The sequence below is a fragment of the Sphingomonas sp. KR3-1 genome (assembly GCF_040049295.1).
Lineage (GTDB): Bacteria > Pseudomonadota > Alphaproteobacteria > Sphingomonadales > Sphingomonadaceae > Sphingomonas.
Map to the genome: position 1 here is coordinate 227,568 of NZ_JBDZDQ010000003.1, position 55,462 is coordinate 283,029.

General features: G+C 67.2%; 56 protein-coding genes and 1 tRNA gene (2 of these 57 only partly in view). 37 read left to right on the plus strand and 20 right to left on the minus strand.

Annotation, left to right across the window (positions count from 1 at the left end; genetic code table 11):
- Positions 1-639, plus strand: the 3' portion of a protein-coding gene (pssA, locus tag ABLE38_RS16950) for a CDP-diacylglycerol--serine O-phosphatidyltransferase (protein ID WP_348975840.1). 156 nt of this gene lie to the left of the window's left edge; only the last 639 of its 795 coding nucleotides appear in the window; its start codon lies off the left edge, out of view; it ends in the stop codon at positions 637-639.
- Here pssA and ABLE38_RS16955 read toward each other — a convergent pair.
- Positions 575-790, minus strand: coding sequence for a hypothetical protein (locus tag ABLE38_RS16955; protein ID WP_348975427.1), 216 nt, complete (start codon positions 788-790; stop codon positions 575-577). The genes pssA and ABLE38_RS16955 overlap by 65 nt on opposite strands.
- Positions 791-1,103: 313 nt before the next feature.
- On the opposite strand from ABLE38_RS16955, the gene rpsB reads away from it, so the two are divergent.
- From rpsB to ABLE38_RS17055, 20 genes are all read left to right on the plus strand, one after another.
- On the plus strand, positions 1,104-1,916 hold the full coding sequence (gene rpsB, locus ABLE38_RS16960) for a 30S ribosomal protein S2 (RefSeq protein ID WP_348975428.1): 813 nt from the start codon (positions 1,104-1,106) through the stop codon (positions 1,914-1,916).
- 217 nt (positions 1,917-2,133) lie between these two features.
- Positions 2,134-3,069 (plus strand): translation elongation factor Ts, encoded by a 936-nt coding sequence (gene tsf / locus ABLE38_RS16965; RefSeq protein ID WP_348975429.1) that lies wholly within the window; start codon positions 2,134-2,136, stop codon positions 3,067-3,069.
- A 124-nt stretch (positions 3,070-3,193) separates the two neighbouring features.
- Complete coding sequence (locus tag ABLE38_RS16970; RefSeq protein ID WP_348975430.1) at positions 3,194-3,841, plus strand: TMEM175 family protein; 648 nt, start codon at positions 3,194-3,196, stop codon at positions 3,839-3,841.
- A complete protein-coding gene (locus tag ABLE38_RS16975; RefSeq protein WP_348975431.1) occupies positions 3,841-4,248 on the plus strand; it encodes a hypothetical protein in 408 nt (135 codons plus the stop codon). Before ABLE38_RS16970 ends, ABLE38_RS16975 begins: the two co-directional genes overlap by 1 nt.
- 237 nt (positions 4,249-4,485) lie before the next feature.
- Positions 4,486-5,538: a hypothetical protein gene (locus tag ABLE38_RS16980; RefSeq protein WP_348975432.1), complete on the plus strand. Its 1,053-nt coding sequence runs from the start codon at positions 4,486-4,488 to the stop codon at positions 5,536-5,538.
- An 80-nt stretch (positions 5,539-5,618) separates the two neighbouring features.
- Positions 5,619-7,691, plus strand: coding sequence for a LamG-like jellyroll fold domain-containing protein (locus tag ABLE38_RS16985; protein WP_348975433.1), 2,073 nt, complete (start codon positions 5,619-5,621; stop codon positions 7,689-7,691).
- 104 nt (positions 7,692-7,795) lie between these two features.
- Entirely contained in the window at positions 7,796-8,527 is a 732-nt protein-coding gene (gene pyrH, locus ABLE38_RS16990) for a UMP kinase (protein WP_348975434.1), read from the plus strand.
- Positions 8,528-8,539: 12 nt separating this feature from the next.
- Positions 8,540-9,097, plus strand: a complete 558-nt coding sequence (gene frr / locus ABLE38_RS16995) for a ribosome recycling factor (RefSeq protein ID WP_348975435.1) — start codon at positions 8,540-8,542, stop codon at positions 9,095-9,097.
- 42 nt (positions 9,098-9,139) lie between these two features.
- Positions 9,140-9,883 (plus strand): isoprenyl transferase, encoded by a 744-nt coding sequence (locus ABLE38_RS17000; RefSeq protein ID WP_348975436.1) that lies wholly within the window; start codon positions 9,140-9,142, stop codon positions 9,881-9,883.
- Positions 9,880-10,659: a phosphatidate cytidylyltransferase gene (locus ABLE38_RS17005; protein ID WP_348975437.1), complete on the plus strand. Its 780-nt coding sequence runs from the start codon at positions 9,880-9,882 to the stop codon at positions 10,657-10,659. The genes ABLE38_RS17000 and ABLE38_RS17005 overlap by 4 nt, the downstream gene beginning before the upstream one ends.
- The gene (dxr, locus tag ABLE38_RS17010) at positions 10,656-11,813 is read left to right on the plus strand and encodes a 1-deoxy-D-xylulose-5-phosphate reductoisomerase (RefSeq protein WP_348975438.1); all 1,158 of its coding nucleotides are present in this window, start codon (positions 10,656-10,658) and stop codon (positions 11,811-11,813) included. The genes ABLE38_RS17005 and dxr overlap by 4 nt, the downstream gene beginning before the upstream one ends.
- Positions 11,810-12,943 (plus strand): M50 family metallopeptidase, encoded by a 1,134-nt coding sequence (locus tag ABLE38_RS17015; protein ID WP_348975439.1) that lies wholly within the window; start codon positions 11,810-11,812, stop codon positions 12,941-12,943. The genes dxr and ABLE38_RS17015 overlap by 4 nt, the downstream gene beginning before the upstream one ends.
- A gap of 68 nt (positions 12,944-13,011) precedes the next feature.
- Positions 13,012-15,792: an outer membrane protein assembly factor BamA gene (gene bamA / locus ABLE38_RS17020; protein WP_348975440.1), complete on the plus strand. Its 2,781-nt coding sequence runs from the start codon at positions 13,012-13,014 to the stop codon at positions 15,790-15,792.
- Positions 15,792-16,547: an OmpH family outer membrane protein gene (locus tag ABLE38_RS17025; RefSeq protein ID WP_348975441.1), complete on the plus strand. Its 756-nt coding sequence runs from the start codon at positions 15,792-15,794 to the stop codon at positions 16,545-16,547. Before bamA ends, ABLE38_RS17025 begins: the two co-directional genes overlap by 1 nt.
- Complete coding sequence (gene fabZ, locus ABLE38_RS17030; RefSeq protein ID WP_348975442.1) at positions 16,544-17,023, plus strand: 3-hydroxyacyl-ACP dehydratase FabZ; 480 nt, start codon at positions 16,544-16,546, stop codon at positions 17,021-17,023. The genes ABLE38_RS17025 and fabZ overlap by 4 nt, the downstream gene beginning before the upstream one ends.
- Positions 17,023-17,256, plus strand: coding sequence for a hypothetical protein (locus ABLE38_RS17035; RefSeq protein ID WP_348975443.1), 234 nt, complete (start codon positions 17,023-17,025; stop codon positions 17,254-17,256). The genes fabZ and ABLE38_RS17035 overlap by 1 nt, the downstream gene beginning before the upstream one ends.
- On the plus strand, positions 17,253-17,735 hold the full coding sequence (locus ABLE38_RS17040) for a hypothetical protein (protein WP_348975444.1): 483 nt from the start codon (positions 17,253-17,255) through the stop codon (positions 17,733-17,735). The genes ABLE38_RS17035 and ABLE38_RS17040 overlap by 4 nt, the downstream gene beginning before the upstream one ends.
- A gap of 78 nt (positions 17,736-17,813) precedes the next feature.
- The gene (gene rpmE, locus ABLE38_RS17045; protein ID WP_348975445.1) at positions 17,814-18,044 is read left to right on the plus strand and encodes a 50S ribosomal protein L31; all 231 of its coding nucleotides are present in this window, start codon (positions 17,814-17,816) and stop codon (positions 18,042-18,044) included.
- A 62-nt stretch (positions 18,045-18,106) separates the two neighbouring features.
- Complete coding sequence (locus ABLE38_RS17050) at positions 18,107-18,433, plus strand: PilZ domain-containing protein (protein WP_348975446.1); 327 nt, start codon at positions 18,107-18,109, stop codon at positions 18,431-18,433.
- A 97-nt stretch (positions 18,434-18,530) separates the two neighbouring features.
- The gene (locus ABLE38_RS17055) at positions 18,531-19,046 is read left to right on the plus strand and encodes a hypothetical protein (protein ID WP_348975447.1); all 516 of its coding nucleotides are present in this window, start codon (positions 18,531-18,533) and stop codon (positions 19,044-19,046) included.
- A gap of 19 nt (positions 19,047-19,065) precedes the next feature.
- On the opposite strand, the gene ABLE38_RS17060 is transcribed toward ABLE38_RS17055, so the two are convergent.
- From ABLE38_RS17060 to ABLE38_RS17080, 5 genes are all read right to left on the minus strand, one after another.
- Positions 19,066-20,103: a DUF2332 family protein gene (locus ABLE38_RS17060; RefSeq protein WP_348975448.1), complete on the minus strand. Its 1,038-nt coding sequence runs from the start codon at positions 20,101-20,103 to the stop codon at positions 19,066-19,068.
- A gap of 85 nt (positions 20,104-20,188) precedes the next feature.
- Positions 20,189-22,045 carry a methyl-accepting chemotaxis protein gene (locus tag ABLE38_RS17065; RefSeq protein ID WP_348975449.1) on the minus strand — a complete coding sequence of 619 codons (1,857 nt, stop codon included), beginning with the start codon at positions 22,043-22,045 and terminating at the stop codon, positions 20,189-20,191.
- A gap of 137 nt (positions 22,046-22,182) precedes the next feature.
- Entirely contained in the window at positions 22,183-24,690 is a 2,508-nt protein-coding gene (locus ABLE38_RS17070; protein ID WP_348975450.1) for a TonB-dependent receptor, read from the minus strand.
- Between the two features lie 578 nt (positions 24,691-25,268).
- Positions 25,269-26,003: a hypothetical protein gene (locus tag ABLE38_RS17075; protein WP_348975451.1), complete on the minus strand. Its 735-nt coding sequence runs from the start codon at positions 26,001-26,003 to the stop codon at positions 25,269-25,271.
- A 21-nt stretch (positions 26,004-26,024) separates the two neighbouring features.
- Positions 26,025-26,114, minus strand: a tRNA-Ser gene (locus ABLE38_RS17080).
- A gap of 128 nt (positions 26,115-26,242) precedes the next feature.
- On the opposite strand from ABLE38_RS17080, the gene ABLE38_RS17085 reads away from it, so the two are divergent.
- From ABLE38_RS17085 to ABLE38_RS17105, 5 genes are all read left to right on the plus strand, one after another.
- Positions 26,243-27,268, plus strand: coding sequence for a lytic murein transglycosylase (locus tag ABLE38_RS17085; protein ID WP_348975452.1), 1,026 nt, complete (start codon positions 26,243-26,245; stop codon positions 27,266-27,268).
- The gene (locus ABLE38_RS17090) at positions 27,252-28,427 is read left to right on the plus strand and encodes an SPOR domain-containing protein (RefSeq protein WP_348975453.1); all 1,176 of its coding nucleotides are present in this window, start codon (positions 27,252-27,254) and stop codon (positions 28,425-28,427) included. The genes ABLE38_RS17085 and ABLE38_RS17090 overlap by 17 nt, the downstream gene beginning before the upstream one ends.
- A gap of 17 nt (positions 28,428-28,444) precedes the next feature.
- A complete protein-coding gene (locus ABLE38_RS17095) occupies positions 28,445-29,614 on the plus strand; it encodes a D-alanyl-D-alanine carboxypeptidase family protein (protein ID WP_348975454.1) in 1,170 nt (389 codons plus the stop codon).
- 86 nt (positions 29,615-29,700) lie between these two features.
- Positions 29,701-30,678, plus strand: coding sequence for a DNA polymerase III subunit delta' (locus ABLE38_RS17100; RefSeq protein WP_348975455.1), 978 nt, complete (start codon positions 29,701-29,703; stop codon positions 30,676-30,678).
- Positions 30,679-30,731: 53 nt separating this feature from the next.
- Positions 30,732-31,064: a hypothetical protein gene (locus ABLE38_RS17105; RefSeq protein WP_348975456.1), complete on the plus strand. Its 333-nt coding sequence runs from the start codon at positions 30,732-30,734 to the stop codon at positions 31,062-31,064.
- Positions 31,065-31,094: 30 nt separating this feature from the next.
- Here ABLE38_RS17105 and ABLE38_RS17110 read toward each other — a convergent pair whose 3' ends face one another.
- Positions 31,095-32,087, minus strand: coding sequence for a hypothetical protein (locus ABLE38_RS17110; protein WP_348975457.1), 993 nt, complete (start codon positions 32,085-32,087; stop codon positions 31,095-31,097).
- A gap of 137 nt (positions 32,088-32,224) precedes the next feature.
- Here ABLE38_RS17110 and metG point away from each other — a divergent pair, with 137 nt between their 5' ends.
- The 6 genes from metG to ABLE38_RS17140 all read left to right on the plus strand — a co-directional run bounded on the left by metG (position 32,225) and on the right by ABLE38_RS17140 (position 36,932).
- The gene (gene metG, locus ABLE38_RS17115; protein WP_348975458.1) at positions 32,225-33,724 is read left to right on the plus strand and encodes a methionine--tRNA ligase; all 1,500 of its coding nucleotides are present in this window, start codon (positions 32,225-32,227) and stop codon (positions 33,722-33,724) included.
- Positions 33,721-34,500, plus strand: a complete 780-nt coding sequence (locus ABLE38_RS17120; RefSeq protein WP_348975459.1) for a TatD family hydrolase — start codon at positions 33,721-33,723, stop codon at positions 34,498-34,500. Before metG ends, ABLE38_RS17120 begins: the two co-directional genes overlap by 4 nt.
- The gene (locus ABLE38_RS17125; protein WP_348975460.1) at positions 34,497-35,264 is read left to right on the plus strand and encodes an MBL fold metallo-hydrolase; all 768 of its coding nucleotides are present in this window, start codon (positions 34,497-34,499) and stop codon (positions 35,262-35,264) included. The genes ABLE38_RS17120 and ABLE38_RS17125 overlap by 4 nt, the downstream gene beginning before the upstream one ends.
- Positions 35,261-35,485, plus strand: a complete 225-nt coding sequence (locus ABLE38_RS17130) for a hypothetical protein (RefSeq protein WP_348975461.1) — start codon at positions 35,261-35,263, stop codon at positions 35,483-35,485. Before ABLE38_RS17125 ends, ABLE38_RS17130 begins: the two co-directional genes overlap by 4 nt.
- A gap of 186 nt (positions 35,486-35,671) precedes the next feature.
- The gene (gene mazG, locus ABLE38_RS17135; protein WP_348975462.1) at positions 35,672-36,454 is read left to right on the plus strand and encodes a nucleoside triphosphate pyrophosphohydrolase; all 783 of its coding nucleotides are present in this window, start codon (positions 35,672-35,674) and stop codon (positions 36,452-36,454) included.
- A 139-nt stretch (positions 36,455-36,593) separates the two neighbouring features.
- The gene (locus tag ABLE38_RS17140) at positions 36,594-36,932 is read left to right on the plus strand and encodes a hypothetical protein (protein WP_348975463.1); all 339 of its coding nucleotides are present in this window, start codon (positions 36,594-36,596) and stop codon (positions 36,930-36,932) included.
- Positions 36,933-36,982: 50 nt separating this feature from the next.
- Here ABLE38_RS17140 and hflX read toward each other — a convergent pair whose 3' ends face one another.
- From hflX to ABLE38_RS17180, 8 genes are all read right to left on the minus strand, one after another.
- Positions 36,983-38,269: a GTPase HflX gene (gene hflX / locus ABLE38_RS17145; protein WP_348975464.1), complete on the minus strand. Its 1,287-nt coding sequence runs from the start codon at positions 38,267-38,269 to the stop codon at positions 36,983-36,985.
- An 11-nt stretch (positions 38,270-38,280) separates the two neighbouring features.
- Positions 38,281-38,829, minus strand: coding sequence for an RNA chaperone Hfq (gene hfq, locus ABLE38_RS17150; RefSeq protein WP_348975841.1), 549 nt, complete (start codon positions 38,827-38,829; stop codon positions 38,281-38,283).
- A 441-nt stretch (positions 38,830-39,270) separates the two neighbouring features.
- Complete coding sequence (locus tag ABLE38_RS17155) at positions 39,271-40,650, minus strand: sigma-54 dependent transcriptional regulator (RefSeq protein WP_348975465.1); 1,380 nt, start codon at positions 40,648-40,650, stop codon at positions 39,271-39,273.
- Positions 40,647-42,902, minus strand: a complete 2,256-nt coding sequence (locus tag ABLE38_RS17160; RefSeq protein WP_348975466.1) for an ATP-binding protein — start codon at positions 42,900-42,902, stop codon at positions 40,647-40,649. Before ABLE38_RS17160 ends, ABLE38_RS17155 begins: the two co-directional genes overlap by 4 nt.
- A gap of 60 nt (positions 42,903-42,962) precedes the next feature.
- Positions 42,963-44,405 (minus strand): nitrogen regulation protein NR(I), encoded by a 1,443-nt coding sequence (ntrC, locus tag ABLE38_RS17165; RefSeq protein WP_348975467.1) that lies wholly within the window; start codon positions 44,403-44,405, stop codon positions 42,963-42,965.
- A complete protein-coding gene (locus ABLE38_RS17170; protein ID WP_348975468.1) occupies positions 44,402-45,433 on the minus strand; it encodes an ATP-binding protein in 1,032 nt (343 codons plus the stop codon). Before ABLE38_RS17170 ends, ntrC begins: the two co-directional genes overlap by 4 nt.
- A 47-nt stretch (positions 45,434-45,480) precedes the next feature.
- Entirely contained in the window at positions 45,481-46,479 is a 999-nt protein-coding gene (gene dusB / locus ABLE38_RS17175) for a tRNA dihydrouridine synthase DusB (RefSeq protein ID WP_348975469.1), read from the minus strand.
- A 253-nt stretch (positions 46,480-46,732) separates the two neighbouring features.
- Positions 46,733-47,500, minus strand: coding sequence for a TonB family protein (locus ABLE38_RS17180; protein ID WP_348975470.1), 768 nt, complete (start codon positions 47,498-47,500; stop codon positions 46,733-46,735).
- Positions 47,501-47,568: 68 nt separating this feature from the next.
- Here ABLE38_RS17180 and ABLE38_RS17185 point away from each other — a divergent pair, with 68 nt between their 5' ends.
- Positions 47,569-48,702, plus strand: a complete 1,134-nt coding sequence (locus tag ABLE38_RS17185; RefSeq protein WP_348975471.1) for a bifunctional 2-C-methyl-D-erythritol 4-phosphate cytidylyltransferase/2-C-methyl-D-erythritol 2,4-cyclodiphosphate synthase — start codon at positions 47,569-47,571, stop codon at positions 48,700-48,702.
- Between the two features lie 7 nt (positions 48,703-48,709).
- Here the strand turns inward: ABLE38_RS17185 and ABLE38_RS17190 are convergent, their stop codons facing one another.
- Positions 48,710-49,150 (minus strand): hypothetical protein, encoded by a 441-nt coding sequence (locus ABLE38_RS17190; RefSeq protein WP_348975472.1) that lies wholly within the window; start codon positions 49,148-49,150, stop codon positions 48,710-48,712.
- A gap of 222 nt (positions 49,151-49,372) precedes the next feature.
- On the opposite strand from ABLE38_RS17190, the gene ABLE38_RS17195 reads away from it, so the two are divergent.
- Positions 49,373-49,915, plus strand: coding sequence for a CinA family protein (locus ABLE38_RS17195; RefSeq protein ID WP_348975473.1), 543 nt, complete (start codon positions 49,373-49,375; stop codon positions 49,913-49,915).
- Here ABLE38_RS17195 and ABLE38_RS17200 read toward each other — a convergent pair.
- Both ABLE38_RS17200 and lipA read right to left on the minus strand, forming a co-directional pair.
- On the minus strand, positions 49,834-50,337 hold the full coding sequence (locus ABLE38_RS17200) for a type II toxin-antitoxin system RatA family toxin (RefSeq protein WP_348975474.1): 504 nt from the start codon (positions 50,335-50,337) through the stop codon (positions 49,834-49,836). The two genes, ABLE38_RS17195 and ABLE38_RS17200, sit on opposite strands and share 82 nt — an antisense overlap.
- Before the next feature lie 163 nt (positions 50,338-50,500).
- Complete coding sequence (gene lipA / locus ABLE38_RS17205; protein WP_348975475.1) at positions 50,501-51,463, minus strand: lipoyl synthase; 963 nt, start codon at positions 51,461-51,463, stop codon at positions 50,501-50,503.
- Between the two features lie 56 nt (positions 51,464-51,519).
- Here lipA and ABLE38_RS17210 point away from each other — a divergent pair, with 56 nt between their 5' ends.
- Complete coding sequence (locus ABLE38_RS17210; RefSeq protein ID WP_348975476.1) at positions 51,520-52,149, plus strand: carbonic anhydrase; 630 nt, start codon at positions 51,520-51,522, stop codon at positions 52,147-52,149.
- A gap of 39 nt (positions 52,150-52,188) precedes the next feature.
- Positions 52,189-52,914 carry a hypothetical protein gene (locus ABLE38_RS17215; RefSeq protein ID WP_348975477.1) on the plus strand — a complete coding sequence of 242 codons (726 nt, stop codon included), beginning with the start codon at positions 52,189-52,191 and terminating at the stop codon, positions 52,912-52,914.
- 2 nt (positions 52,915-52,916) lie between these two features.
- Here ABLE38_RS17215 and ABLE38_RS17220 read toward each other — a convergent pair whose 3' ends face one another.
- Both ABLE38_RS17220 and ABLE38_RS17225 read right to left on the minus strand, forming a co-directional pair.
- On the minus strand, positions 52,917-53,690 hold the full coding sequence (locus ABLE38_RS17220) for a polyphosphate kinase (protein WP_348975478.1): 774 nt from the start codon (positions 53,688-53,690) through the stop codon (positions 52,917-52,919).
- 8 nt (positions 53,691-53,698) lie between these two features.
- Positions 53,699-54,712, minus strand: coding sequence for a 2-hydroxyacid dehydrogenase (locus ABLE38_RS17225; protein ID WP_348975479.1), 1,014 nt, complete (start codon positions 54,710-54,712; stop codon positions 53,699-53,701).
- A gap of 111 nt (positions 54,713-54,823) precedes the next feature.
- Here ABLE38_RS17225 and mddA point away from each other — a divergent pair, with 111 nt between their 5' ends.
- Positions 54,824-55,462, plus strand: partial view of a methanethiol S-methyltransferase gene (gene mddA / locus ABLE38_RS17230; protein WP_348975480.1) — the 5' portion only. The gene runs 99 nt beyond the window's last position; only the first 639 of its 738 coding nucleotides appear in the window; its start codon is at positions 54,824-54,826; its stop codon lies off the right edge, out of view.

Here is a 55,462-nt window from a genome sequence, read left to right on the forward strand (position 1 = left end):
CTGCTCGACGGGATCGACGGCAAGGTCGCCCGGATGGTGCGCGGCGAGAGCCGGTTCGGCGCCGAGCTCGACAGCCTGTCCGACGCGATCTCGTTCGGCGTCGCGCCGGCGATGATCCTCTACCTCTGGTCGCTCCAGGCGCTCGGGCGCTTCGGCTGGATGATCGCGCTGGTCCATGCGCTGTTCTGCGCGCTGCGCCTGGCGCGGTTCAACGCGCAGATCGATGCCGAGGAGCAGCCGCACAAGTCCGCGGGCTTCCTGACCGGCGTGCCGGCGCCCGCTGCCGCCGTGCTGGCGCTGCTGCCGCTTTATCTGTGGCTGTTCACCGAAGAGCCGCACTTGCGCTCGCCAATCGTGGTCGCGCCCTGGACGGCGCTGGTCGCGGTGCTGATGATCTCGAGCGTCGCCACCTTCGCGCCGCACGTCCGGCTGAAGCAGCGCATCCGCTTCGAGGCGATCGCGGTGCTGGTGGTGCTCGTCGCGGCACTGGTGGCCGCGCCCTGGCCGACGCTGGCGCTGATCGCGGCGCTCTATGCCGCCTCGATCCCGCTCAGCATGCGCAACTATCGCCGGATCAGGCAGCTGCGCGAAGCGGGAACGGCGCGGGGCGACGCGCCGGAGCCGCATAGCGCACCGTAACGCGGGTCGGCACCAGCGCCGGCAGGGGCTGGGCAGTCTGGCCGAGCAGCTCGCGCATGCGGGGAAGCTGGTTCGCAATCGATGCGAAGATCGTCCACACCGCAACGACGAAGGCGGTGCCGAACAGCAGGACGGTAAGCAGTGCAGTCATCACTTGGCTCCCAAAACACGCCGTACCTGGCGGGAATCCAATGATTCCAACCCCTTGGCGCCCGCTGACGTTCCCTGTCCGCGTTCTGAGCCGTTTATGTTCCGTTAACGTTCCCGTGTCAAGCGCATGTTCTTCGCTTGTTCCTATTTTGCGGAACGGCGCTTGAACCGGGGTGCGTGACACCCCACTTGCACTGCACGGCGCTTTCGATTAGGGGCGCCGCTCTCAAACCGCATGGGAAGCATCATAACCCGGTGCCGGACGCAGTCCGGTCACTCGCTTCCCAGAGGCTCAACCGGAAGGATATATCCCTATGGCGGCACCTGTCGTCTCCATGCAGGCATTGCTCGAATCGGGCGCGCACTTCGGCCACCAGACCCACCGCTGGAACCCGAAGATGAAGCCCTACATCTTCGGCGATCGCAACGGCGTCCACATCATCGACCTCTCGCAGACCGTGCCGCTCTTCGCGCGCGCGCTCGAGTTCGTCAGCTCGACTGTCGCCGGCGGCGGCAAGGTCCTGTTCGTCGGCACCAAGCGCCAGGCGCAGGAGCCGATCGCCGAGGCAGCGCGCCGTTCGGGCCAGCACTTCGTCAACCATCGCTGGCTGGGCGGCATGCTCACCAACTGGAAGACCATCTCGGGCTCGATCAAGCGCATGAAGGCGCTCGAAGAGCAGCTCTCGGGCGACACCGCGGGCCTCACCAAGAAGGAAGTCCTCCAGCTCACCCGCGAGAAGGACAAGCTCGAGCTTTCGCTCGGCGGCATCCGCGACATGGGCGGCGTTCCCGACATCATGTTCGTGATCGACGCGAACAAGGAAGAGCTGGCGATCAAGGAAGCCAACACGCTCGGCATCCCCGTCGTCGCGATCCTCGATTCGAACGTGAGCCCGGACGGCATCGCCTTCCCGGTTCCGGCGAACGACGACGCCTCGCGCGCCATCCGCCTGTACTGCGAAGCGATCGCCATCGCGGCGACCCGCGGCAACCAGGACCGCCAGGCGAGCTTCGGCGTCGACCTCGGCGCGCAGGAAGTCGCTCCGGTCGAGCCGGCGCTCGAAGTCGCCGCCCCGGCCGAGACTGCCGAGCAGGCTGCCGAGGGCGAGCGTCAGATCGACGCGTGAGTTGAAACCGGCTGTCTTCGAACTGACATAGGGACGCACTAGGCGGCCCGTCAGTTCGAAGGCGCCGATCCTTTCCCCCGTTCGTGCTGAGTTTGTCGAAGCACCGTCTTCCTTCCGGCGCGCGGCAAGAAAGAACGGCCCTTCGACAAGCTCAGGGCGAACGGGTTTTACATATGGCCGGACCGGACTCCGGCCAGCCAAGCTAGAGGAAATACACATGGCCGAGATCACCGCTGCAGCCGTGAAGGAGCTCCGCGAAAAGAGCGGCGCCGGCATGATGGATTGCAAGAAGGCGCTCACCGAGACCAATGGCGACATCGAAGCCGCCAGCGACTGGCTGCGCTCGAAGGGCCTCGCCGCCGCTGCCAAGAAGTCGAGCCGCACCGCCGCTGAAGGCCTGGTCGGCGTCGCCGTCGCCGGCACCAAGGGCGTGGCCGTCGAAGTGAACTCGCAGACCGACTTCGTCGCCAAGAACGAGATCTTCCAGGGCTTCGTCCGCGACGTGACCGCGGTCGCGCTCGAGAAGGGTGACGACATCGAGGCGCTCAAGGCCGCGCAGCTGCCGGCCGGCGGCACCGTCGAGGAAGTCCTCACCAACAACATCTCGACGATCGGCGAGAACCAGGTCCTGCGCCGCGCCAAGCTGGTGCAGGTCTCGCAGGGCGCGGTGATCCCGTACGTCCACAATGCGCAGGCCCCGGGCCTGGGCAAGATCGGCGTGCTCGTCGCGCTCGAGAGCGATGCCGGCGTCGACGTGCTCGAGCCGCTGGGCAAGCAACTGGCGATGCACATCGCCGCCGCCTTCCCGCTGGCGCTGTCGGTCGAGGACCTCGATCCGGAAGTCGTCGAGCGCGAGGCTGCGATCCTGCGCGAGAAGAACGCCGAGAAGATCGTCGGCAAGTCGGCCGAAGTCGCCGAGAAGATCCTCAACGGGCCGATCGAGAAGTTCAAGAAGGAGAACGCGCTGCTCACCCAGGCGTTCGTCATGGACGGCAAGACCCCGGTCCAGGACGTGATCGCCAAGGCGGCCAAGGACGCCGGCAGCGCGATCGCGCTCAAGGACTATGTCCGCTTCCAGCTCGGCGAAGGCATCGAGAAGGAAGAGAGCGACTTCGCCGCCGAAGTGGCTGCGACTGCCGGCCTCACCAAGTAAGGTCTTCCCGGACCTGATGCGCGGGCGCTGTCACCTCCGGGTGGCGGCGCCCGTTTGCGTTTGGGGCTTCTCGACTTGGCGGAGGGACGTGTAGTCTGTTTGCCAGGGCCAAGGGGAGGCAGGGATGAGCGAACCCGAATCGCTGGACACGCACGAGCCGTTGACGCGCAGGCTCGAGCGACATTGGTTCGATCGGCTGATCATGCTTTCCGATGGGGTGTTCGCGATCGCGATGACCCTGCTCGCGCTGGAAGTCAGGCCGCCGCACGAATGGAATGGCGACATGCTCGACCTGCTCGCGCAGAGCTGGCGCGCGCTGTTCGGCTTTGCGCTGAGCTTCCTCGTCATCGCCTTTTTCTGGGTGAACAACCGCGCGATCGTTGCGCGGCTGCAGCGGGTCGACGGGCCCTATACGGCGCTGACGCTGATCCTGCTCTGCCTGATCTGCCTCACGCCCTTCGGCACCGCGCTGGTTGCCGAGCACGGGCCGAACCGCGCGATGCGCTTCTATTCCTTCCTGGTCGCGGCGAGCGGCGTCGCCCAGGCGCTGCTCTGGGGCTATGCCGCGCTGCTGCGCGACCTGGTCTATCCCGAGATCGGCCGCGGCGAGCGCTGGTTCCGGCTGGCGGGGCTGCTGCTGATCCCGCTGATGTTCTGCGTCGTCGGGCTGACGATCGGCGCGGGGACCAGCCAATGGACGATGATGCTGGTGATCGTGGTCGCGGCCGGCATGGGCCAGCTGCGGCGGCGTCTGATGCGCCGAATCGGCTGATGCGCGCGCGGTCCGAGACGGCGCTGGCGGTGCTCACGCTGGTCGCCGCGGCGACGCACTTCACGCTCGAGACCTGGTATCACCTCACTTGGGGGCAGCCGCTCCAGGCGCTGCTCGTCGACTATGTCTGCAACGCGCTTATGCTGCTCGGCGGGTTTCGCTCGCTGAGCGTGCGCCCGGGGAGCGCGGCGGGGCTGCTCGCCGCCGGCTGGGCCTATGCGCTGGGCTTTGGCTGGCGCAGCGTGTTCGGGCGGATCGATCTGCTCCAGAGCGGGGTGCGGGCGACCAATGGCGAACCGACGGGGGCGATCGTGATCGTGCTGCTGGCGGCGCTGGGGATCGTGGCCGTGATGCTGCTCTGGGCACTGACGCTCGCCTGGCAGCAAAGTCGCCGAAGCGGGGGATGAGGTCCGGCCGGTTTGCGCCGGGAGCGGACGGAATGCGCCGCTGAACCGCGAGTCGCCGGTAGGTCTCCTCCGAATTTTGGGCGTAGTGGGCGGTTCGCTTCGGATTATCGCCTAATAAATTCTGGTTAACTTCCTGGATTCGTGCGAATGAATCCAATAGTCATATCGGTTGCATCTGTGTTTTGAAGTATATGCCGAGGAATATATCCCTTCCGTAACAGGGGAAGGGGAAATGGCATGACTCAGTATGCCGATATATTCATGCGTGATTTCGTGGGGGATACCGGACAAATCCCCAGCACGACCCGAACCACGGTCAGCCAATCCCCGGACATCATCCCCGCCGGCACGACGCCGGTAGCAAACTATCAGACATATTACGCCAATAATTATTATGGGCCGATAAATTCCTATAATTATTATCATAATCTGCAGCAGCAGAACTACAACTACATCTATCTTCGGGCGGACAACCTTTACCCGGGCGCGCAGACCGGGCAGGTCTACCTCTATTATTGCCCGTCGTCGCTGCTGCTTCTGCCCGACCAGTGGATCAACAACCGGATTCCCTGCTCGAACGCGCACAACTATGCCAATTTCACCGCGACCACGACGAACCAGATCGTGGTGGGCGATGCGCCCTTCTACTGGTTGCCGCCGCCGCTTTCGTCGTCCCAGGGGCATTACTGCCTGATCGCGCAGGTCGTGACGAGCGAGGATCCCAATCCCATCCCCTCGGGCGACGACCTGCACGACTTCGCGCTGTGGGTGGCGGATCACCCCGGCATCGCCTGGCGCAACGTCACCGTGATCAACACGGTGCCGCCGCCGGGCTATAGCGGCTACCAGACGATCGCCAATCCGCACGCCAATCACGAGATCTATGTGCTGCTCGTGACGTGCCTGGAGATACCCGACGGCACCGTGGTGTCGCTGGTATGCCCGGTCGAGGGGCCGGCGCCGGCGATCAACCTGGTGGAGACGGTCGGCCCGGCGAACCAGATGACCAGCGATCCGAAGAGCAACCTCTTCTCGACGACATCGCGGCTGCCCGGCAATTTCGTCGCGCAGGTGCAGCTGACCGCGCAGACGCCGGCCGGCGCCCAGCTTCCCTTCGGCGCGAGTATCACGGTCAGCTGCCTGCTCGCCGCCAGCTCGAGCAGCAAGGCGGCGCATGTCGGCTTCCGCCCCGAGGAGATCGGGCTCGATGCATCCGTGCTCGGCGACGAGGCGGAGAGCGGCGTGCTGCTGCTGCTCGGCGACTACACCTATCGCTACGCGATCGATTGAGCGGGCACGCCCGCGGAGACCCTTGAAACCGAGCCGCGCCGGCGGCGCACCGGCAATTCGTCAGATACAGGAGACGTGCGATGGCATCGACCTTGCCGAGGAAGTCCGCCGCGGTCGCGTGGATCCCGCCCGAGGGCAGTGTCAACCTGGGCACCGGCGTGCCCGTGGTGTTCGACGGCAACCACGACTTCAGCATCGGCCTTTGGGTCCAGTTCGACGCCGCCGCGCCCGACGTGACGCTGGTGACGCAGGAGAACATCCTGCTGCTGAAGCTGCAAAACGGGTATCTCTCGGCGCAGTTCGTCGGCCAGATCACGCCGGTGCGATCGCAGGAGCCGCTGCTGCCGGGCCAGCATTATGTGGTGCTCACCTATGCGGCGACGGGTGTGCGTGCCGGGCAGATGACGCTCTACGTCAACGGCGTGCTGGTGGGGCAGGCGGTCATCTCCAATATCGGCGCGGCCTCAACCCTGCCGATCACCGTCGGCGGCGGCGAGGCGACGCTCGCGCTGTGGGCGCTCAACTTCTACGACATCGCGCTGGCGGAGAGCGCCGCTAGCTACAACTGGTCGCCGGGTGCGGCGGCGGACGGGCTCGTCGCGTCCTTCTGCTTCTGCAACGTGCCGGCGAACGAGCCGATCGCCGATCTGCCTTTCACCTGGGCGGGCGGCGCCGAGCAGCGCATCCGCACCTCGGCGATGCGCTTTCCCGGGATGGGCTGGGTCAGCCCGGTGCCCGCGGCGCCGGTCACGGCCTCGGGCGCGGCCTATACGATCCAGGCGGCGGTCTATCTTCCCTATGCCGCCGAGCAGAGCGGCGCGATCTTCGGGATGGGGCAGGTGGATCTGGGCAGCGGCGTCGCGCTGCGGATCGGCCCGGGCAGCGGCGGCGGCGTGCTGTCCGTGCTGCACGGCACCACCTCGCTGGTCGCAAGCGGTGCGCTCGACCCGGAGGCGTGGCACAATGTCGCGGTCACCTTCGACGGCACGATGCTGCGGCTCTATGCCGATGGCGACCTCGTCGCCAGCGTCGCGGCGGCGCCGCTCGCGGTCGCGCCGGCGACCTCGGTCATCGCCGGCGCCGAGCCGATCGCCGATGCGCCGGGCGTCGACATGCCCTTCACCGGATCGATCCAGACGGTCGACCTGTGGAACATCGCCCTCACCGCGAGCCAGCTCGAGCAATATGCCAGCGCGCTGCCGTTCGAGGAGGAAGGCTGCATTGCCTCGTTCGACCTCGCCGAGTTCAGCGTCGACCAGGTGAGCCAGGTGTCGCTGATCTCGGTCAACGGTCCGCTCCCGGGCACGCTGTACGTGCCGGTTCCGCGCGGGCTGAGCGGCGAGAGCGCCGGCGCGGCGTCGTTCGCGCGCGAAAAGGGGAGGCTGCTCGCTGGCGCATCGGCGCTGCCGCCCTATCGCCCGACGCTGCCGATCACCGAGCGCGACATCGAGAAGGCGATCGCGGGGCTGAAGGCGATCCTGCCGGCGCACACTCCGCAGGCGGTGCGGCAGGCCGCGATCGCCGGCCAGCGCGCCGCGCTCGAGCAGGCCCAGGCCGCCGTGGCACGCGGCGAGCGGCTGCCGGGGACGTTCAGCTACGGCTATGAAGGCGACCACGCGTCGATCTATTTCCACGACGTCGACGGCGATTACGAGGTACTGCGATTCGCCCGTGATGCGGTCACCCCGTGCGGGTTGTGGTACATCTCGCTCGGCAGCACGATCCTCTTCGGCATCCTCGGCATATTGGGCGTGCCGCTGTCGAGCCAGAAGGTCAGCCAGGCGGTCTCGCGCTACTTCACCCGCTATCCGCGCGCGGCCATGGCCGCGGCGACGGTGCTGCAGGAGGAGATCAGCGCGCGCTCGATCGTCGCCTTCGTCCGGCTGCTCTACCAGACCGGGGGCTTCAAGAGCCTGATCACCTCGCTGCTGAAGGAACTCAGCTTCTGGGACTTCCTGTTCTTCAGCGCCAGCCTGCTGGTTACCTTCCTCGAACTGGTCGTGCCCAACCCCAGCACTGCGGCGTGGCTGGCCTTCATGCTCACCAAGATCACCCTGTTCGTCGCGCAGCTGATCCTGGTGTGGAACGACCAGCCACCCGGCTGTCTCAGCAGCGGGCAGGTGCGCATCGGGACGCCGCTGCCGATCGGCTGACCTGCCGATCCGCCGAAGATTACGGTCCTTCTTGGCTTGTTCGGGCGGCGCGGCACCTCTAAGGTCTGCGCCGCTCCCGTATCCAGCGTTACCAAAAGGCTTGCATGACCGTCCCCCGATTCAAACGCATTCTTCTGAAGCTCTCGGGCGAGGTCCTGATGGGACAGGGGCAGTTCGGCATCGACCCGGACACCTGCGAGCGCGTGGCGCTCGAAGTGAAGGACGCCAAGGACAGCGGGCTCGAGATCTGCATGGTCGTGGGCGGCGGCAACATCTTCCGCGGGCTTGCGGGCGCCGCGCAGGGCTTCGACCGCGCCTCCGCCGATTACATGGGCATGCTCGCCACGGTGATGAACGCGCTGGCGATGCAGAACGCGCTCGAGAAGATCGGCGTCGACACGCGCGTCCAGTCGGCGATCCCGATGGCGTCTGTTTGCGAGCCCTATGTCCGCCGCCGCGCCGAGCGGCACATGGAGAAGGGCCGCGTCGTGATCTTCGCCGCGGGCACCGGCCTGCCGTTCTTCACCACCGACACCACCGCGGCGCTGCGCGCGGCCGAAATGAACTGCGACGCGCTGTTCAAGGGCACCAGCGTGGACGGCGTCTATGATGCCGACCCGAAGAAGGTGAAGACCGCAAAGCGTTACGATACGCTGGGTTACGACCGCGTCCTCGCAGACAATCTGAAGGTGATGGACGCCTCCGCCGTCGCGCTGTGCCGCGACAACAATATCCCGATCGTGGTGTTCAACATCCGTGACGAGGGCAACCTTACCCGCGTGATCAGCGGCGAGGGCACCTCGACGATCGTCCAGAACGAACCCCAATACGCATAAGAGGAGCCGAAAATGGCCGCATATGACAAGGCCGACCTCGAGCGCCGGATGAACGGCGCGGTGGAGTCGCTCAAGCATGACCTGCAGGGTCTGCGCACGGGCCGCGCATCGATCGCGCTGCTCGATCCGGTGACGGTCGAGGTCTATGGCGCACACATGCCGCTCAACCAGGTGGCGACCGTCGCCGCGCCCGAGCCGCGCCTGCTCTCGGTCACGGTGTGGGACAAGTCGAACGTCGGCCCGGCCGAAAAGGCGATCCGCTCGGCCGGCCTCGGCCTCAACCCGATCACCGACGGCCAGACGCTGCGCCTGCCGATCCCGGACCTGACCGAGGAGCGCCGCAAGGAGCTCGCCAAGCTCGCCAGCCAATATGCCGAGAAGGCCCGCATCGCGGTGCGCAACGTGCGCCGCGACGGCAATGACAACCTGAAGACCGACGAGAAGAAGGGCGTGTTCGGCGAGGACGAGCGCAAGCGCCACGAGACCGAGGTGCAGAAGCTGACCGACGCCACGATCGTGGAGATCGACGCGGCGGCGAGCGCCAAGGAAAAGGAAATCCTGGGCAAGTGATGCCGGCGCGCGCCCTGCCTGTTTCTTGCCGGAATGACGTCAATGGGGCGTTCGGTGGCCGCTAAGCCTGCGCTCGTTTCAGAGGGTGCTGCACCCCCGCGCCATGTCGCCATCATCATGGACGGCAATGGCCGCTGGGCGAAGAAGCGGCTGCTGCCGCGGATCGCCGGGCACAAGCAGGGCGTCGAAGCGGTGCGGCGGATCAGCCGCGCGGCGCGCAAGCTCGGCATCGAAGTCCTGACGCTCTATGCTTTCTCCTCGGAGAACTGGCGGCGGCCGGAGGAAGAGGTCCGCGACCTGATGGGGCTGCTGCGCCACTTCCTGGCGAGCGAGCTCGACGAGCTGGTCTCCGAGGGCGTGAAGCTGCGGATCATCGGCGCGTGGCGCCAGCTCTCCCCCGATCTCGTCGCGATGATCGAGGGCGCGGTGGCGCGCACCGCGAGCAATCCGGGGCCGACGCTGGTGATCGCGCTCAACTATGGCGCGCAGGCCGAGCTGGCCGATGCCGCCCGCCTTCTCGCCGAGAAGGTGCGGGCAGGGGAGATAGATCCCGCCAGCATCAACGAGAAGGCGTTCGAGGCGGCGCTCGATACCGGCGACCTGCCGCCGCTCGACCTGCTGATCCGCACCTCGGGCGAGCAGCGGCTCTCCAATTTCCTGCTGTGGCAGGCGGCCTATGCCGAATTGCTGTTCGTCGACACGCTGTGGCCGGACTTCGACGAGAAGGCGCTCACGCAGGCGCTCGGCGAGTTCGGCAAGCGCCAGCGACGCTTCGGGGGCCTGTGACCAAGAAGGGCTCCGAGCTTACCACCCGGCTGGGTGTCGCGTTGCTGCTGATCGGGCTGGCCGGTGCCGCGCTGTACGCCGGCGGGCTGGGCTTCTGGGCGGTGGTGTGCTTCGCCGGCGTGCTGATGATGGGCGAATGGGCGACGCTGGCCGGGGCCAATCCGCGCGGCCGCAAGCTGGCGCAATATGCGATGTCGGTGCCGCTCGCGGCGATGGCGCCGGGACTCGCCGCGGGGCCGGGTTTCCTCGCGCTGGGCCTGATCATTGGCGTGTTCTTCTTCCTGGCGATCGTGACGCGCGGCGGGCAACTGGCGCTGGGCGCCTTCTATGTCGGGCTGCCGGTGCTGGCGCTGGTGCTGATCCGCGAGCAGCCGGTGCAAGGGCTGTTGCTGACCTTCTGGGCGATGGCGCTGGTATGGGCATGCGACAGCGCCGCCTATTTCGCCGGGCGCGCGATCGGCGGACCCAAGCTGGCCCCGGCGATCAGTCCCAACAAGACCTGGGCCGGGTTCCTGGGCGGCGTGGCGGGGGCTACGCTGTTCGCCTTCCTGCTCGTCTGGCTGTTCGGCCTGCCCGTGGCGCTGGCCTGGGCAACACCGGCGCTGGCCGCGCTGTCGCAGCTCGGCGACTTGCTCGAAAGCCATTTGAAGCGCCTAGCGGGCGTGAAGGACTCGGGCAATCTGCTGCCCGGTCATGGCGGCGTGATGGACCGGCTCGACGGGCTGGTCGTGTCCGCCCCGGTGGCGGCGCTGCTGGTGCTCTGGCTGGTTCGATGAAAACCGTCACGATTCTGGGGGCTACCGGCTCGGTCGGCAGCTCGACGCTCGACCTGATCGAGCGCGAGCCCGAGCGCTTTGAGGTCGTCGCGCTCACCGCCAATTGCGATGTCGAGAAGCTTGCAGCGGCGGCGATCCGCACGCGCGCCCGGCATGCGGTGGTGGCCGATGAAAGCTGCCTGCCGGCGCTCACGGAGCGGCTGGCGGGGACGGGGATCACCGCCGCGGGCGGTGCGGAAGCGGTATGCGACGCCGCGCGGATGGGCGCGGACTGGACGATGGCGGCGATCGTCGGGCTGGCCGGCCTCGGCTCGGCAATGGCGGCGATCGAGCAGGGCGGCACCGTGGTGCTCGCCAACAAGGAGCCGCTGGTCTCGGCCGGCGACCTGGTGACCGCGGCGGCACGACGCCACGGCGCCACGATCCTGCCCGCCGATTCGGAGCACAACGCGATCTTCCAGTGCTTCGATTTCGAGCGCCCGGAGCGCGTAAGACGGATCATCTTGACCGCGAGCGGCGGGCCGTTCCGCGATTGGGACCTCGAAGCGATGGGCGACGTGACGCCGGCCCAGGCCTGCGCGCATCCCAATTGGTCGATGGGCGCCAAGATCTCGGTCGATTCGGCGACGTTGATGAACAAGGGGCTCGAGCTGATCGAGGCGGCGCGGCTGTTCCCCGTTGAACATCACAAGCTTGAAATACTCGTGCATCGCCAGTCGGTTATCCACTCGATGGTGGAATATGTCGACGGATCGGTACTGGCCCAGTTGGGCCCTTCGGACATGCGGGTGCCGATCGCGCACACGCTCGCCTGGCCCGACCGGATGGCGACGCCGATGCCGCCGCTCGACTTTGTGGCAATGGCAAGGCTCGACTTCGAGGCACCGGACGCCGTGCGCTTCCCCGCATTGCGGCTGGCGCGCGAGGCATTGGAGGCCGGCGGCGCTCGCCCGGCGATCCTCAACGCGGCAAATGAAGTGGCCGTGGCGGCCTTCCTTTCGGGTCGGCTCAACTTTCTTGAAATTGCCGCAATCTCTGCCGATACGCTTGCTCGCTATGACCCGGTCGCTCCGGAAAGCCTCGAAGCCGTTTGGGCAATCGACGCCGAGGCTAGGCGGATCGCGGGCGAGCGTGTGAAGGACGGCGTCGCTTGATTCAAAATCCCGGCATCCTGGTTACCATACTCGCATTCGTGCTGGTGCTAGGACCGCTTGTCTTCCTGCATGAGCTCGGACATTACCTCGCCGGACGCTGGTTCGGCGTGAAGGCGGACGAGTTCGCGATCGGCTTCGGCCGCGAGATCGCGGGCTTCACCGACAAGCGCGGCACGCGCTGGAAGTTCGGCTGGCTGCCGTTCGGCGGCTATGTCCACTTCGCCGGCGACATGAACCCGGCCAGCCAGCCTTCGCCCGAATGGCTCGCGTTGCCCGCCGCCGAGCGTGCCAAGACCTTCCAGGCCAAGCCGCTGTGGCAGCGCGCGATCGTCGTCGCCGCCGGGCCGATCATGAATTTCATCGTCGCGATCGTGATCTTCGCGGCCTTCGCCTTCGCCTATGGCCAGAACGTCACGCCCGCGGTGATCGGCACGGTTGCGCCGAAGAGCGCCGCCGCCACTGCCGGCCTGCAGCCGGGCGACCGCATCGTGGCGCTGAACGGCCAGCATATCGGCGACTTCACCGACATGGGCGTGTTCACGGTCATGCGGGCCGGCGAGCGGGTGGTGATCGACTTCGAGCGCGCGGGCCAGGCCCAGCGCGTGGAGGCGGTGATCGGCTCGCTCGCGCTCAAGGATCGCTTCGGCAATGTCAGCCACCGCGGGATGCTGGGCGTGGGCCCAGGCGCGCCGGTGGTGCGGCCGGTGCCGCTGTGGGAGGCCCCGCTGGTGGGCATTTCGCAGACCGTCGAGACGGTGCAGCTGATGGTCGAGGGCCTGAAGCGCATCATTCTTGGCCAGATTCCGGTCAGCGAGCTTGGCGGGCCGCTTAAAATCGCGCAGGTATCGGGCGAGAGTCTCGCTATGGGACCTCTCGCGTTGGTGAGCCTGATCGCGTTCATTTCGATTAATCTGGGATTCATCAACCTGTTGCCAGTTCCGGTGCTGGATGGCGGCCATCTGTTGTTCTACGCAGTGGAAGCCGTCCGTCGTCGCCCGGTGGAGCCGCAGGTTATGGAATGGGCCTATCGTGGCGGCATGATCGCAATATTGGCGCTCGCGCTGTTCGTTACGCTCAACGATCTCGGCACGTTCGGCGTGTGGAGAAATCTGGCCGGCTTGATCGGCTGATGTGGTTCGTGCAGGGCGGTGAAAGCCGCGTGGCTGACGGCCGAGTATTTGATTCCGACTGGGGTGGGATGGTGACTGCGATCAAGGCAACGAAAATCGGCGCGCGCGCCACTGCGACCCTCCTCGCGGGCACCATGCTCTCGGGCGCGGCGCTCGCACAGACGGCGGCCCAGACGGTCCCCGCGGCGCCTGCTCCCGCTGCGCAGACGGCTCCGGCCCAGCTGCCGGCGCCCGTGACGCGCACGATCAAGTCGATCCGCGTCCAGGGTTCGCAGCGCATCGAGCCCGAAACGGTGATGAGCTATACGCGCCTGCGCGTGGGCGACGCCTATACCAACGAGACGATCGACCAGGCGATCAAGGACCTGCTCGCGTCCGAACTGCTGGCGGACGTGTCGATCGAGGGCGTCGAGACCGGCGACCTGGTGATCCGCATCCGCGAGAGCCCGGTGATCAACCGCGTGATCTACGAGGGCAACAAGCGGCTCAAGGAAGACAAGATCAAGAAGGAAGTGAAGCTGGCGCCGCGCCAGATCTTCACCCGTACCGCCGTGCGCGCCGACGTGGCGCGGATCGTCGAGCTCTATCGCCGCCAGGGCCGCTTCGCCGCCTCGGTCGAGCCGAAGATGGTCAGCCTCGACCAGAACCGCGTCGACGTGATCTTCGAGATCCACGAGGGCCCGAAGTCGAAGGTCCGCCAGATCAACATCATCGGCAACGAGGTGTTCTCCGACGGCAAGCTGCGCGGCGAGATGGCGACCAAGACCGCCAGCATCACGCACCTGATGAGCTCGAACACGAGCTACGACCAGGATCGCCTGGCCTATGACCAGCAGAAGCTGCGCCAATTCTACCTGACCAACGGCTATGCCGATTTCCGCGTGATCTCGGCCGTGGCCGAGCTGACGCCGGACAAGAAGGACTTCATCATCACCTACGTGGTGGAGGAAGGCCCGCGCTACAAGTTCGGCCCGGTCACCGTCGACAGCGCGATCCGCGACTTCGACGACAAGAAGCTCGCCAGCGCGCTGAGCATCAAGGAAGGCGACTGGTACAACGCCAAGGCCGTGGAAGACACGGTCGAGCAGCTCAGCCAGACCGCCGGCATCGCCGGCTACGCCTTTGCCGATGTCCGTCCCGAGTTCCAGCGGGACAAGGACTCGCTGACGATGGCGATGAACTTCCACATCGCGGAAGCCAATCGCACCTATATCGAGCGCATCGACATCACCGGCAATCGCCAGACGCAGGACAAGGTGATCCGTCGCGAGTTCCGCGTGGCGGAAGGCGATGCGTTCAACACCTTCCTGGTCAAGCGCTCGCAGGACCGCATCAACTCGCTGGGCTATTTCCAGGACAAGTTCGAGGTCGAGCGCGTCGAGGGCTCGGCGCCGGATCGCATCGTGCTCAAGGCGAACGTCGAAGAGAAGGCGAATGGCGAGCTGACGCTCTCGGCCGGCTTCTCGAGCCTCGAGCAGTTCATCCTCCAGGCCTCGATCCGCCAGCGCAACTTCCGCGGCATGGGCCAGACGGTGTCGGCCTCGGTCGACTATTCGAGCTATTCGAAGTCGGTCGAGCTGGGCTTCACCGAGCCTTATCTGTTCGACAAGAACATCGCGCTGGGCGGCACGATCTTCCGCCGCGACTATAACGCGTTCAACTATATCGGCTCGGACCGCTCGACCACCTACAGCCAGGTATCGACCGGCTTCCAGATCGTCACCGGCGTGCCGCTGACGGAATATTGGACGCTGTCGGGCCGCTACTACCTGGCCCAGGACAATGTGACGCTCGACAAGTCGAGCTTCTATTCGGACACCAATGGCGACGGCGTCGTCGATACCTGCGACCCGCTCAAGGCCGGCCGCTATTATTGCGAGGCGGTGGGCAACCGCCTGACCTCGCTGGTGGGCCTGACGCTGACCTATGACAGCCTGAACAGCCGCCTTCGCCCGACGCGCGGTTCGCGCCTGTCGGTTAGCGGCGACTTTGCCGGCCTCGGCGGCGACGTGCGCTACCTGCGTGCCCGCTTCGACGCCGACAAATACTGGAATGTCGGCCACGGCTTCATCGCCTCGATCTCGGCCGAGGGCGGCTATATCCACAGCCTGGAGAAGGCGACGACCGCGGGCAGCGATCCGGTGCGCATCACCGATCGCTTCTACCTGGGCGAGCCGCAGTTCCGCGGCTTCGACATTCGCGGCGTCGGCCCGCGCGTGCAGCGCATCGCGTACACCGGCTCGGTGGCGACCGGTGACCAGCTGCTCGTCACCGACAAGGACCAGATCACCGACGACGCGATCGGCGGCAAGGCCTATTACCTGACCAAGGCCGAGCTCGAGATTCCGCTGGGTGCCGGTGCGGCCGAAATGGGCCTGCGCCCGTCGATCTTCATCATGGCCGGCAGCCTGTTCGACATCACCAAGCCGGGCAAGACGATCGACTTCACCCAGGCGACCGACACCAACGGCAAGCTGCTGTACAATGCCGACGGCTCGCCCTCGCTGCTGCCCAACATCGCCAACCAGTTCGATTCGGCGGGCAACCAGCTCTACACGGCGACCGACCCGTCGACCGGCTTCACGACCTCGACCCCGTGCCGTGTCGGCTTCGGCACGACGACCAGCAATTGCGCCGGCACGACGATCAACCCGCTTTACCAGATCACGACTGCTCCGTTCTACGAGCGCTATGCCGGCGATACCGCCAGCCCGCGCGTGTCGATCGGTTTCGGCGTGAACTGGAACTCGCCATTCGGGCCGCTGCGCATCGATGTGGCCAAGACGTTGCTCCACGCCAAGGGTGACGACACCAAGCTTGTAACCTTCAACGTAGGAACCCAATTCTGATGTTTACCAAGAAGCGCATTCTCGCGGCGCTGCTCGCGGCGCCCGCCGCGCTCGCCATCGCCGTTCCCGCGCACGCGCAGGTCAACGGCATCGCCACCGCCAGCCCGGTTCGTGTCGTCGACGCCTCGAAGGCGTTCGCCGCGGCCCAGCAGCAGATCCAGGGCACCTACAAGGGCGCCTTCGACCAGATCAACGCGCGTCGCCAGGCCGCCCAGAAGGAAGCCGAGCCGCTTCTCGCGCAGCTCGACACCAACAAGGACAAGAAGGTCGACGACGCCGAGCTCAAGGCTGCTCAGGCTGCCAAGAACCCGGTGCTCGACAAGATCGCAGCGATCCAGAACGCTGCGAACGCCGACGTCAACAAGCTGAGCCTGCCGGCCGCGCGATCGGAGCTGTTCGCGATCGAATCGATCCTGCGCCAGTATGACGCCGCACAGATGCGTGTCATCACTGCCCGCAAGATCGGCGTCGTCCTGTCGCCGGAAGTGTTCATGTACGCGCCGGATACGGCCGATATCAGCGACGCGATCGTCGCCGAGCTCGACAAGGCCGTGCCGACCGTCGGCATCCAGCCGCCGGCCGACTGGCAGCCCGCGCGCGAGACCCAGGCGCTGCAGCAGCAGCTCGCCCAGCTCGAGCAGATCCGCGCCTATCAGGCGGCTGCCCAGCAGCGCCCGGCAGGCGCCGCCGGCGCCGCTCCGGCTCCGGCTGCAGCCCCGGCCGCTGCCGGCAAGAAGCCCGCCGAACCGCGGTGAGCGAGGAAGCTACGGCAGCGACCGACATCGGTCCGCTTGATATCAAGCGCGTGATGGCGGCGCTGCCGCATCGTTACCCGATGCTGCTCGTCGATCGCGTCGAGGAGCTGGTCCCGAACCAGCGAATCGCCGCGATCAAGGCAGTGTCGATGAACGAGGAATTCTTCCAGGGGCATTTCCCGGGAAGGCCGATCATGCCCGGCGTCCTCCAGGTGGAGGCGCTGGCCCAGGCGGCGGGCGTGCTCGCAGTCGAGAGCCTCGGGCTCGCCGGCTCGGGCAAGCTCGTCTATTTCATGTCGATCGACGGGGTGAAGTTCCGCAAGCCGGTCGAACCCGGCGTGCTGCTGCGCCTCGAGGTCGAGTTCATCCAGAAGCGTTCGCGCGTCTGCAAGTTCGCAGGGCGCGCGATGCTCAACGGCGAAGTCGCCACAGAGTGCGAGTTCACCGCGATGATCGCGGACCCGCCGTCCGAATAATGGACTTGCTGACCGCGTTCGGGCTGTTCGCGGTGAGCGCGATGCTTGTTACCTATGCGCTGGAGAGCCGCGGGGCAGGGTGGATCCTTGCCTTTGCGGCTTCCTGCTTGCTGGGCTCGACCTATGGCTTCCTGCAGGGCGCCTGGCCGTTCGGGCTGGTCGAGGCGATCTGGGCAGGCGTTGCCGCGCGACGCTGGTGGCTGGTGTGGCCAAGTGACGGGAGGGCGGGATGATCCTTGGAGCGATGCTGTTGGCTGGCATGGCCGCGGATCCCGCTGCGCCTTCCGCGCAGGGCTGCGCGGTGATCGAGGCAGCCTATACTGTGGCGACCGGGAGCGACCGGCGCCTCCACCCGGTCGATCTCCGCCCGGCCGAGCATGCGCTGGATCTAAGTGGTTTCGGCGAACGCTATATCGCGCGCATGCCGCTTCGGCAGGATGAGTTCGCGATGCTGAAGGCACGCGAGGCGCTCTATCCCAGCGCGCAGTTCCAGCCCCGTTGCACCTGGACGAGCAAGGCGAAGCCGCAGGTGGAATATGGGGAGACCATGGCGGTCGCGGTCACCAATCCGATATTCTCGGAACGAGGGCAGCTCGCGCTGGTCGAGGTCTCCTTCTACGGCAATGGCCTATGGGGGCATGGGGAGCTGTGCGTCGTTCGCCGCACGGCCGCGAGATGGACTGCCGAGTGCCTGCGGAGCTGGATCGCCTAGAGGTTGCGTCCTGTGTGTGTCTCTGCTAGGCGCGCCCTCCTGCCGGTCGGAAACCGGTGGCTTTCCAAGGAATTCGACGTGAAGAAAGATACCCACCCCGACTATCACATGATCAAGGTCCAGATGACCGACGGCACCGTGTTCGAGACGCGCTCGACCTGGGGCAAGGAAGGCGATCTGATGACGCTCGACATCGATCCGCTGGCGCACCCGGCGTGGACCGGTGGTCGCGGTCAGCTCCTCGATCAGGGCGGCCAGGTCGCGCGCTTCAACAAGCGCTTCGGCGGCCTCAACCTCGGCAAGAAGTAAGGGTTTTACGGCGCGTTACGACGTTAACGCGCCGTTAGCCACCTGGGGCTAGCTTGTCGGGCATGGCAAGCGCAGCACGAGCATTCGCAGCAGAGTTCGAACCGGCCGAGGAACTTGGCCGGCGCAGATCGATGCGCGCGCCGGTTTCGCTCGACGCGAAGATCGGCCGCGGCGGGCTGGATCGGGCGCTGTGCAAGGTGACGGATCTGTCGCTGCACGGCGCACGTATCTCCACCTATTCGGTGGTGAAGGCCAATTCAATGATCTGGCTGGCGCTGCCCGGAATCGGGCATGTCGCCGCGCGGGTCGTCTGGTCGGACGATTTCGAAGCGGGTCTCGAGTTCCAGACCGCGCTTACTCCCGAGATTTTCGAAACACTTACGGCATAACGAACCGCCTGCGCGCCGAAAGGATGCGCGGGCCGATTGCGCTTGTCCACGCTTTAGGACATCCTCGTCGAGCTTTCACCTGCTGGGGAAACTGGTGATGCTTAAGGGTCTGCTGCTCTGTGCGGCCGCTTGTGCCGCGCCTACGACCGTGATGGCGGGCGATCGCGATCTGCCCATCATCCCCAATCTCAGGGCTCTGCTTGCCGCGGATGGCGCCGCGCGTGTCCTCCCGGGCAGGAGCGGGGTTCCGGCGCGTCCGGCAACCTTCCTGCCGATCGCCTATCGCGGCGTGGAGCAGGGCAGGTTCCACACGCTGCCGGCAAGCTCGATCCCGCAACTGCCCGCCGAGACCAGCTTTTCCATCGCCGAACTGCGCGTCCGCCCTTCCTGGCATCTCGCTGCCGGCGAGAACGGAACGCAGACGACCAGCGCGCGCGGCGGCAGCTGGGCGGTGTATGATACGCTGTCCGACTATCGCAAGCCGCGATTCCGCCGTTCGGTGATGAGCACGATGCTGGTGCTGCGCATCGACGGCAAGGAAGAGAGCGCGCCGCTGAGTGTCGGCGGGGGCGGAGTCGCCGCCGCGCTGTGGAAGGCGATGCCGGGCGACTGAGCGCCCGACACTTCCCGTTTCAACCGCGCCAGTCGATCCAGTTGCCATAGGCATGGCAGGTGGCGAGCAGGCGTGTCTCGCCGCTCGGCCAGGTGGTGAGCGACAGCCGCACCTCGCTGCGCGTCGGCGTCCATTCGAAGCTGATCCAGGCGAGCGGGCGCTCGGCACTGGCGTTCGCGCCGGCACGATCGATCGCCCGAACCACCGTCGCGCGGTCCTCGCTGGTGAGATATTGCAGCACCATCGAGTGGAACACGACGCGGCACTGGCCGTCCTGCTGCGGCTCGGCGAGGCGATCGGCGAGCCACGAGGCGGCATCGGCCTGGTCGATCCGCGGCTTGTGGGTGAGCGCCATGTCGAGCGCGCGCTCGAGCCGCCGGGCCCGGCCGGGCTGATCGGCCCAGACATAGGACATCAGCCGCTCGCGCGTGGCGAGATCGCCGGCATCGAGCGGATTGAGGTCGACGCCGCGCGCGGCAGTGACCTCGATCGGCGCGGGGAGGGGCGCCGGCCCCGTCCACAGCGGCACGATCTGCACCGGCGAATCGGTTTCCCCCGCGAGCACGCCGCCCAGGTCATAGCCGTAGCGGGCGAGATTGAGATTGAGCCCGCAGCTCGATCCGAGCTCGAAAAGCTCGAAGGGCAGGCCGAACTTGTGGCGAGCGACCATCAGCGCAGCGCCGATCGCGGCGGCGCGGCCGACTTCATTGGTCTGCGGGGTATTCTCCATATAGCCGGCGATGAAATCGTCCGACGCGGAAAGCGCGGCACCGATTGCGCCGTCATAATCCTCATGCTCGCGGCTGTAGAGCGCGCGCAGTGCTTCCAGCTCGCCGCGGCGGGCAAGCGCGTGGAGCGCGGCGTTGAACCGCATCGCCAGCGCCGAGGCGGAGGGGTCACGCGGCCAGCCGGCGATCAGCGCAGCCGTGCGCGGTGCGCGATCGAGCTGGCGATGGCCGGCCTCGAGCACCGCAGCGACGAAGGGCGAGCCGAGCCGCTTGGCGACCCGGGCCTGGCGGCGAAGCTCACCTTCCAGCGAAGGAAGCATCATGTTCATCTGTTATTTCCTTGCCGCCTGGAAGCGGTGATACGCCGGTACAGACGAGCCGGCCCGGCAGCTTGCACCACCGGGCCGGGCCGCATCAGAAGGACTGCCAATCGTCCGCGGCGGCGTCGTTGCGACGCACCAGGGCCGGGATCGCCGCCGCGGGAAGCGGCTTCACCGGGGAAGCGTAGGCCGGAACCTTCGCCTTTGCCGGTGCCGGCGACAGCGCCCGGCGATCCTGCTCGCCGACCTTGAAGCGGCGGGCCTGCTCGGAGAGCGTGGTCACTTCGCTGGCGAGGTGACGCGCCGCCGCCGAGGTTTCCTCGACCATTGCCGCATTCTGCTGGGTCGACTGGTCCATCGCGCCGATCGCGGTGCTGACTTCGCTGATCGCGGTCGCCTGCGCCTGGTTGTCGGTCGCCATCTCGCCGAGCAGCGAATGGACTTCGCCGACGCCGGCCGAGATGTCGGCAAGCGCGCCGTCGACCTTCTGTACCGCTTCCACCGCCGAGACGATGTCGGTCTGGGTGGCGGTCAGCTGGTCGCGGGCACGGCCGGCTTCCTCTTCGGCACGCATCGCGAGCGCCGAGACGAGGTCCGCCACCACCGCGAAGCCACGGCCGGCTTCACCGGCACGACCGGCTTCGACCGCGGCGTTCATCGCGAGAACGCGCGTCTGGAAGGCGATCTTGTCGAGGCCTTCGATGACCGAGTCGATGCCCTTGGCCGACTCGCTCACGCGGGTCATCGCCTGCATTGCCTCGTCGGCGGTCTCGCGGCCGTTGGTCACGGTCGCGATCGTCTCGTCGGCGCGCGACACCGTGCGGTTCGCAGCCTCGGCGGTCGCCTTGAGACGGCCGTTCATCTGCGTCACCGCGGCTGCGGTCTCCTCCAGGCTGGCGGCATTGGCTTCGGTGCGACGCGCAAGGTCTTCCGAGGCTTGGGCGATCTCGCTCGATCCGGTGTGGATCTGCGCGGTCGATTCCATCACCGAGGCGATCACGCTGCGCAGCTCGGCGACGGCGGCGTTGAAGTTGGTCTTCACCGCCTCGTAGTCGCCCGGGAAGGCACGCGTGATCTCGGCGGTGAGGTTGCCGCCAGCGAGCTCGGAGAGCTGCGCCGAGATGGTCTCGACGACCATCTTCTGCTCGGCCTCGGCGCGGGCATTCGCCGCGTCCGACGCCTGCTTGGCAACCGCCGCATCGCGGAACACCAGCACCGCGCGCGCCATGTCACCCAGCTCGTCACGACGATCCGTGTCGGGCACGGCGATGTCGTTCCGGCCTGCGGCCAGATCCGCCATCGTGCGGGTGAGGCCGCTGATCGGCTTGGCGATCAGTCCGGTGAGCATCACGGCGAGGGTGACGGCGATGCCGATCAGCGCGAGCGCGCCGATCGCGAGGACCCAGAGCGCCGTGCTGATCGCCGATTCCTGGCTGGCGCCATTCTTGTCGATCAGCGCGGTCTGCGCGTCCTTGATGTCGCGCAGCGGCAGCACGGCGTTGCTGGTCAGCACCGCCTTGCCCGCAGCGCGGACCTCGGCCTCGGCCGCGTCGCGCTGGCCGGCCTTGACCTTGGCGATCAGGCGATCGCTCCAGTCCTTGCGCCACTTGAGCGTTTCGTCGCGCGACTTGAGCAGCGCGTCTTCGAGCTTGGGCTCGGTCTTGAGCAGCTCCTCTAGCTCGGCCGACGTCTTGTCATAGTCGGCGCCGCCTTCGTTGTACGACTTGAGATAGGTCTCGTCGCCGGTAACGAGGAAGCCGCGCATCTGGCTGTTCTGACGCAGCAGCGCAGTCTCCAGGCCAAGCGTCTTGGCGTGGATCGACTGGCTGAGATTGTTCGCGTCGGTCGAGCCGCGAATCGACGAGATGCTGGAGTAGAACACCAGCATCACGATCGCGGCCGTCGCGCAGATCGTCAGGAACGAGAGACCCAGCTTCCTGGGGATCTTCATGGCCTTGAACATATTTCCTAGCCTTCATCGAGGTGGCGGTTCTTGCGACCGCAGAGTTGCGCCACCCAAAGGGGGCCTTCCGAAAAGGGCCGAGACCCGGGCCGCGCCTCTCGACGCGGCCCGGGCCCTGTGCCGGATCAGAAGTCGAAGCGGACCGAGCCCGAGATCGTGCGCCCGGTGAGGACATGGCCCTTGGCCACGCCGGTCGCCGGCACCGACGCATCGTCGATCCCGACGATCGCGAGCTTGTCGAACAGGTTGTTGGCGTTGACGGCCAGCGTGACCCGATCGATCGGACGGAACTGCACGAACGCGTTGGTCGTGACATAGCCCGGCACCTTGAGCAGGTTCGCGTCGGTCGCGTAGCTGCCGGTGGTGCCGATGAACACGGCGCCCACGCTGAACGACTTGGTGTTCACCTGCGGCGAGACCTGGAAGATCAGGTCCGCCTGACGGTGCGGCGTGTTGCCGATCAGCGCTGCGTTGGCCTTGTCGTTCGTGATCTCGGCGTGGGTGTAGGTCGCGCCGGCGTTCAGGCTGAAGACGCCGATCCGGTAGCCACCCTCGAACTCGGCACCGATCGCCTTGTACGCGCGGACCAGCGGCTGGCCGTTGGTGGCGTCGAGGTTGGTGTCGTCGGCCTTGGCCCAGAAGCCCGTGACGTTCAGCGTCAGGTTGTCGTTGCGGAACTTCACGCCCGCTTCGGCCTGCTTCACTGCGTCATAGGCGGCCTTCTTGTCGGCAAGCGCACCGGTGGTGGCGCTGACGAACGGACCGAACAGGATGCGATCGGCATTGGCACGCGCGCCGCGGCTGTAGCGTGCGAACACCGCCATCGATTCCGCGATGCGATAGTTCACGCCCACCGAGTAGGACAGGTAGCCATAGTGGTAGTCGACCGGGGCAGGGCGAGCGAGCGGCGTGATCGCCACCTGCATCTCGGGGACCGAGATCACGCCGTCGCCGTTCATGTCCTTGGGACCGACGCCGACGCGGCCTGCACCGAGCTCCGAGCCGTAGATCGAGCCGTTCGCCGTGCCGAAGTCATAGCGGAGGCTGCCGCCGATCGCGAGCTTGCCGATGTGGTAGTTGACCGAGCCGAACGGCGCGATCGTGGTGTAGCCGAGGCGGAAGCTGCGGCGGAAGGTGCCGACGGTCGGGCCGCCATAGCGCAGCGTGCCGTCCTGGGTGACCTTGACGTTGGTCGCGGTCACGACGTCGAGCAGGTGCGATTCACCGTTGCCGGCAACGTCGCTGAGCACGGTCGCCCAGTTCCAGTCCGAGTCGATCGTCTGGTGCGAGCCATAGACGCCGAAGGTGGTGGTGAGATCGGCGTTGCCGAGCTTCCACACGCGGCTGGCGCGCAGGTCGTTGGTGGCGTTTGCCAGGCTCTTCATGTCGGTGTCCGACACCAGCATGAGCGCGGCGATGCCGTTGCCGTTGAGCGTCGACAGGCCGGTAACGGTCTGGCCGGCGTTCGGGCCGTTGGCATAGCGGACGGTGCCGCCCGGCGCGCCGAAGGCAGCCGAGAGCGCGGTCGCGGGCAGGTACTGGGTGTAGTAGATGCCCATATAGTGGTTCGACATGTCGGCGTAGCGGAAGCGCTCGGTGATGTCCCAGCCGGCGACGTCGAACTTGCTCTCCAGGCCGATCGACTTGACGATCGGGTGCTGGCCGGCGGTCATGTCGTCACGGGTGACGTTGTTGTTGCCGTCGAGCGTCAGCAGGCTCTGGAAATACTTCGAGTTCAGAGTGTCGTGACGCGCGTCATAGCCGCCGATGTTGTGGAAATCGGCATTGCCGTTGGTGCCGGTGACGCCGACCGGGGTGAGGTCGAACGCGGCGACCCGGTCATCGAGATACTTGCCGTAGATGCGGATATAGCCGCCGTCGAATTCCTTGGTGACGTTCAGCTTGATCTGGCCGCCGCGGGTCGAATCGAAGCCGGTGTCACGCGGGCCGGCGCCCTGGCGGTAGTAGCCGCCGACGTTGAAGCGCAGCGTCGGGGTGATGTGCGCACCATAGTCGAAGTCGGCGCGGTGCATGCCATAGTCAAGGCCGGCCGAGAGCTGGACGGCGCCGCCGTCGGTGTCACCGGTCTTCGAGATGAAGTTGACGATGCCGCCGGGCGAGTTCGACGCGAAGGTCGAGGCCGAGCCGCCGCGGATCGCTTCGACCGCGTTGAGGCTCAGGTCGGCACGCATGAAGGTGTCGGCGCTGGCATAGGCGATGTCGCCGAACTCGAAGATCGGCAGGCCGTCTTCCTGCAGCTGCAGGAACTTGGCGCCGGTCGAGGCGATCGGCAGGCCGCGGATGGTGATGTTGCCCATGCCTTCGCCGGCAGCGGCTTCGGCGCGGATGCCGGGGACGTCACGCAGGATGTCGGCGATCGAACGCGCGCTCAGCTTGTCGACGTCGCTGCCGCGCAGCGCGCTGGTCGACGTGGCGCTGTCGAGGCGGTCGCGGCCCTTGGCGACGCCGGTCGAGAACACCTCTTCGGTGCCCTTCTTGGCCGGGGTCTGCTGGGCCTCGGGCTTCTCGGCCTTGGCTTCGTTCGTGGCCGGTGCGGCCGGCGCAGTCTCGGCCATGGCCGGAGCGACGAGCGCGAACGGTGCGACAGTGAACAACAGGAAATGCTTCTTCATGATTTTTCGTACCCACCTTGAAATGTTGCGACCCCGCGGGGTCATGATTTCCCTGGAATTCTGCGATGCTCTCCGTGCGCCGGCCTCGGTGAGCCGGAGCGGAATCTTGCGTTGGTACGGGCGGAGTTTCGGGTTCCGGCTGTCGGGCGATATGCGGCGGCAAGGCGCGCACGTCCCCGCCCGGCGGGACGCGTGTCTCGCCGGAGGCTATCGTGGCTGTGCTGCTTGCGTTTGCTTGGAGCCGCTCCCCTGGCTCCTCGCTTCGACAGTCGGATCGGCCAAGGACGCGGCCGTACCGATACTGAGTTCCTAAGCCCGTACGGGCGAGATGCTTGTCGAGCCTTGCTCCTTCCCCCTCAATATTCCGCGGCCGGAGGGCCACGCGATCAATATAGGGGGGTCCGGAAACACTCCGGCAAAAACACGTAAAATAATTGGAATGTGCAGATTTTGTACGTGGCTGAGATAAAACGATTTCTCAGGATTTTGCCGGGCGGCCGCCGAGGCGCAGGCGCGAGTTTTCCGCCCTCTGTTGCGCGGATGCCACAGTGGTGGGGCGGCGAAAATCGGGGTTTGTGCTAGTTCGCGGCGCCCTGCTTCTGCGCGACGAGCTTGAGCACGAGATCGGCATATTCGTTGGTCGGATCGAGCGCCTTGGCTTCGTTCGCCGCCGTGGCTGCCGCGGCCATGTTGCCGGCGCCGGCAAAACCGATGCCCTTGGCGGCGATCAGGTTGGCGCGGCCCTGTGCCTCGAGATCCTTGTCGGTCGCCAGGAACTTGTCGATGAACGGCGGGATGTCGGCATAGGCCGAGAGGCCGAGCAGCGTTGCGACATATTCCTTGGTCAGGTCATGCTGGTTCGGTGCGATCGCCAGGCCTTTGGCATAGCTGGCCTTGGCACCGGCATAATCCTCCATCTCGTACTGGATCCAGCCGACCGCATAGGCGAGCTCGGCATAATGGAGGTTGCGCATCACGAAGGTGGAGCTGGCCGGGAAGCCGTCGATCGCGCGGCCCGCCTGCTTGGCGGCGGTATAGGCGGCGAACTGGTGGTCGTCATAGACGCGCACCTCGCTCCCGCAGCGCTCGGCGGCCGGCATCGTGGCGGGGAGGGTGGCAAAGCGCTTCTGTAGCGCGGGCAGCATTGCGGTGAAGCCGGGCTTGTCCTGCGCCTTCATCAGCGCGAAGGTCTTGTCGATGTCGGGCTGGACCTCGGCGGCGAAGGCGGCCCTGTCCTCGCAGGAACCGGCGAACGCCGCGCCCGGCGCGATCAGGGCAACCACGGCGATCGTTGAGAACAAGTCCTTGAACATGCCCGTATCCCCCGAAAATAGTGGCGGAGAGGGTGGGATTCGAACCCACGGTGAGCTTCCACCCACGGCGGTTTTCAAGACCGCTGCCTTAAACCACTCGGCCACCTCTCCGCGTCGGTCCTTCCGCTAATGCGGTTGGCGACGATCCGCCACAATTTGTTGACGAAAGCCCGCGCCGGGGGGTTCAGGATCGCGCTGCCCTGTGGCACAAAAGGCGCATGCGGGGATCGAGTAGAGTGATGCGTAGCCTGTTGGCACTGGGCGTGGCGGTGATCGCGGCGGGGCCGGTGGGTGCGCCGGCGATCGCGCAGGACGAGACCGGCTTCCAATCCTATCTGGGCGAGCTTTCGCGCCAGGCCGCGGCACAGGGCGTGAGCCGGCGCACGATCGACCTGGTCATGCCGACGCTCACCTATAATCCCCGCGTGATCGAGCTCGACCGGCAGCAGCCCGAGACCGCGCCCAATGCGCCGATCTCCAATTTCGAGCCCTATCGCGTGAAGCATGTCGATGCCGCGCGGATCGGGCAGGGGCGGGCGGCCTATCAGCGTCAGCGCCCGCGCCTGCAGCGGATCGAGGCCGAGACCGGCGTGCCCGAATCGATCATGGTCGCGATCTGGGGCCACGAGACCAATTACGGGCGGGTGATGGGCGGGTTCGACCTGCCGCGCGCACTTGCCAGCCTCGCCTATGAAGGGCGGCGGCGCGACCTGTTCGCCTCCGAATTCATCGACACGCTCAAGATGATCGACCGCGGCGTGCCGCGCGAGAAGCTGATCGGCAGCTGGGCCGGCGCGTTCGGCGGGCCGCAATTCCTGCCCTCGGTCTATCTGCGCCTCGCGCGCGACGGCGACGGCGACGGCATGGCCGATATCTGGACGAGCGAGGCGGACACGCTCGCCTCGATCGGCAATTATTTCGTCAATGCCGGCTGGCGCAAGGGCCAGCCCTGGGGCTTCGCGGTCACCGTGCCCGCCAATCTCGATCGCGCGGCGCTGGTCAACAAGACCGTGGCGCCGCGCTGCCCGCGCGTGTTCGACCGGCACAGCCGCTGGAAGACGATGGCGGAGTGGCGCGCGCTCGGCGTGGTGCCGCAGACCCGCGCCTGGCCCGCGGACACTGTCCAGGCGACGCTGCTCGAGCCCGACGGCCCGGGCAAGACCGGCTATCTGCTCACCGGAAATTATCGCGTGATCCTCGACTATAATTGCTCGAATTTTTACGCTTTGTCGGTAGGCCTGCTCGCCGATGAGGTCGAACGCTAGCATTTTCGCGCTCTCGCTCCTGGCTGCCCTGGGCGGCGGGGCGAGCCATGCCCATGCCGCACAGCGGATGGGTTCCGTTGCCGCACAGGCCTATACGGGCGGGCAGGACAGCCAGCCCGCCGAGACCTGGCGGGCCGCCGACGGCACGCTGCGCTCGCGGCCCGCGCGCCAGCAGCCGGTCCAGCCGGAAGTTCAGCCGGCGCCCGAGCCGGTGATCCAGCAGCCGGCGCCCGAGCCGCAGCCGCAATGGAGCGAGCCCGCCCCCGTGGAGCAGCAAGCGAGCGCGCCCGGCGCTTCCTATGCGATCCCCGGCGCCGTGCCCGCGCGCAAGCCGGGCCGTGCGCCTGCGCCCGTGGTGCAGCAGCAGGCCCCGTTGCCCCAGAATTATACCGACCCTGCCGCCGGTGTGACCGGCCCGGCCGGATCGTCGCAGCCCGCGCCGGGCGAGACGCCGCGCTATGACGAGATCGGCTATGCCGGCATCCGCCCGGTGAGCGGCGGTGGCGCGGCCGATCAGGCCGTGGTGGCGATCCACCGCTCGCTGCCGGCGAACTCCTATGTCGAGGTCACCTCGCTCGAGACCGGCAAGACGATCCTGGTGCTGGTGACCGGTTCGCTCGAGCCGGGTGCCGATCATCCGATCGACCTGTCGGCCGGTGCCGCGCGCCTGCTTGGCGCCAATGGCGATACGCTCGGGGTGCGCATCCGCAGCGTGAACCCGCCGGCGATGGACAAGTCCGCGCTCCAGGCCGGCCATGCCGCCAGCGACCGCGCCGATGCGCCGCCCGTGCTGCTCACTGCGCTGCGCAAGCATCTGCCCGTGACACCCGGCTATGCCAATGCTGCGCCGCGCGGACCCAGCTATGCGGCGCCGGTCTATAGCCCGCCGCGGACGGTTGCACCGCGCCCGGCGCCGGTGCGTAGCGCGCCCGTGGCGGCCCGCCCGGTGGCGAACGGCAAGTTTGTGGTGCAGATCGCCGCACTTTCTAACGCCAGCCGTGCACAAGCGCTTGCCCAAAGCATGGGCGGGTCCGTAAAGCCGGGGGGCGGGCTCTATCGTGTCCAGCTCGGTCCCTTCGCCACGGCGGGCGAGGCCGAAGCGGCACGACGGCGCGCCGCGGGCGCGGGCTATGGAGATGCACGCGTCCAAGCCAACTGAAAGGCCGGACGAATCACATGAAGAAGTTGCTGCTTGCCGCATCGTTCCTGGCGCTCGCCGCCGCCACCTCGACGAACGCCGCCGGCCCGCCGCCCTTCGATACGACCGCGCCCGTCGCCTACATGGAGGACCTGTCCTCCGGCGCGGTGCTGTTCGCGCGCGACGCCGATCGGCGGATGCCGCCGGCATCGATGGCGAAGATGATGACGGTCTATGTCGCCTTCGACCTGATCAAGCGCGGCGAGCTCAAGCTCGACAAGCAGATCGAAGTGCAGCCCGAGACCTGGAAGAAGTGGCATTCGCAGGGCTCGACCATGTTCCTCGCGGTGGGCGAGAAGCCGACCGTCTCCGACCTGCTCAAGGGCATCGTGACGCTTTCGGGCAACGACGCCTGCGTGGTGCTGGCCGAGGGAATTTCGGGCACCGAGGAAGCGTTCGTCCAGCGGATGAACGAGCAGGCGCAGAAGCTCGGCCTGACCAACAGCCATTTCGGCACGTCGAACGGCTGGCCCGACGAAGGCCGCACCTATGTGACCGCGCGTGACCTGGCGCATCTCGCCAAGGCGACGATCCAGGACCACCCCGATCTCTACAAGCAATTCTATTCGCTGCCGAGCTTCACCTGGGGCAAGACGCTGGGTGCCGGCGCCGCGATCAGCCAGGACAATCGCGATCCGCTGCTCGGCAAGGTCCAGGGCGCCGATGGCCTGAAGACCGGCCATACCGAGGAAGCCGGCTATGGCTTCACCGGCTCGGCCGAGCAGAACGGCCGCCGCCTCGTCATGGTCGTCGCCGGACTCACCACCTATAATGGCCGCGCCGAGGAATCGGTGAAGTTCATGAACTGGGGCTTCCGCGCCTGGCAGGGCAAGGCGATCGTCAAGAAGGGCCGCAAGGTCGGCGAGGTCCAGGTCCAGGGCGGCACGTCGGGCAGCGTCGGCGTGATCGCCCCGCGCGACCTGAGCGCCACCGTCCCCGCCGGCACCGCGCCGGAGATGCAGGGCCGCATCGTCTATAACGGCCCGGTGCCCGCCGGCTTCAAGGCAGGCGACCATATCGCGGACCTGGTGATCGATTCGCCGGGCCTGCCTTCGCAGACCGTGCCGCTGGTGGCGGAGAACGACGTCGCCCAGGCCGGGTTCTTCGGGCGCGCGTGGCGCGGCTTCTGGTCGCTGTTCGGGGCGTAACGTCGGAAGCCGCGATCGAGGCGTCGAGCTTCGCGCGGTGCCTCACCCCTTGCCCCTCCCCGCCGGGGAGGGGAATAAGAGACGCCATGCCTTTTCTCGGCAACGACTCCGCCCGCGAGGCGCTCGCCGCTGCCATGCATGGCGGCAATCTCCATCATGCCTGGCTGATCGCCGGGCCCGAGGGGGTGGGGAAGGGGAGCTTCGCACGCCAGGCCGCGCTGCGCATGCTCGCCGAGGCGGCGGGGCGCGATCAGCTGCGCCCCGGCTGGGACGTGCCCGCGGAGAGCCAGACGGTCCACCTGGTCGACGCCGGCGCGCATCCCGACTATCGCGAGCTGGTCCGCTTGCCCAAGGATGCGGACAAGCCCGACGAGGCGCTCGCCCGTTCGATCACCATCGCGCAGGTCCGCGGGCTCCAGCCGCTGTTCGCGACCAAGCCGAGCTTCTCGTCGCGCCGCGTGATCGTGATCGATGCGATCGACGATCTCGAGCGCGGCGGCGCCAATGCGTTGCTCAAGAACCTGGAGGAGCCGCCGGCGGGGACGATCTTCCTGCTGGTGAGCCATGCGCCCGGCCGGCTGCTGCCGACGATCCGCTCGCGCTGCCGGCTGCTGCGCTTCGAGGCGCTGAGTGACGGCGACGTGACCGCGATCCTGCGCGAGCAACTGCTAGACGCCTCGCCGGCCGAGATCGCCGCGCTGGTCAAGGCGGGGGAGGGCTCGCCGGGTCGCGCCCTCGGCTTTGCCGGGCTCGACATCGCTGCGATCGAAACCGAGATGGCGGCGCTGGCCGATACCGGCGACCCCTCGAACATGATCCGCGCGCGACTGGCCAAGCTGCTCGGTCCCAAGGGCGCCCAGCCACGCTACGAGGCGTTCCTCGAGCGCGCGCCGAGCTTCATTGCCGAGCGAGCCCGCACGCTCTCGGGCGATCCGTTGCGCACCGCGCTCGACGCCTATGCGGCAGCGGGTGAACTCGGCGGGGCGGCGAAGGGGCTGTCGCTCGATGCCTCGGCCACGGTGTTCGAGATGGGCGGCATCCTCGCCCGACTGGGGCGCAGTTAACCCAGCTTTAGGCGCACACAGTTATTCCGGCTCCGAAACAGGGGATCGGATTCATGAGCAGCATCACGGATATTGCCGGCAGTACCGGCGTCGGCGCGAGCACCGGCGCCACCTCGCAGGCCAATGGCAAGAGCGACACCAGCTTCGATGCGATCCTGGAGGCGTTCAAGAAGGCCGCCAGCGAGACGCCCGAGCAACGCGCCCGCGACGCCGTGCTCAAGAAGCACAATCTCTCCGAGGACGACTATAAGAAGCTGCCGCCCAAGGAGAAGGACGCGATCGACAAGGAAGTCGCGGAGGCGGTGCGCAAGGTGCACGAGCAGAAGACCGGCGTGGCGATCGGCGATGCGCCGGTGTCGGTCGAGAAGATGTTGGGCCAGGCCTAGCGCTCGAAGCCGCGCCCCTGCGGCACGGATTCAGCTTATCGTCCAGGCTCCCGGCTGCGACGGCGTAGCCGAAGGCCGGGGCGGCGGGCGATGATGCATCGGCGTCGGCGGAGAAGCGGTTCGACGAGCCGGCGCCTGGGCATGGGTTGGCGCGGGCGTTTCGCTCGCAGCGGGAACGTCGTCCACGGCGGGCGCGTCGATGGCCATGGAATCATCGCTGGCCGCCGCGGCGTTGTCCGCCGGTTCGTCATCTGCAAAGAGATCCGTGAAGTCCTCCGGCTTGCAGGCGGCCTTGCCATCCTTGCTGCTGAGTTCGCACACACGCGTATAGTCGGCGAGAACACGTGCTTTCGCACCGGCCTTCCGGTTCACATAGTCGGCCATGTCGACTGCCAGCGCGCCATTGCAGCCGATAAGGACCTTCGCGTCGCAGCCTTTCATGTAGAATATGCGGGCGCGCGCAGCGTCGGACTTGATGCCGTCGCCGGCGTAATATTGGCGCCCGCGGTTGACGCAGGAAAGGGCGACATCGTGCGCGCACGCCTTGTCGTAGAGCAATCCGGCCATCGCCGGATCGTGCGGGAGCGGCCCGTTCAGATCGTGCAGGACCGCCAGATTGTGGCAGGCCTCATATACTCTCGCGTCGCAGGCCCGCTGGTACAGAGGCGCAGCTTGCTCGGCCGTCGCCCTGTCGCCTGGATGCTTCTCCATCATCGTGACCGCCTGGTTGAAGATGCGCGTCGGCGCGAGGAAGAGCTGGTCGAAGCTGATGCCGGTGCCGACGATACCGGCAAGGAAGGCGGCGCCCACAAGGCTCCAGCGTACGCCTGGCCGCGCCCGCAACCGGGTCAGCGACGCGAAGCGCGGATTGAGGAACAGCGCGAACAGCACCCCGGCGGCGACTGCGGCATAGAGCGCCGGTGCATAGGGCGCCTTTTGCGCAGCGACCACGCCGATCGCCACCGAGGCCAGCAATACCGCAAGCGAGAGAATCCAGAGAATCAGCGTACCGGCCAGGCGCATCGATAGTCCCCCTGCGACCCTGCTAGCCGCTGCCCAGTCCTGAGCCCGCATTGTTGCGCAAGTGTTTCGATTTTGCCTGGAAGCAAGAACCGCATCAGGGCCTTCTCTCCGGCAGGCCATTCCCCTAAAGCCCCGGCATGGCCGACCCCTTCTACATCACCACCGCGATCCACTATCCCAATGGCCGCCCGCATATCGGGCATGCCTATGAGATGATCGCCGCCGACGCGATCGCCCGTTTCCAGCGCCAGCAGGGCCGCGACGTGTTCTTCCAGACTGGCACCGACGAGCATGGCCTCAAGATGGTCAAGACGGCGCGCGACCGCGACATGACCGCGCGCGAGCTGGCGGACGAGATGTCTTCCTATTTCAGTGAGATGGCCGAGAAGCTTGATATCTCATGCGATCGTTTCATCCGCACCTCGGAGGCCGATCACTACAAGGCGAGCCAGGCGATCTGGCAGGCGATGGCCGATGCCGGCGACCTGTACCTCGATCGCTACGAGGGCTGGTATTCGGTGCGCGACGAGGCCTTTTACGAAGAGAAGGAACTGGTCGACGGGGAAGGGGGCATGAAGCTCTCGCCCCAAGGCACGCCGGTCGAGTGGACCGCCGAGGAGACCTGGTTCTTCAAGCTTTCGAAGTACCAGCAGCCGCTGCTCGACTTCTACGCCGCCAACCCCGACTTCATTCGCCCGGAATCGCGCCGCAACGAGATATTGCGCTTCGTCGAGGGCGGGCTGGTCGACCTGTCGGTGAGCCGCACCAGCTTCGATTGGGGCGTGCCGGTGCCGGGTTCGCCGGGGCATGTGATGTATGTCTGGGTAGACGCGCTGACCAATTACCTGACCGGCGCGGGCTATCCCGACGACCAGACGCGGCTCGACCGCTACTGGCCGGCGGATATCCACCTGATCGGCAAGGATATCGTCCGCTTCCATGCGGTCTATTGGCCCGCCTTCCTGATGTCGGCGAAAATCGCGCTGCCCAAGCAGGTGTTCGGGCATGGCTTCCTGCTCAATCGCGGGGAGAAGATGTCCAAATCGGTCGGCAATGTCGTCGATCCGATGGCGCTGGCCGACTATTACGGCGTCGATGCGCTGCGCTATTTCCTGCTGCGCGACGTGAGCTTCGGCAATGACGGGACGTTCAGCGACGAGGCGATCGTCATGCGTGCCAATGCCGACCTGTCGAACAGCTTCGGCAATCTCGCCCAGCGCACGCTCGCCTTCATCGCGAAGAATTGCGAGGGGCATGTCGAGACCGGGCGGGCCGAGGAGGCCGATGCGATGCTGATCGCCGAGGTCGACAATGCCTGTGGCGGCTTCATCCGCGCCTTCGAGGACCTGGCGCTCAGCCAGGGTGTCGAGCTGTGGATGGCCGGGGTGTTCGCCTGCAACCAGTATATCGATGCACAGGCGCCCTGGGGGCTGCGCAAGACCGACCCCGAGCGGATGCACGCGGTGCTGCACACGCTGCTGCGCGCGATCCGGCGTCTTGGCGTCACGATCGCGCCGGTGGTGCCGGGTTCGGCGGCAAAGCTGCTCGAGCAGCTCGGGCCGGAAGGGGATGCGGACTTCCGCATCGCAGCCCCGACCCCCATCTTCCCCCGGCTGGAGCTGAAGGAAGACGCGTGAAACTGGCCGACAGCCACTGCCACCTGATCTACAAGGGCTTGGGCGAACAGCAGCCCGAGGTGCTGGCGCGTGCCCGTGAGGCGGGCGTGGTCGCGATGCTGAACATCTCGACCCGCGAGCGCGAATGGGACGAGGTCATCGCCGTCGCCGAGCGCGAGGCGGATGTCTGGGCCTCGGTCGGCATCCATCCGCACGAGGCGGACGAGCATCCCGATATCCAGGCCTCGAAGCTGATCGAGAAGGCGCGGCATCCGCGCGTCGTCGGCATCGGCGAGACCGGGCTAGATTATTATTACGACCATAGCGATCGCGATCGCCAGCGCGCGAGCTTTCGCACGCACATCACGGCCTGCCGCGAGACCCAGCTGCCGCTGATCGTCCATACCCGCGATGCCGAGGCCGATACCGCGGAGATATTGCGCGAAGAGATGGGGAAGGGGGCCTTCCCAGGCGTGATCCACTGCTTCACCGCGAGCCGGGAGTTCTCGGAGATCGCGCTGGAGCTGGGCTTCTACATCTCGATCTCGGGCATCGTGACGTTCAAGAACGCCAAGGACCTGCAGGATACCGCGACGCAGCTGCCGCTCGATCGGCTGCTGATCGAGACGGACGCCCCTTTCCTGGCGCCGGTGCCGCACCGGGGGAAGACCGGCGAGCCGGCATTCGTGGCGGATACCTGCCGTTTTCTGGCGCAGCTGCGGGGCGAGGATCCGGACACGCTGGCTGAGGCGACGCGCGCCAATTTCCACAAGCTGTTCGCCAAGACGCTAGCATGAAGCTGCGCGTTCTCGGTTCGGGCACCTCATCCGGCGTGCCGCGGATCGGGAATGACTGGGGGGCCTGCGATCCCGCCGAACCGAAGAACCGGCGAACCCGCGCATCGGTGCTGGTCTCCACCGAGACGACGCGCATCCTGATCGATACCAGCCCGGATTTCCGCGAGCAGGCGCTGGTCGCCGAACTCACCGATTTTGATGCGGTAATCTGGACGCACGATCATGCCGATCATTGCCACGGCATCGATGACCTGCGGCAGATCATGCATGCGCGCGACGGCGAGCCGGTGCGCGGGCTGGCGCGGCCGTTCACGCGCGAACAGCTCGAGCTGCGCTTTGCCTATGCCTTTCACGGCCGCAAGCTCTATCGACCGACGATCGCGATCGAGGATCTGCCCGATGCGATCACGATTGGCGACATCGATATCCGCGTCGTCGATCAGCCGCATGGCGGGATCACCTCGGCGGGGCTGCGGTTTGAAAGTAATGGAAAATCCATAGGTTATGCTATAGATTTCAATGAGATGACGCAGGATATGCGGAATCTGTATCAGGATATCGATCTATGGGTAGTCGATTGCCTGCGTCGCGCACCGCATCCGACGCATGCGCATCTCGGCGCGGTGCTCGAATGGGTCGAGGCATTCAAGCCGCGGCGGACGATCTTGTCGCACATGGACAATTCGATGGACTATGCGACGCTCCTTTCCACGCTGCCGCCGGGCGTGGAGCCTGGCTTTGACGGGATGGAGGTGACGGCATGAACCAGTTCGATTCGATGCGGCTCGTCTATCTGCTCGGCGCGCTGGTGCTGGTGACCAGCGGGTTCTGGGGGCGGCGGATTGGGATGGGCCAGCTGCTGCGCATGGCGCTCGCCTGGCTGGGCATCTTCGCGATCGCCTATCTGATCGCCGTAAATGTTGGGCCGATCGGCCGCGCGCTTGGCGTGACGCCGGCGGCGACGGCCAGCAGGGGCAGCGTCTGAAAAGGGCGGCGGGCTCGGCCGCCAATTTGCGACGCTTTATTTTACATAATGTATATTATCGATCTAACGGATCCGGCACGTCGGAGCGCTTCCCCAGGGCCCCTTTCGCGCTTTTCTGCGGTTTTCGGGCTGTCTGACGGGCGCTGCTTCGCTTAGGGTTGCCGCGCATTTCAGGAGGCCCTCCCGTTGACCGCACCCGAGAACGCTGCCGCGATCGATCGCCTCGTTGCCATCATGGCGCGGCTGCGCGACCCTGTGAGCGGTTGCGAATGGGACACGGTGCAGACCTTTGCGACGATCGCGCCCTATACGATCGAGGAAGCCTATGAAGTCGCCGACGCGATCGAGCGCGGCGACATGGCCGATCTGAAGGACGAATTGGGCGACCTGCTGCTCCAGGTGATCTTCCACAGCCGCATGGCCGAGGAAGCCGGCGACTTCGCGCTCGCCGACGTCGCCCATGCGATCAGCGACAAGATGGAGCGCCGCCACCCGCACATCTTCCTGGGCGCCTCGGAGGGCGGCCATCACCTGTGGGAACAAATCAAGGCCGCGGAGCGGGGGGCGAAGGGGCACGTCAGCGCGCTGGACGGCGTCGCCACCGGCCTCCCCGCCCTGCTCCGCGCCGAGAAGCTCCAGAAGCGCGCCGCCCGCACCGGCTTCGACTGGCCCGACCCCAGCGGCGCCCGCGCCAAGATCGACGAGGAACTCGCCGAGATCGAGGCCGCCGCCACGCCGGCCGAGGTCGAGGAGGAAATCGGCGACCTGCTGTTCGCGGTGGTCAACTGGGCGCGCAAGCTGGGCGTCGATCCCGAGGCGGCATTACGGGCAGCCAATGGAAAATTCGAGAAGCGTTTCAAGGTAATGGAAGCCGAAGCTGGCGAGGTTTTCGAAACACTCGACCTCGATGCCAAGGAGGAACTCTGGACCAAGGCCAAGCGCGCCGAGCCGTTTCGGAGCAATTCCTAGAACAGCTGCGTATCCGTTCATGTATGGTCAACAGACCCGTAACGATTGTGCGGGTGCCGTCTCGTGATTCGGCGTGTTCTGGATTTGCGTACCGTGTCGCGGCTCCGTCCGCTGAGTTCCACTTGCGAAGGAAGACGCAATGTCGATCAAAGAGCAGGTAGTTAAGCAGGCGGCGACCGCGGGCATCGGCGCGGCCACCGGCGCGGTCACCAAGCATGTCGTCAAGGGTCGGCATGTGCCGATGGTGGCCTCGGTAGGCTCAGCCGTCGGCGCGACGCTGGCGACGGGCGGTACGGTGGGTGGCGCGGTCAGCGCCGGGGCCGGCGTGGTGACGGCTGCGGCCGCATCGACGGCAGCCAGCGTCGGTGCCGGCGCCGCGGCCGTCGGTGCCGTGGCGGTTGCCGCCGCACCCGTGGTAGCGGTTGCCGCTGTCGTGGGCGGCACGATCTGGGCGATTTCCAAGATCTTCGACGACTGAGCCGCGAGATACGGGCACGCTGCGCCACATCGGGCAGCGTGCCTGAAGGCTCAGCGCGTCAAGAACCGCTCGTGATCGCGCGGTGCCATCCGCACTTCGTACACCGCCTGGTCGCCGTCCATGCCCTGCTCCAGCACTTCGCCATGCTGGTGGAGCCAGGCCGCGGCGGCACCGTCGGCCGGGTCGAGGTGGATCGTGAAGCGGCGATGGCCCTCGGTCAGGCGCGCGGCGACGGCGGTGATCAGGGCGTCCACCCCCTCCCCGGTCACGGCCGAGACGGGCATGACGTCCTCGCGCTTCCCCGCCTCGGCGAGCAGTTCTGCGCGGCGCTCGTCGTCGAGCAGGTCGATCTTGTTCCAGGCTTCGAAGCGCGGCGTGGTCTCGGCGACGCCGATCTCGGCCAGCACCTTCTCGACATCGTCCTTCTGCGCTTCGCTGTCCGGATGCGCCACATCGCGGACGTGGATCAACAGATCGGCCGAGACGACCTCTTCCAGCGTCGCCTTGAACGCAGCGACGAGCTGGGTCGGCAGCTCGGAGACGAAGCCGACCGTGTCCGACAGGATCGCCTTGTCGATGCCGGGCAGCGAGATTTGGCGCAGCGTCGGGTCGAGCGTCGCGAAGAGGAGGTTCTCCGCCATGACGTCACTTCCGGTCAGGCGATTGAAAAGCGTGGATTTTCCGGCGTTGGTATAGCCGACCAGCGCGATCACCGGCCACGGCGCGCGCTGGCGCCGGTCGCGATGGAGGCTGCGCGTGCGGCTGACCGAATCGAGCTCGCGGCGCAGGCGCGCCATCCGGTCGCGGATCAACCGGCGATCGGCCTCGATCTGGGTCTCGCCCGGGCCGCCAAGGAAGCCGAAGCCGCCGCGCTGGCGCTCGAGGTGGGTCCAGCTGCGCACCAGCCGGCCCGCCTGATAATCGAGATGCGCAAGCTCGACCTGGAGCCGGCCCTCGGCGGTGCGCGCGCGCTCGCCGAAGATCTCGAGGATCAGGCCGGTGCGGTCGATCACCTTGCAGCCGAGCCCGGTCTCGAGGTTGCGCTGCTGCACCGGCGTGAGGTTCGCATCGAACACGGCGAGCGTCAGTTCGCGGTCGCGCACCGTCTCGGCCAGCGCCTCGACCTGGCCCGAACCGATCAGCGTGCCCGGCTTGGGCGCTCGGATGCGCAGCGGCACCCGCTCGACCACGTCGACGCCGATCGCGGCGGCGAGACCGGCGGTCTCCTCCAGGCGCGCCTCGGCATCGCGCGAGCTGCCGCCGAGGTCCGGATAGACCACGACCGCTCGCGCGCCCCGGGTGAATTCGTCGGGGTCGCGCTCGAAACCAGTACTCATGGGGACCTTACTCAGTCGTCGCTATTCTGTTCCTCGGCGAGGTTCAGCGGGTGGGCCGGCTGGATCGTCGAGACAGCATGCTTGTAGACCAGCTGGGCCATGCCCTCGCGCTGGAGCAGCATGCAGAACAGGTCGAAGGCCGCGATCTGGCCCTGGAGCATCACGCCATTGACCAGGAACATCGTGACATTTTCCTGCTGGCGGCGTACCGCGTTGAGGAAAATCTCCTGCAAAACCGGGTTCTTGGACTGGAACTCTCCCACCGCTTCGAGGAGCGGGGCGAGGTCCACCGGGCCCGAGGGCATGATCGTGGAGATCGCGTGCTTGTAGATGAGCTGCGACTGGCCGTCGCGGCGGAGCAGCACCGAAAAATTATCGAACCAGGTGACGATGCCCTGGAGCTTGACGCCCTTGACGAGGAACATCGTGACCGGCGTCTTCGACCGGCGCAGCGAGTTGAGGAACAGATCCTGAAGCGAGGTCTGCTTTTCGGCCATCGTTCGTGACTCTCTTTGTTGGCGGGAGTTTCCCCGCTTTGGCGCCGTTCTCTGGCGTCGGATGCGCGCGCCCGTCCGGCACGGCGCGCGCTGCTTTTAAGCGTTGGGCGGCGAATCGTCCAGCGGCGGTTTCCAACAATCGCGGCGCGGCGACTCGGCCAAGCCCGACGCGGATGCGGCGGAAAGTCACGAAAGCCGGTACAGTCATAGGCGCGCGCCGTTCCTGTATTCGCGCAACTTGCTTGCGCGGGGGTGGCCCTACATTTCCTACCGGGTCAAAGAGCGGCCGGTGTCGGCCGGCCGCGAGAGTCCAGCAGGTGAAATCCTACATTGCAAGCTGCGGGCGGATGGCGTGGCTCTTTCCCGTCACCCGGCCTTGTGCCGGGGTCCACCAGGAGGGCGAGTCACAGGCAAGAGGCTCAAAGCGAGAACGGGACGCTTGGTGGACCCCGGCACAAGGCCGGGGTGACGATGGAGGGTATTCGCTGTGGCGACGACCTTCCCTTATTCCTCCCGGCTGTCGGTGATCCCCAGCAGCTTCAATTTCCGGTGCAGCGCCGAGCGCTCCATGCCGATGAAGCTCGCGGTGCGCGAGATGTTGCCCGAGAAGCGGCGGATCTGGACGCGGAGATATTCGCGCTCGAAGCTCTCGCGCGCCTCCTTGAGCGGCGCGCCCATGATCGCGCTGGCGCCCATGCCGCCGCCATTGTCGGTCGGGCGGCCGAGCACCTCGGGGGGCAGCAGGTCGAGGTCGATCCGCCCGATCCGGTCGCCCGGCGCGAGGATCACGGTGCGCTCGACGACGTTGCGCAGCTGGCGGACATTGCCCGGCCATTCATAGCTCTGCAGCGCGACCATCGCGTCGGGCGCGACCTCGGGCGTCGGCACGCGGCGCTCATTGGCGTAGTGCGCGACGAAATGCTCGACGAGCACCGGGATGTCCTCACGCCGGTCGGTGAGCTGCGGGATCGCGACGGGGACAACGTTGAGCCGGTAGTAGAGGTCCTCGCGGAAGCGGCCCTCGGCGATCTCGGTCATCAGGTCGCGCGCCGTGGCCGAGACGACGCGGACATCGACCTTGACCACCCGGGTGCCGCCGACCCGGCTGAAGCTCTGGTCGGTGAGCACGCGCAGGATCCGCGCCTGGGCAGCGACGGGCATGTCGGCGATCTCGTCGAGGAACAAGGTGCCGCCATGCGCCTGCTCGAGCAGGCCGGTGCGGACGAGGTCCCCGCCCTCCTCCACCCCGAACAGCTCCTCCTCGACACGCTCGGGCTGCATGCGCGCGGCGCTGACGATGACGAAGGGCGCGGCGGCGCGCTGGCTCCAGCCGTGGAGCAGCCGGGCGGCGACTTCCTTGCCGGTGCCGGCGCTGCCGGTGATCAGCACGCGGCTGCCGGTGGAGGCCACGCGCTTGAGGGTAGCGCGCACCGTGTTGATTGCGCCCGACTGGCCGGTCAGGTCCTCCTCGCGGCCGACCGAGGCGCGCAGCGACGCGACTTCGCGCTTCAGCCGCTCGGTCTCGGTGGCGCGCTCGACCAGCCAGAGCAGCCGCTCGGCCTCGAACGGCTTCTCGATGAAGTCGGAGGCGCCGCGGCGGATCGCGGCGACGGCGGTATCGAGATTGCCGTGCCCCGAGATCACCAGCACCGGGATCGAGGGATCGCGGCGCTTGATCTCGTCGAGGATCTCGAGCCCGTCGAGCCGCGAGCCGTGCAGCCACACGTCGAGCAGCACCAGGCTGGGCCGGCGCTCGGCGATCGCCTCGAGCGCGGCGTCGCTGTCCGCCGCGCCGCGAGTCGAATAGCCTTCGTCCTCCAGCACGCCGGCGACCAGTTCTCGGATGTCGCGCTCATCGTCGACGACCAGGATATCGAGGCTCATGACTTGGAACTTCCAGTACGGGTAAGCACGGCGGGCCGTGGCTCGTCGCCATGCTCGCCGGAGGGGTCGCTCGCCATTTCTGCGAGCTGTTCGGTATCGAAGCACACCGTCACCAGCGTGCCGCCGCCAGGGCGGTCGGAGAAGGCGATGGTGCCGAAATGCTCCTCGACGATCTTCTTCACGATCGCCAGGCCAAGGCCGGTGCCGCGGCTGCGCGTCGTCATGTAGGGCTCGACGATGCGGTCGCGCTCGACTGGCAGGCCGATGCCGTTGTCGGCGAGCGTCAGGATGATGCGGCCTTCCGTCTCGGGGTCGATCGTCATGACGATATGGCCCTGCGGCAGCGCCTCCCCTTCCCCACGCGCTTCAATCGCCTCGACGGCATTCTTCACAATATTCGTGAAGGCCTGGCCGATCTGGCGGCGATCGCAGATCAGGCCGGGTGCGGGATCGGCCGCGTCCATCTCGAAGCGGATCGTCGGGTGCGCGACTTCGTGGAGGAACATCGCCTGGCGCGCAATGTCGAGCAGCGATTCCTGGCGGAACATCGGCTTGGGCATGCGCGCGAAGGAGGAGAATTCGTCGACCATGCGGCGCAGATCGCCGACCTGGCGGACGATCGTGTCGGTCAGCTGGGCGAAGATGCCGTCCTCGGGCTCGATCTTCTTGCCGTAGCGGCGCTTGAGGCGCTCGGCGGCGAGCTGGATCGGGGTCAGCGGGTTCTTGATCTCGTGCGCGATGCGGCGCGCGACATCGGACCAGGCGGCGCGGCGCTGGTCGTTCAGCTGCTGGGTGATGTCGTCGAAGGTGAGCACCTGGCCCGCCTCGTCGCTGGTGACCTTCACGGCGAGCGTGCGGGCATCGGCGCCGGTGCCGAGCTGGATCACCGACTCGCGGTCGCCGGTGTCGAGCAGGTCGTTGAGGTCCGGGGCGAGCGCGTGGAGCGGGCGGCCGACCAGTTCCTCGCCCCCCTGGTGGAGCAGCTCGATCGCAGATTCGTTGATCAGGCGGACATTGCGCTGGGCATCGATCGAAATGACCCCGGCGGAGACGCCCGACATCACCGCCTCGATCAGCACGCGACGGCTTTCGAGCTGGGCGTTGGCGGTGCGCAGCGCGCCGGTCTGCTGCTCGAGCCGCTCGGTCATGCCGTTGAAGGCGCCGCTGAGCGTGCTGATCTCGTCGCCGGTCGGCGGGATGTCGACGCGCGCGGTGAGATCGCCGCCGGCGACGCGCCGCGCCGCGGTGACGAGCTGCTCGACCGGCCGGACGAGCCGGTCCGCCACGGCAAGCGCGATCCAGGTGGCGATGCTGACGATCAGCAGCGCGACGCCGAAGAGGACGGCATTGAGCTGAAGCTGGAGCGAGCGCGCGCGCGCCTGGAGCGCATCGAACTCCGCCGAGATCCGATCGGACTCGTGATATTGGCGGTTGAGGAAGTCGACATTGTGCGGCGTGGCGACATAGAGGAACAGGTTGCTCGAGCGATCGACCGGCGTGACGACCCAAAGCATCTGCGTGTCGTAATTGGTGTAGCTTTCCTCATCGCGCAGCAGGTTGATCACCTGCCCCGACACACGCGCCGCGAAAAGCTCGGTCTTGGGCGCGTCATAGGAATAGAGCGCGGTGACGTTCTTCTCATTCTCCACGCGGAAAAGGACGAACTGGAAGAGATTGCGGTTGTAGGTCTGGCGCAGGAGATAGTCCTGCACCGCGGGCGAGCGCAGCGGCAGCGTGGGGAATTTGGCGGCGATGTCGCCCGCCATGGCGCTTGCCTCGCCGGTCCAGCGCTCGATGACGACGCGCTGGCCTTGCTCGCCAAAGGACTGGGTGGCGTTGAACACGCTGCGCGCGCGCTCCGAGCCCCAGAGCTGGACGCCCGACTGGAACATCACCGAGGCGGCGATGACGGTCAGCACGATCGGAATGCTCGCCATCAGCGTGAACACCGCGACGAGGCGGACATGGAGGCGCCCGCCGCCGGCCAGCGCGGACTTGGCGGCACGGTGGATGGCGATGCGGCGGCCGATCAGCACGATCAGCGCGACATAGGGCAGCAGATTGGCGAGCAGCAGCGTAGCCGCGACGCCGGGGTTGAACACCTGATGCGCGAAGTTGCGGACGAACAGGAAGGTGGCGGCCGGTGTAGCGATGGCGAGTGCCACCACCACGATCTCCAGCGCCCGGATAGCCGAAAGCCGCCGCTTGCGCGGCGTCGCCTCGATCATCGGCTGGGCGGTGACGGCATCCATCTTGGCCAAGCTAGATCGAGATTGTGGCAAAAAGAACACATAATCGCGCTCAGCCTGTCGCTATTCGGCACCATCCGGGCGAACCGGACCCATATCGATGCCCAGCGTATCGAGGCGTTTGCGCAGCGTGTTGCGGTTGATGCCGAGCGCGCGGGCGGCGCGGAGCTGGTTGCCGCCATGACGGCCGAGCATCGCCTCGATCAGCGGGCGCTCGACCTCGCCGATGATGCGATCGTACAGCGTGCCGTCGTCGAGGACGCGGGGCTCCTCGATCGCGATGCGCTCGAGCCGGGCGCGGACCGCGGCCTCGATCCCCTCGTCGCGAGTCGCGATCGGGGCGGCGTTGGTCTCGCCCAGCGCGCGGCGGATCGCGTCGCCGTCGATCACCTCGTCGCGGCTGAGCGCGGCGATGCGGCGCATCAGATTCTCGAGCTGGCGGACGTTGCCGGGCCAGTCATAGCCCTCGAGCACCGCCACCGCGTCGACGGCGAGGCGCTTGCGCGGCAGCCCGCTCTCGGCGGCGCGGTCGAGGAAATGGCGGGCGAGCAGCGGCACGTCGGCGCGGCGTTCTCGCAGGGAGGGCAGCGCGATGGGCACGACGTTGAGGCGGTAGAACAGGTCTTCGCGGAACTGGCCGGACTGGACCAGCGCGGCCAGGTCCTTGTTGGTCGCGGCGACGATGCGGACATCGGCCTTAATCGTGCGGGCGCCGCCGACGGTGGTGAACTCGCCCTGCTGGAGCACGCGGAGCAGGCGCGTCTGCGCGTCCATCGGCATGTCGCCGATCTCGTCGAGGAACAGCGTGCCGCCCGCTGCCTGCTCGAACTTGCCGGCCATGCGCGTGGCCGCGCCGGTGAAGGCGCCGCGCTCATGGCCGAACAGCTCGGCCTCGATCAGGTCGCGCGGGATAGCCGCCATGTTGAGCGCGACGAAGGGCGCGCGGCGGCGCGGCCCCATGTCGTGGATCGCGCTGGCGACCAGCTCCTTGCCGGTGCCCGACTCGCCCGAGATCAGCACGGTGAGGTCGTTGGCGACGACGCGGGCGATGACGCGGTAGACTTCCTGCATCGCCGGCGAGCGGCCGATCAGCGAGGCGCCGCCGCTGAGCTCGTCCTCGGGCAGCTCGGCGGGCGCGCGGCGGCCGCGGGCGATGGCGCTGCGCACCGCCTGGCCGAGCACGTCGAGGTCGAAGGGCTTGGGGAGGTAGTCGAACGCGCCGACCTCGGTGGCGCGGACCGCCGTCGCCAGCGTGTTCTGCGCGGAGAAGACGATCACCGGCAGCGCGGGATGCTCGGCGGTGAGCTTGGCGACCTCGTCGAGGCCATTGCCGTCGGGCAGGATCACGTCGGTGACCAGAACGTCGGGCAAGGCGGCGCCGATCGCGCGGCGGAGCTCGGCGAGGCTCGCTGCCGTCGTGACGGCATGGCCTTCGCGGCGCAGGGCCGCTGCGACCACGGTGCGGATCGCGCTGTCGTCATCGACGACCAGGACCGAGCCGGTCATGCCCGGGCTCGGGGGAGAAGGATGCGGAATACAGTCATTTCGGGGGCGCGCTCGCGGGCATATTGGATGATCCCGCCCTGATCGCGGACCAGCTTCTCGACGAGCGGGAGGCCGAGCCCCTTCCCCTCCGGCTTGCCGGAGACGAAGGGCTCGAAGAGGTGCTCGGCGATGTCCTCGGGCGCACCGGGGCCATTGTCCAGCACGCAGATCTCGATCGGCAGCGGCTGGCGCGGCCGGCCGGCGCCGGTGCTGACCGACATGCCGTGGCGATAGGCGGTGGTCAGCACGATCCGCGGCTGGGCGAGCCCGGCGAGCGCTTCGGCGGCGTTCTTGAGGAGGTTCATCATGACTTGCTGGAAGGCATCGGGATCGATCAGCACCGGCGGCAGCGAGGGATCGAAGCGCTCCTCGATCACCATGCCGCGGGCAAACCCGGCGAGCGCCAGGCGGCGGGCGTGATCGAGCAGCGGATAGACGTTGGTCGGCTCGAGCTTGAGCGGCCGCGTGTCGGTGAAATCCTGCATCCGGTCGATCAGCGCGGCGATGCGGTCGACCTCGGTGGTGATCAGCCCGGTGAGCTCGCGGTCCTCGCCCGAGCTGGCGAGCAGCTGGGCGGCGCCGCGGATGCCCGACAGCGGGTTCTTGATCTCATGCGCGAGCATCGCCGCGGCCCCCACCGCGGCGCGGGCGCCGGCGGTACGGTCCGCGCCCTGGGCGACGCGGCGCGACTGCGGGGCGTGGTGGAGCGTGACGATCCGCCAGCCGGGATGATCGGCGACCGCGGTCTCGACGAAGTCCACCCGGATGCGCGCGCCGCGGATCGCCTCGATCTCGATGTCGAAGGCGGCGAAGCCATGCCCGTCGCGGCGCTCGACATAGCCGTCTGGCGGGCTCAGCACCGTGTCATAGGGCTGGCCGACCATCGTGGTCTCGGCGTGGTTGAGCAGCGCCTCGCACGCGGCATTGGCATGGGCGATGCGGCCGTCGGGATCGATGACGAGCACCGCCACCGGCAGCGCGGCGAACATCTCGGCGAATTTGGGGCCTGTGGCGGGCGGCGTGGGCCGCAGCCGCCTCAGGCCGCCGCGCGGGAACGCCACGGTGCGTAGAATTCGTCGAGCATCGCCAGCACGGTCTTGGCGTCGGGCACCTGATTGACCTTGTTGCGGAACTCGGCCGAGCCATGGATGCCCTTGGTGTACCAGCCGAGATGCTTGCGCATCATGTTGACGCCGGTCATCTCGCCATAATGTTCGAGACTATCGATGTAATGCTCTAGGATTACACGATATTGTTCGTCGATGCTTGGATCGGCGCGCTCGCCCTTGCCGGTCAGCGCGTCCATCACCTGGCGCAGCACCCAGGGCTTGCCATAGGCACCGCGGCCGATCATCACCCCGTCCGCGCCCGACTGGCGCAGCGCCTCGCGGGCATCCTCGACCGTGCAGATGTCGCCATTGGCGATCACCGGGATCTTCACTGCGTCCTTCACCTTGCGGATGAACGACCAGTCGGCCGAGCCGCGGTACATCTGGTTGCGGGTGCGGCCGTGGACCGTCACCAGCTGGCAGCCCAGATCCTCGGCGATATGGGCGAGCTCGGGAGCGTTGAGGCTGTCGAGGTCCCAGCCCATGCGCATCTTGAGCGTGACCGGCACCTTCACCGCCTTGACGCAGGCATCGACGATCGCCGCGGCGTGCTTGAGGTCGCGCATCAGCGCCGAGCCGGCATCGCCATTGGTGACCTTGCGGACCGGGCAGCCCATGTTGATGTCGATGATCGCGGCGCCGCGATCCTCGTTGAGCTTGGCGGCCTCGGCCATCTCGGGCGGCGAGCAGCCGACGAGCTGCATCGACACGGGCTCCTCGATCGGATCCCAGGCGGCCTTCTGGATCGACTGGCGGGTATCCCGAATGGCAGCCGCGCTGGCGATCATCTCGGTGACGTTGAGCCCCGAGCCATAGCGGCGCACCGCGCGGCGGAACGGCAGGTCGGTGACGCCGGTCATCGGCGCGAGGATCACCGGCGCTTCGACCGTGACCGGGCCGATCTGGATGGGGGCGAGTTCGCTCATGATGCTGCCTGAAAAATAGGCAGTGGCGCCTACAGGTGCAAGCGGCGATTGGCAAGCGAACATCCGGACGCTCCGGACGCCTATGTCGGCCGCGGAAGTTGGCGCCTGCTGCCGCGGCGATGCCGTTGCGCGCGCAGGGGAATTGCGTGCCGCGATTGGTGGATGGACCGTGCAAAGAGCGGCCGGTCTGGACCGGCAGTTGCTCGAGGCTGCCGGAGGATTTCCTACATTGGAAGCGGAATGGTGTCGGGGCCTATTGCCTGGCGGTTGCCTGGCCCCAGGCGTAGCGCTGGACCCAGTGGCGCGAGACCCATTTGCGATCCGCCTCCCGTTCGGGCTGGAAGCGTGCGCGTCGGCGCAGGATTGCGCAGGCCATGCGATCCCATTTGCGCGAGCCGCTGGATTTGGTGACCCGGCAGAGGCGCGTCGCGCCTCTGCGATCGACAGTGAGCGTCACCTCCATGTCGCCGGCGCCGCCGAGCATCCCGGGCGGATAGTCGGCCGCCGTGATCCAGCTATCGGGCGCGCCGCGCGGCTGAGGGCCCGACAAGGTTTCCGTAAAGCAATTGCACAGCGCCGGGTCTTTCCCCTCCCAGGGATCCCGATCGCGGACCGGCCACAGGATCTTCGGCATCTTCCAGTCGACGACATAGTTCCAGCGATCCGGGGCAGGCGCGCGGTCCCGGCCCAGTGCAGGGGTGAAGCGCAGCCGCCGCGTCAGGAGGCCGCAGCTGTGCCGATCGAGAAGCTGCACGCCACTCGAAGCCAGCACGGTGCAGTCCGAAACACGGCCGTCGAGGTCGATCGACAGGAGCAGGCCAACCCGGCCCTCCTGCTCGGCGCGCAGCGCGGCGCGAGGATAGTCGTCCTCGCCCAGCCAGAAGGCAGGATCGACCAAGGGCTTCGCACGGGACGCGAGTGCCGGCGCCAGCGGCACGTCCGGCGCGCCCGCCCCGGTCATCTGGGCAAGGGCGGGCGGCGCCAAGGCCAGGGCCAGCAGCATCACTAGCAGACGGATCATGACCTGCTTCCCCAAGGCGCATGACGGGAGGCTATCACCGCGTTTCGTGATCGGCTAGGCGGCGGGCGATGAAGACCGTCGCCATCATCGTCGCCGCGGGCAGCGGCACCCGGGCCGGGGGGAGCGTGCCCAAGCAGTTCGCGCCGCTCGCCGGCAAGCCGATGCTGAAGCACAGTGTCGACGCCATGACGTCGCATCCGGGCATCGACGCGGTGCTGGTGGTGATCGGCGCCGGCCAGGAGGACGCGCTGTGCGCCGCGCTGGGCAATGTGGACGTCGTAGTTGGCGGTGCGACCCGGCGCGAGAGCGTGGCGAACGGGCTGGCGGCGATTGGCGGTGCGGACCGGGTGCTGATCCACGATGCGGCCCGCCCCTTCCTGCCGCAGGCGGTGATCGACCGGCTGCTGGCGGCGCTGGAGACGCAGGAAGGCGCGATCCCCGGGCTGCCGGTAGCGGACACGCTCGTCTCGGCGTCCGGAGTGTCCGTGTCGCGCGAGGGGCTGGTGCGGGTGCAGACGCCCCAAGCCTTCCGCTATGAAGCCATAAAGGCGGCGCATGCAGCCTGGCCGGCGGACCGGGAAGCGACCGACGATGCGCAGATGCTGCGCGCGCTCGGACACGACGTGGCAGTGGTGGAAGGCGATGCGATGCTCGACAAAGTGACACACCCGGCCGACTTCGCCGCTGCCGAGGCGCGGTTCGGGGCGCAGATGCGGGTGCGCACGGCGACGGGCTATGACGTCCACCGCTTCGCCGAGCGCGAGGAATTGTGGCTCGGCGGCGTGCTGGTGCCGCACAGCCAGGGGCTTTCGGGGCATAGCGACGCCGATGTCGCGCTGCACGCGATCACCGACGCGCTGCTCGGCACGATCGGCGCCGGCGATATCGGCATGCACTTCCCGCCGAGCGACCCGCAATGGCGCGGGGCGGCTTCGGCGAAGTTCCTCGAGCATGCCGCGTCGCTGGTGGCGGCCCAAGGCGGCGTGATCGACTTCATCGACCTGACGATCATCTGCGAGGCACCCAAGATCGGGCCGCACCGCGAGGCGATCCGCGCGAGCATCGCGGGGATACTGGGGCTGCCGGTCGATTGCGTGAGCGTGAAGGCGACGACTACGGAGCGGCTGGGTTTCACCGGGCGCGGTGAGGGTATGGCGGCACAGGCGGTGGCGACGGTGCGGGTGCCGGGCGGCAATCCCTAGCCGGTCATCAGCGCGCCTTCGAGCCGAACAGCATTGCCAGACGCGCCATAAGCAAACGCCGGAACAGCTTCAGCGGAAAGGACCGGTACGCCGGGGCATCCCCCGGAAGCGGCAGATCCGATCGGCGCCGCGCAACGTTGGTGCGCATTTCGATCGGCGGCAAGGGATCGGGGAAGCGCAGCCGATAGGCGGACGTCCAATGGCCCGGAGCGAATTTCAGATACATCCCCGTGTTGCAGCACGAAGCGACGAAGCGCTGCGTCGGCGCCTCTTCCCTGAGCTTGTACCCGACGAGCAGTTCGGCGCCGTCGACGCACGCAAACCGGTCGTCGCGATAGGTGAGATAGGGCGTGCCACCATCGGGATCGAGCACGGGGCCTGCGCCGGGCAACGCCTCAATCTGGCGACCGCCCGCCTGGCAATCGCCGCAATAGCAGACCGCGCTCAATATCGGCGATCCGACGCCGTCGCAGCGGACACGGCCGCAGGCGCATCGGGCGGTTCGGCGTGCTGTCATCGATCGGGCCTTTCGCGATTCCGCCGGGGTCCGACGGCCTGCGTCGCTGCGTCATAGCGCGGTTGCGGATCAGCTGGAACCCAACGCCTGACTTCCCTTCCGCGAATGAACTGACTCGCGTCGGCAACAATAGGGTGGCAAAGGCGCCGCCTTATGGACACGATTCTTCCGCCCGAACTGGTCGCGGCCGCGCGCAAGGTGCTTGAAGCCAATCGCGCCGCGGGCCGCCGCGTCGCCGTTGCCGAGAGCTGCACCGGTGGCCTGGTCTCGGCTGCGCTCACCGAGATCCCCGGCTCGTCCGACGTCTTCGACGCGGGCTTCGTCACCTATTCGAACGAAGCCAAGCACGACGTGCTCAAGGTGGGCAGCGACGTGCTGGAGACCTTCGGCTCGGTGTCGATCGCGGTTGCCTGGAGCATGGCGCGCGGCGCGCTGGAGCGGACCCATGCCGATGTCGCGGTGGCGATCACCGGCATCGCCGGCCCCGATGGCGGCACCGAGAAGAAGCCGGTGGGCACGGTGGTGTTCGCCCAGGCGGTGCGCGGCGCCGATCCCGATCACATCGTCGCGGACGCGCGCCACTTCGAGAATAATGGCCGCGCCGGCATCCGGCTTCAGGCGGCGTTGTGCGCGCTCGAGCTGCTGATGCCGGGCGCCGTCGGCCCCGATGCCGAGCCGGTCTCCGAATCGCCGTAGAGCCGCGCGGCGCGTTCCTCGAACGCGTTGATCATCTTGCGCAGCGCCCGGTCGAACATCTGGCCGGCGAGCATCTCGAACACGCGGTTCTTGAACGCGAAATCGACCGAGAAATCGACGAGGCAACCGCCCCGTCCGTCGGCGCGGAAGCCCCAGTCGTTGCGCAGATGCTTGAGCGGGCCCTCGAGATAGTCGATGTGCAGGCTGCCCGGGCGCGCCTTCTCGACCTTCGAGGTGAAGGTCTCGCGCAGCCCCTTGAACCCGACGATCATGTCCGCGACCATCTGGGTGTCGCTGTTCGAGCGCACCCGGATCGCGCTGACCCAGGGCAGGAACTCGGGATAGCGGGCGACGTCCGCCACCAGGTCGAACATCTGCTCCGGCGTGTAGGGAAGCGAGCGGGTTTCGGAATGCTTGGGCATCGTTTCTTCTAATACCTCCCCGAGCTCGTCTCGGGGAGGGGGACCATCGCGATAGCGATGGTGGAGGGGCGGCGGTGGAATTCCGCCGTCTGCGACAGCGGCCCCTCCACCACCGACCTGCGGTCGGCGGTCCCCCTCCCCCAGGCAAGCTGGGGGAGGAATTTCACTTGGCCCCCTTCGCCAGCTTTGCCTCGCGGGCAGCCTTCATCTCGGCGAAGTCCTCGCCGGCGTGATAGCTGGAGCGGGTCAGCGGCGACGAGGCGACCTGGAGGAAGCCCTTGGCCCGGCCGATCGCGCCATAGGCCTGGAAGGCGGCGGGGGTGACGAATTCCTCGACCTTGGCGTGGCGCGGGGTCGGCTGGAGATACTGGCCCATCGTCAGGAAATCGATGTCGGCCGAGCGCATGTCGTCCATCACCTGGTGGACCTCGAGGCGCTGCTCGCCGAGGCCGAGCATGATGCCCGACTTGGTGAAGATCGTCGGGTCGAGCCGCTTGACCGTCTCGAGCAGGCGCAGCGAGGCATAGTAGCGCGCGCCCGGGCGAATGTTCGGATAGAGCCTGGGGACGGTCTCGAGATTGTGGTTGTAGACGTCGGGCCGCGCGGCGACGATCGCCTCGACCGCGGCCTCGTGCTTGTTGCGGAAATCGGGGGTGAGGATCTCGATCGTCGTGGTCGGGTTGGCCTTGCGGATCTCCTCGATCACCTTGACGAACTGCGAGGCGCCGCCATCGGGCAGATCGTCGCGGTCGACCGAGGTGATGACGATGTGCTCGAGACCCATCTGCGCGGCCGCTTCGGCGACGTGCTGCGGCTCGAGCGGATCGACCTTGCGCGGCATGCCGGTCTTGACGTTGCAGAAGCGGCAGGCGCGGGTGCAGACATCGCCCAGGATCATCACCGTGGCGTGCTTCTTGGTCCAGCATTCGCCGATGTTCGGGCAGGCCGCTTCCTCGCAGACGGTGACGAGGTTCTTCGAGCGCATCAGCGCGCGCGTCTTGGCAAAGCCTTCGGAGGTCGGGGCCTTGACGCGGATCCAGTCGGGCTTGCGCTGGCGTTCCGGGCGGGGTGCGGCGGCGAGATCGTTCATGGGGGCCCATCTAGGACGTGGTTGCAATCGCTGCAACGTCCGTGAAACGCACACCGGGTTGATGCCGGTGCATCTCGCGCTAAGAGGACGGCATGACCAATTTCACCGACCTGCTCGACGGCTATCAGCGCTTCCGCACCAGCGAATATCGCCGCCACCGCGACCGATGGTCCGAACTGAGCGAGGGGCAGAACCCGCGCGTGATGGTGATCGCCTGCTCGGACAGCCGAGTCGATCCGGCGCAGGTGTTCGACACGGTGCCGGGCGAGATCTTCGTGGTGCGCAACGTCGCCAACCTGGTGCCGCCGTTCGAGGACGATGCGAGCCGCCACGGCGTCTCGGCCGCGCTCGAGTTCGCGGTGACGCAGCTCGAAGTGCCCGAGATCGTGGTGATGGGGCATGGCGCGTGCGGCGGCGTCGGCGCGGCGCTCTCCCGCCGCTTCGAGGGCAAGGCGCCTGGCGACGGCGGATTCATCGCGCACTGGGTCGACATGCTCGACGCGGCGCGCGACCGGATCGTGGCCGCACATGGCACCGGCCCCGAGGCGGTGCGCGCGCTCGAGCTGGAGACGGTGCGGGTGTCGCTCGCCAATCTGATGACCTTCCCGTTCGTCGCCGAGCGGGTGGAGGCGGGCAAGCTCAGGCTGCTCGGCGCCTATTTCGCGATCGCCGACGGCGTGCTGCACGTGATGGGCGCGGACGGAGAATTCGCGGAGGCTTGACGGGATGTGCCGTCCGGATCGGGCGTGGGGGATACGGCCATGGCATATCTTGGACGGCAGATTTTCGAGCTCTATCGGCGCGGGCTGGCGCTGTTCGTGCTGGCGCCGGTCATTATCGCGATCGTGGCGATCCCGGAATTCGTACAGCATGTCGCCGAGATCCGGATCGGGTTCTTCGACAGCCATGTCGGCGCGAAGCTGCTCGCCAACGATCCGACGCGCTGGGCGTTCGGCTATGCCAAGCTCGCCGGCCTGCTGATCGGCATGTTCGCGGCGGCGCGCCATTGGGGCACGCTGGCGCGCGGCCGGCGCTGGTGGCAGCTCGGCGACATCCGCTGGATCGCGCTGATCCTGTCGATGCTGCTGTTCGCCGGCATCTCCGCGCTGGTCGGGCTGCTCGAGCAGCGCATCCCCACCCTGCTCTTCCAGATCCTCTATTGGGGTACGAGCATCGCGGTGCTGCCGGTGCTGCTGCCGATCGTCGGCGCACTACTCGGCGATCCGCGGGCGCATCCGCTACGCGACTATTGGCGCGACTGGAAGGCGCTGCCGCTGCTCGTCCTGCTGCTCGTGCTCGCCTATCTGCCCGGCATGGCGGCGCATTACGGCTTCCACTATCTGGCATTCGGCGCGCCGAGGCCGCTGGTCTGGGTGCTGATGATCGTCGATCCCTTCGCGGTGGCGCTGATCGCCAGCAATGTCGGTGCGGCGCTGGCGCTCGTCTATGAAGCGGCGCGCGGACCGGCAACCGCGCCCGCGGCCTGACGCTAGAGCTCCAGCGCCTTCTTCGCGACCTTCTCCACCTCGGGATCGAGCGGTGGCGGTTCCATCGGGACATGCGCCTCGAGCGCGTCGGCGATGGCGGTGAGCGCGGCGATGCGGCCGGCCTTCTTGTCGTTGCCGTCGATCACGATCCAGGGCGCGACCTTGGTATCGGTGCGTTCGAACATCTCGGCCATCGCCTTCAGATAGTCCTTGCGCTTCGCCCGGTTGCGATAATCGTCGAGGCCGGTCTTCCAGCGCTTCCAGGGATGCTCGAGGCGCGCGGTCAGGCGCTTGTCCTGCTCCTTCTGCGTTACATGGACGAAGACCTTGACCAGCGTGGTGCCCGCCGCGACCTGCTGGGCCTCGAAGGCGTTGATCTCGTCATAGCCGCGCTGCCAGTCGGCCTCGCTGGCGAACCCCTCGACCCGCTCGACGAGCACGCGGCCGTACCAGCTGCGGTCGAAGATCGCGATATTGTGCTGGGCGGGCAGTCGCTGCCAGAAGCGCCAGAGGAAATGGTGCGCGAGCTCCTCGGGCGTGGGCGCCGAGATCGGCCAGACCTCGTAATAGCGCGGGTCCCATTCGGCGGTGAGGCGCTGGATGATCCCGCCCTTCCCCGCCGCGTCCCAGCCCTCGAACGCGATGATCGCGCGGCGCCTGTGGACGATATGGGCATAATGGATGTGGCTGAGGCGCTTCTGGAGTTTCTCCAGCGCGTGCTTGTACTTGCCGTCGAATGCTTCGCCGTCTTCGTAATCGCTCAGATCGATGCTCATCGCTGCTCCTAACGCATGGGCGCAATCAACGCTGCATCGACGCGATTGGCAAGCGGGCGGCCGGCCTCGGCATCGCTGACGCTCGCGAGCGTCGTCTCGGCGATGGCGGTGAGCGCCTCTTCGGTGAGGAAGGCCTGGTGGCCGGTGACCAGCACGTTGGGGAAGGTCAGCAGGCGCTGGAACTGGTCGTCCGAGACGATCTCGTTGGAGAGGTCCTCGAAGAACAGGTCGGCCTCCTGCTCATAGACGTCGAGCGCGACCGCACCGATCCTGCGCGCCTTGAGGCCCTCGATCAGCGCGGCGGTGTCGATCAGCGCGCCGCGGCTGGTGTTGACGATCATCAGCCCGTCGCGGGCGGCTTCGATCGCCGCGGCGTCGATCAGGTGGCGGGTGTCGGGGGTGAGCGGGCAATGGAGGGTGACGATCTCCGCCGCGCGGAGCAGCGCGTCGCGGGCGACATAGCGCACGCCGATCGCCTCGAGCGCGGGATCGGGATAGAGGTCGGCGGCGAGCACCTCGCAGCCAAAGCCCAGCCTGAGGCTGCGGGCGACGAGCGCGCCGATCTTGCCGGTGCCGACCACGCCGACGGTGCGGCCATGCAGGTTGCGGCCGATCAGCCCCTCGAGCGCGAAATTGTTGTCGCGGACGCGGGCCCAGGCGCGGGGGATGTGGCGATCGACCGCGAGCATCAGCCCGATGGTGAACTCGGCGACGGCATGCGGCGAATAGGCCGGCACGCGGACGACGTCCACGCCGAGGCGCCGGGCCGCGGTGAGGTCGACATTGTTGAACCCGGCGCAGCGCAGCGCCACCAGGCGAGTGCCGCCGGCCGCCAGCGTCTCCAGCACCGGCGCGTCCACCACGTCGTTGACGAAGACGCAGACGGCGCCGTGCCCCGCCGCCAGCGGCGCGGTGGCGGCATCGAGCCGGGGCTCGAGGAAATGGAGGTCGTGCCCGGCGGTATTGGCGGCGCCCAGGAAGCAGCGGTCATAGGGTTTTGTGTTGAACACCGCTATACGCATGCACTTTTCCCCATGCTGCCAGTGCATGACCCGATGAACGGTGCGCACTTTGGCAATTCCGCCCGATCGGCGATATTCGTTACGAAATCAATTCATCGCGAGGTGAGGACGATGACGCGTGCTTCCTTTCTACTGTTCGGGGGGATCGCCTATGCGATCTTCTTCGCGGTGTTCCTCTATTTGGTCGGCTTCGTCGCGAACCTTCCGGAGCTCCCCCGCACGATCGACCACGGCCCGGCGACGCATTGGAGCTTCGCGCTGCTGGTCGATGCCGGGCTGATCCTGCTCTTCGGCCTGCAGCATAGCGTGATGGCGCGCCAGGGCTTCAAGCGCGGCTGGACGCGGATCGTGCCCGAGCCGATCGAGCGCAGCACCTATGTGCTCGCCACCAGCGCGGTGCTGGCGCTGGTCTTCTGGCTGTGGCGGCCGATGCCGGCGCCGATCTGGACGGTGACCGCGCCGCTGGGCTGGTGGCTGCTCACCGGGCTCTCGGCGCTCGGCTGGGCGGTGCTGCTGATCAGCACCTATCTGATCAATCATTTCGAGCTGTTCGGGCTGCAGCAGGTGTGGCGCAACCTGAGCGGCAAGCCCGTAGCCGCGCCGCGGCTGCGCCGGCCGCTCTTCTACAAGCTGGTGCGCCACCCGCTCTACAGCGGCTTCCTGATCGCCTTCTGGGCGACGCCGGCGATGACGGTGGGCCACCTGTTCTTCGCCGCGGGGATGACGGCCTATGTGCTGATCGCGATCGGC

Coding starts and splice junctions, on each gene's coding strand:
- ABLE38_RS17225 (WP_348975479.1), bottom strand. CDS start 54,712: ATGCGTATAGCGGTGTTCAACACAAAACCCTATGACCGCTGCTTCCTG.
- rpsB (WP_348975428.1), top strand. CDS start 1,104: ATGGCGGCACCTGTCGTCTCCATGCAGGCATTGCTCGAATCGGGCGCG.
- ABLE38_RS17025 (WP_348975441.1), top strand. CDS start 15,792: ATGTTTACCAAGAAGCGCATTCTCGCGGCGCTGCTCGCGGCGCCCGCC.
- ABLE38_RS17215 (WP_348975477.1), top strand. CDS start 52,189: ATGGCATATCTTGGACGGCAGATTTTCGAGCTCTATCGGCGCGGGCTG.
- ABLE38_RS17000 (WP_348975436.1), top strand. CDS start 9,140: ATGGGGCGTTCGGTGGCCGCTAAGCCTGCGCTCGTTTCAGAGGGTGCT.
- ABLE38_RS17180 (WP_348975470.1), bottom strand. CDS start 47,500: ATGATCCGTCTGCTAGTGATGCTGCTGGCCCTGGCCTTGGCGCCGCCC.
- ABLE38_RS17170 (WP_348975468.1), bottom strand. CDS start 45,433: ATGTTCGCCGCGCTGCCGGTGGCGGTGCTCGTCATCGATCCCGACGGC.
- ABLE38_RS17200 (WP_348975474.1), bottom strand. CDS start 50,337: ATGCCCAAGCATTCCGAAACCCGCTCGCTTCCCTACACGCCGGAGCAG.
- bamA (WP_348975440.1), top strand. CDS start 13,012: ATGGTGACTGCGATCAAGGCAACGAAAATCGGCGCGCGCGCCACTGCG.
- ABLE38_RS17105 (WP_348975456.1), top strand. CDS start 30,732: ATGAGCAGCATCACGGATATTGCCGGCAGTACCGGCGTCGGCGCGAGC.
- ABLE38_RS17035 (WP_348975443.1), top strand. CDS start 17,023: ATGGACTTGCTGACCGCGTTCGGGCTGTTCGCGGTGAGCGCGATGCTT.
- tsf (WP_348975429.1), top strand. CDS start 2,134: ATGGCCGAGATCACCGCTGCAGCCGTGAAGGAGCTCCGCGAAAAGAGC.
- ABLE38_RS17195 (WP_348975473.1), top strand. CDS start 49,373: ATGGACACGATTCTTCCGCCCGAACTGGTCGCGGCCGCGCGCAAGGTG.
- pyrH (WP_348975434.1), top strand. CDS start 7,796: ATGACCGTCCCCCGATTCAAACGCATTCTTCTGAAGCTCTCGGGCGAG.
- ABLE38_RS17065 (WP_348975449.1), bottom strand. CDS start 22,045: ATGAAGATCCCCAGGAAGCTGGGTCTCTCGTTCCTGACGATCTGCGCG.
- ABLE38_RS17055 (WP_348975447.1), top strand. CDS start 18,531: ATGCTTAAGGGTCTGCTGCTCTGTGCGGCCGCTTGTGCCGCGCCTACG.
- metG (WP_348975458.1), top strand. CDS start 32,225: ATGGCCGACCCCTTCTACATCACCACCGCGATCCACTATCCCAATGGC.
- ABLE38_RS17070 (WP_348975450.1), bottom strand. CDS start 24,690: ATGAAGAAGCATTTCCTGTTGTTCACTGTCGCACCGTTCGCGCTCGTC.
- ABLE38_RS17220 (WP_348975478.1), bottom strand. CDS start 53,690: ATGAGCATCGATCTGAGCGATTACGAAGACGGCGAAGCATTCGACGGC.
- ABLE38_RS17185 (WP_348975471.1), top strand. CDS start 47,569: ATGAAGACCGTCGCCATCATCGTCGCCGCGGGCAGCGGCACCCGGGCC.
- dusB (WP_348975469.1), bottom strand. CDS start 46,479: ATGAGCGAACTCGCCCCCATCCAGATCGGCCCGGTCACGGTCGAAGCG.
- ABLE38_RS17085 (WP_348975452.1), top strand. CDS start 26,243: ATGCGTAGCCTGTTGGCACTGGGCGTGGCGGTGATCGCGGCGGGGCCG.
- ABLE38_RS17060 (WP_348975448.1), bottom strand. CDS start 20,103: ATGAACATGATGCTTCCTTCGCTGGAAGGTGAGCTTCGCCGCCAGGCC.
- frr (WP_348975435.1), top strand. CDS start 8,540: ATGGCCGCATATGACAAGGCCGACCTCGAGCGCCGGATGAACGGCGCG.
- ABLE38_RS16955 (WP_348975427.1), bottom strand. CDS start 790: ATGACTGCACTGCTTACCGTCCTGCTGTTCGGCACCGCCTTCGTCGTT.
- ABLE38_RS17090 (WP_348975453.1), top strand. CDS start 27,252: ATGAGGTCGAACGCTAGCATTTTCGCGCTCTCGCTCCTGGCTGCCCTG.
- ABLE38_RS16970 (WP_348975430.1), top strand. CDS start 3,194: ATGAGCGAACCCGAATCGCTGGACACGCACGAGCCGTTGACGCGCAGG.
- ABLE38_RS17050 (WP_348975446.1), top strand. CDS start 18,107: ATGGCAAGCGCAGCACGAGCATTCGCAGCAGAGTTCGAACCGGCCGAG.
- ABLE38_RS17075 (WP_348975451.1), bottom strand. CDS start 26,003: ATGTTCAAGGACTTGTTCTCAACGATCGCCGTGGTTGCCCTGATCGCG.
- ABLE38_RS17095 (WP_348975454.1), top strand. CDS start 28,445: ATGAAGAAGTTGCTGCTTGCCGCATCGTTCCTGGCGCTCGCCGCCGCC.
- ABLE38_RS17130 (WP_348975461.1), top strand. CDS start 35,261: ATGAACCAGTTCGATTCGATGCGGCTCGTCTATCTGCTCGGCGCGCTG.
- ABLE38_RS17125 (WP_348975460.1), top strand. CDS start 34,497: ATGAAGCTGCGCGTTCTCGGTTCGGGCACCTCATCCGGCGTGCCGCGG.
- hflX (WP_348975464.1), bottom strand. CDS start 38,269: ATGAGTACTGGTTTCGAGCGCGACCCCGACGAATTCACCCGGGGCGCG.
- ABLE38_RS17210 (WP_348975476.1), top strand. CDS start 51,520: ATGACCAATTTCACCGACCTGCTCGACGGCTATCAGCGCTTCCGCACC.
- ABLE38_RS17140 (WP_348975463.1), top strand. CDS start 36,594: ATGTCGATCAAAGAGCAGGTAGTTAAGCAGGCGGCGACCGCGGGCATC.
- ABLE38_RS17160 (WP_348975466.1), bottom strand. CDS start 42,902: ATGGATGCCGTCACCGCCCAGCCGATGATCGAGGCGACGCCGCGCAAG.
- ABLE38_RS16980 (WP_348975432.1), top strand. CDS start 4,486: ATGACTCAGTATGCCGATATATTCATGCGTGATTTCGTGGGGGATACC.
- ntrC (WP_348975467.1), bottom strand. CDS start 44,405: ATGACCGGCTCGGTCCTGGTCGTCGATGACGACAGCGCGATCCGCACC.
- ABLE38_RS17155 (WP_348975465.1), bottom strand. CDS start 40,650: ATGAGCCTCGATATCCTGGTCGTCGACGATGAGCGCGACATCCGAGAA.
- dxr (WP_348975438.1), top strand. CDS start 10,656: ATGAAAACCGTCACGATTCTGGGGGCTACCGGCTCGGTCGGCAGCTCG.
- ABLE38_RS16975 (WP_348975431.1), top strand. CDS start 3,841: ATGCGCGCGCGGTCCGAGACGGCGCTGGCGGTGCTCACGCTGGTCGCC.
- ABLE38_RS17110 (WP_348975457.1), bottom strand. CDS start 32,087: ATGCGCCTGGCCGGTACGCTGATTCTCTGGATTCTCTCGCTTGCGGTA.
- ABLE38_RS17100 (WP_348975455.1), top strand. CDS start 29,701: ATGCCTTTTCTCGGCAACGACTCCGCCCGCGAGGCGCTCGCCGCTGCC.
- ABLE38_RS16985 (WP_348975433.1), top strand. CDS start 5,619: ATGGCATCGACCTTGCCGAGGAAGTCCGCCGCGGTCGCGTGGATCCCG.
- ABLE38_RS17040 (WP_348975444.1), top strand. CDS start 17,253: ATGATCCTTGGAGCGATGCTGTTGGCTGGCATGGCCGCGGATCCCGCT.